This is a genomic window from Azospira sp. MPR-E4 (assembly GCF_058809645.1).
This window is the reverse complement of the sequence record NZ_JBXAST010000019.1, coordinates 1-54,508: the sequence shown is the minus strand read 5'-3', so window position 1 is coordinate 54,508 and position 54,508 is coordinate 1. Positions and strand designations below refer to the sequence as shown.

The window sequence follows — 54,508 nt, the reverse complement described above, 5'->3', positions numbered from 1 at the left end:
CGCCCCCCTCCCAGTCCCCCGCCGGCAGGTTGAACAGCACCTGCTCCAGGTTGTGGGCCTGCAGGCGCTCGGCGATTTCCTCCTTGGCGTGGGCATAGGGAAACATGTATTCGACGCCCCGGAAGCCGGCGGCGGCGGCCCGGGCGAAGCGCTCGAGGAAGGGATGCTCGGCAAAGAGAAAGCTCAGATTGGCGGCAAATTTCAACATAAGGGCGGGAAACGCAAGGGCGGCGAAGGGGAAAGCCTCAGTATAATCGGCCCACCAAGTTATCTATAAGACAGAGGAGACCGCCATGGGCAACCGCCTTTCCAAGATCGTCACCCGCACCGGCGACCAGGGTGAAACCGGCCTCGGCGACGGTTCCCGCACCGGCAAGGACAGTCTGCGCATCGACGCCATCGGCGAGGTGGACGAGCTCAACTCCTCCCTCGGCCTGCTGCTGGCCGAAAGCTTCCCCGAGGCCATCGACGCCGCCGCGAGGGAAGCCCTGATCCAGGTCCAGCACGACCTCTTCGACCTGGGGGGCGAGCTGTGCATCCCCGGCATGGAAATGGTCAAGGAAGAACAGGTGCTGCGCCTGGAGCAATGGGTGGCCGACTTCAACGAGCCCCTGGCGCCCCTCAAGGAATTCATCCTCCCCGGCGGCACCCGGGCCGCCGCCCACGCCCACCTGGCCCGCACCATCTGCCGCCGCGCCGAGCGCGCCGTGGTGCGCCTGGCCCACGCCGAGAGCGTGGCCGACGGCCCGCGCCAGTACCTCAACCGGCTCTCCGACCTGCTCTTCGTCCTCGGCCGGGCCTTGAATCACTCCGCTGGCTGCGGCGACGTGCTGTGGAAGCACGAGCGCAAGGCCAAGCCGAAACAGGCGTGAAGGTCTGAAGCCGGAAAGAAAAAGGCACCGCTCGGTGCCTTTTTTCTTGGCCGGTGGCCGCCAGTCGCCAGCCAGTCCTGGCCGCAAGCCCTGGCGCCATCAAGGACGCAGCGACCGACTGGACAGAGTTACCGGGCGGCATCTCTCCGCAAGACGTATCGGGCTCAGGCCCCGGGCAGGCGGGCGATGACCTTGATCTCGAACTGGAAACCATAGAGCCAGGTCACCCCCACCCCGGTCAGGGCGGGATAGGGAGCCTCGCCCCAGTAGTCCGGCAACACCCGCCAGAAGGTCTCCAGCACGGCCTCGGGATCGACCAGGAACACGGTCACCTCCACCACGTCGGCAAAGGTGCAGCCGGCGGCCTCCAGCACCCCGTTCAGGTTGTCGAAGGCGCGGCGGATCTGGGCCTCCAGCTGCGGCTCCGGCGAACCGTCGTCGAGGCTGCCGACCTGGCCGGAGACGAAGAGGAAGCCGTTCGAGCGCACGGCGGGGGAATAGCGGTTGCGTTCATACAGGGCTTGGCGCCCGGGCGGGAATACCGCATCGCGGGGTGATGTCATGGCAAGGGCTCTCTTTCTTGGCCGGCGGCGATGGCCGGACATGGCGGTAAGGGGAGCGCCCCCCGGAGGCGGGGCACGCTGCAGCGGAGCGCCCACTGTAGCGCCGGGGCCGGAGCCGATAAATGGCGGCGGCTGGGCAACAGTGTTTGTAGAATGCAAACAATCATCACCGGAAAATCAAAACAAACATGGACCGCTTCGATGCCATGCGCGCCTTTACCTGCGTCGTCGACACCGGCAGCTTCACCAAGGCGGCGGAGACCCTGCACATCAGCCGGGCCACGGCGACCCAGCTGGTGCAGCAGCTGGAGAAGCGGCTGCAGGTCCGTCTGCTGGACAGGACCACGCGCAAGGTGGGAGTGACCGGCGCCGGCAGCGCCTTTTACGAGCGGGCGGTGCGCCTGCTGGCCGATCTGGACGATGCGGAAAACAGCGTCACCGCAAGCCAGGAGACCCTGGGCGGCCGCCTGCGCCTCGACGTGCCCAGCCCCCTGGCGCGCCTGGTACTGTTGCCGGCCCTGCCCACCTTTTTCGCACGCCATCCCGACATCCAGATCGACATGCGGGTCAGCGACCGTACTTCGGACCTGCTGGACGAAAACATCGACGGCGTCATCCGGGGCGGCCCCATGGCGGACCCGACGCTGATTGCCAGACGCCTGGGCGACCTGCGCCTGCAGACCTACGCGGCGCCCGACTATCTGCAGCGCCTGGGTTCGCCGCAGCACCCCCGGGAACTGGAGGGTCCGGAGCATCGCATCGTCGGCTATCTGTGGGCCCACCGGAACCAGCAGGCGCCCTATCTGATGCGACGGCAGCAGGAGGCCCTCGGCATCCGCGGCCACTACGCCCTGGCCGTGGACGACGGCAACGCCTACCTGGCGGCGGCCCTGGCCGGGCTGGGGATCGTCTGGCTGCCCGACTACATGGCCCGGCCCCACGTGGCCGCAGGCTCCCTGATCCGGTTATTCCCGGACTGGCAACTGGACCCCATGCCCCTGCATGCCACCTTCCCCCCCAGCCGGCGCAACAATGCCCGGCTGCGGGCCTTCATCGACTGGGCGGCCGAACTGATCGCCGGCATTTCCTGACGCCGGGCCGGGAGCCGGCCCGCGCCACGGCCTGCCGGCGCCCTCGCCGCGATTGGCGGCCCACCAGACGGCACTTTCCACAGCAGCCGCCGCAGCGCCGGCAAACCGCCGGTGCCGACCGCCCCGGGCGGGCCGGTCTACAGCAGCGCCGCCGTATCCACCACCGCCACCCGGGTGGTCAGGGCGCTGAGGGCGATGCGGTGGATCATCTCGCTGACCGTGGTGCAGCAGTCCTTCAGCACCGAGACCGGGTACTTCTCCGCCGCCTTGGAGAGGGCGGTATGGGTGACGCAGTTGTGGGTCATCATTCCGCACAGCCACAGTTCGGTGATGCCCCGCTGCGCCAGCACGGCTTCCAGATCGGTCTGGTGGAAGCTGTCGGCGAAACGCTTCAGCACCACCGGCGCCTCCGGCGCAGCGGCCAGGAGACGGGGGTGGATGTCCACGCCCGGCGTCCCCTGGTTGAAGAAAGGTGCCGGCCCCTTGGCCGGGTCGGCCACGTGCTGCACCAGGATCACCGGCACGCCCCGGGCCCGGGCCGCGGCCACCGCCGCCAGGGTGCGCTCCAGCACCGCCTCCGGCTGCCACAGGGGAAAGGCGCCGCCGGGGAAATAGTCGTTCTGCAGGTCGATCACGACCAGGGCGGGTTTGCTGTTGCTCATGGGGTTCTCCTTGAGTGGGGTGCGATGGTCCGATTATTGGCCAGCCCCGGCACCACCGGCAGTGGCCCGAATGACAATTTCCGTTAATATCGGGCCACACCATTTCCAGGGAACTGCCATGAACCGGCTCCCCGTCGCCGTGCTGGCCTACCAGCGCATCAGCCCCTTCCACCTCTCCGTGCCCTGCGTCGTCTTCGGCGAGCGCCACCTGGGCGCCCCGGCCTTCGAACTGCGGGTATGCGCCTGGGAGGACGGCCCCCTCGCCACCACCGCCGGCTTCAGCCTCAACGTGGAACAGGGCCTGGAGGCCCTGGCCACGGCCCGGGTGGTGATCGTGCCGAGCTGGCGCGATCCGGCGGAACGGCCGCCCCGGGCCGTGCTCGACGCCCTGGTGGCCGCCCACCGGCGCGGTGCCCAGGTGGTGGGCCTGTGTCTGGGGGCCTACGTGCTGGCCGAGGCGGGCCTGCTGGACGGCCGCCGCGCCACCACCCACTGGGAATTCGCCGCGGACTTCGCCCGCCGCTACCCGGCCGTGACCCTGGACCCGGGGGTGCTCTACGTGGACGAAGGCAACCTCCTCACTTCCGCCGGCACGGCGGCGGGCATCGACGCCTGCCTGCACCTGCTGCGCCAGCGCTGCGGCGCCACTGCCGCCAACCGGGTGGCCCGCCGCCTGGTGACACCGCCCCACCGCCAGGGCGGCCAGGCCCAGTACATCCCCCAGCCCCTGCCCGCCAGCGCCGGCGATTCCCGCCTGGCGGCATTGCTGGACCGGGTGCGGGCCAGCCTGGAACAGCCCCACGACCTCAACAGCCTGGCGGCCCAGGCCCTGATGAGCCGGCGCACCTTCACCCGCCACTTCCGCCAGCTCACCGGCGCCACGGTCGGCCAGTGGCTGCTGGGGGAACGACTGGGTCTGGCCCAGCGCCTGCTGGAAAGCAACGACCACGGCATCGAGCGCATCGCCCAGCTGGCCGGCTTCGGCTCCCCGGAAGCCCTGCGCCTGCACTTCCGCCGCAGCCTGGGGGTTTCCCCCAGCCAGTGGCGGCAATCCTTCGGCGCCCGGGACGGGGCCTGAGGGCGCCGCCATGCCCGCAACACCGCCCGCCGCTCAGCCCGCCAACGCCCCCATGCCCGGAACGCCTTGCCCCGCCTGCCTCTCCGGCATGGCATGGCGGAAATCCGCGTCCTTCCTGCCCCTCCGGACAGGCAGGGCGGCAAGCCCCATCCCTGCGCCTTAAGACCGCCTTAAGATTCGCCGGTTAAGGTGGCGCACAAACTGACTCAGAGTGCCGCCATGAACCGTCGCCATCCTTCCCCCAGCTTCAGCCTCGCCGCCGTCGCCCTGCTCTGCGCCCTGGCCTTCCCGGCCCGGGCCGCCAACCCGGCCGACTTCATTGCCCTGGCCCCCGCCCAGGCCAAGGCCCTGGGGGTGGAAACCCGGCCCCTGGCCGCCGCCGATACGGGCAGCGCCGCCGGCCTGCCGGCCAAGGTGGTGGTGCCGGTGGAGCAGATGCGGGTGGTGGCGGCGCCCCTGGCCGGCCTGCTGACCCAGGTGGGCGCCGTGGCCGGGCAGACGGTGAAGAAGGGCCAGATGCTGGCCCGCCTGGCCAGCCCGGGCCTCTTGCAGGTGCAACGGGACTACCTGCAGGCCAGGCAGCAGGCCGACCTGGCCCAGCGCAGCCTGGCCCGGGACGAACAGCTGTTCAAGGAAGGCATCATCGCCGAAGCCCGGCTCCAGGCCAGCCGCGCCAGCCAGGCCCAGGCGGCGGTGGCGGCGCGGGAACTGCAGGCCGAACTGCGCATTGCCGGCGCCACCGCCGGCGGCGGCAGCCTGACCCCGGAAGTGGCGGTCAGCGCGCCCCTGGACGGCGTGGTGCTGGAAGCCAGCGCCGCCGTGGGCAGCCGGGTGGAGGCGGCCACCGCCCTGTTCACCGTGGCCCAACTGAATCCCCTGTGGCTGGAAATCCAGGCCCCCGCCGCCCTGGCCGGCAACCTGAAGGAAGGGGCGGCGGTGCGCATCGCCGGCAGCGAGGCCAGCGGCAAGCTCATCAACGTGGGCCGCCAGATCAGCCCCGGCAGCCAGACCGTGACCCTGCGGGCGAGGATGGACGCGGGTCTCGACTCCCTGCACCCGGGCCAGATGGTGGAAGCCACGGTGGCCGCGGCGCCCCAGGCCGGCGCCACTGCCGGCAAGAGCGCCACCTACCGCATCCCCCAGGCCGCCGTGGTGCGCCAGGCCGGCCAGGCCTGGGTCTTCGTGCAGACGGCCGGCGCCAGGCCCGGCTTCCAGGCCACCCCGGTGAGCGTGGCCGGTAACGCCGGCGCCGATGTGCTGGTGAGCGGCAGCGCCCTGGCGGCCAACGCGGCGGTGGCGGTGAAGGGCGTCAGCGCCCTCAAGTCCGCCTGGAGCACTGCCGCGGGCGATGCCGGGAGCGCCCAATAATGCTCTCCCGCCTGGTCGAATTCTCCCTGGCCCAGCGCCTCCTGATGCTGGTGCTGACGGCCCTGCTGGTGGGCGCCGGCATCATGGCTTTCCACAACCTGCCCATCGACGCCTTCCCCGACGTTTCGACCACCCAGGTGAAAATCATCATGAAGGCGCCGGGCATGACCCCGGAAGAGGTGGAGGCCCGCATCGTGGTGCCCATCGAGCAGGAAATGCTGGGCATCCCCAAGCAGCGCATCCTGCGCACCACCTCCAAATACGCCATCGCCGACGTCACCATCGACTTCGAGGACGGCACCGACATCTACTGGGCCCGCCAGCAGGTGGCCGAGCGCCTCGGCGGCGTCGAGTTGCCCCCCGGCGCCAGCGGCGGCCTGGCCCCCATCACCACGCCCCTCTCCGAAATGTTCATGTTCACCGTGGAAGGCCCCCTCTCCCTGGAGGAGAAACGGACCATCCTGGACTGGACCATCCGCCCCCAGCTGCGCACCCTGCGCGGCGTCGCCGACGTGAACAGCCTGGGCGGCCACGCCAAGGCCTTCGAGGTGGTGCCCGACGCGGCGGCCCTCAACGCCCGGGGCGTCAGCCTCAACGAACTGCGCCAGGCGGTGGAAGGCAACAACCGCAACGACGGCGCCGGCCGCCTCACCGAGGGCGAGGAAACCCTGCTGGTGCGGGTCGAAGGGGCCGTGCACAGCCTGGATGACCTGCGCGCCATCGTCATCGCCCAGCGCGGTGGCAATCCGGTGCGGGTGGGCGACGTGGCCGAGGTGCGCTTCGGCGCCCTCACCCGCTACGGCGCGGTGACCAAGGACGGCCAGGGCGAGGCGGTGGAAGGCCTGGTGCTGGGCCTGCGCGGCGCCAACGCCCAGCAGGTGGTGGACCAGGTGAAGGCCAAGCTGGCCGAGATCCAGGCCACCCTGCCCGAAGGCGTCAGCATCGTGCCCTTCTACGACCGGGGCCATCTGGTGGAGCGGGCCGTGGGCACCGTCTCCAAGGCCCTGGGCGAGGCCATCGTGCTGGTGGTGATCCTGCTCCTGGCCTTCCTCGGCAACCTGCGGGCGGCCTTGGTGGTGTCGGTGATCCTGCCCCTCTCGGCCCTGCTCACCTTCATCCTCATGCAGTACTTCGGCCTCTCCGCCAACCTGATGAGCCTGGGCGGCCTGGCCATCGCCATCGGCATGCTGGTGGATGCGGCGGTGGTGATCGTGGAAAACGTGGAGAGCCACCTCTCCAGCCCCCATACCTCCGCCCGCCTGCCCCTGCTACACGTCATCTACCGCTCGGTGCGGGAGGTGACGGTGCCGGTGGCCTCCGGCATCGCCATCATCGTCATCGTCTTCGTGCCCCTGCTGACCCTGGAGGGGCTGGAAGGCAAGCTCTTCATCCCGGTGGCCCTGACCATCGTCTTCGCCCTGGTCTCCTCCCTGCTGCTGGCCCTCACCGTCATCCCGGCCCTGGCCTCCATGCTCATGCAACGGGGCGGCCACCACGAGGCCTGGCTGGTGCAGAAACTCAACGCCGCCTACGCCCCGGCCCTGGACTGGGCCCTGGCCCACACCCGGCAGGTGGTGGTCGCCGCCCTGGCCCTGCTGGTGCTGGCCATCGGTGCCTACACCCTGCTGGGCAAGACCTTCCTGCCCACCATGGACGAGGGCGACCTCATCATCCAGCTGGAAAAGCTGCCCTCCATCAGCCTGGAGGAGACGGTGGAAACGGATCAGCGGGTGCAGCGAGCCATCCTGGAGCGGGTGCCGGAGGTGAAGAACATCATCGCCCGGGTCGGCTCCGACGAACTGGGCCTGGACCCCATGGGCCTCAACCAGACCGACACCTTTCTCGTGCTCAAGCCCATCGACGAATGGCGCCAGCCGGACAAGGACTGGCTCACCGACCAGCTGCGCCAGGTGATGGAAGACTTCCCCGGCATCGCCTACACCTTCACCCAGCCCATCGACATGCGCATCTCGGAAATGCTCACCGGCGTGCGCGGCGACATCGCGGTGAAGGTCTTCGGCACCGATCTGGACCAGCTCAATCACGCCGCCGACGGCATCGTCGCCCTGCTCAAGGGCATCAAGGGCGCGGAGGACGTGTTCACCCTGAAGAACGAAGGGGTGCAGTACCTCAAGGTGGAGATCGACCGCCTCGCCGCCGGCCGTCTGGGCCTGCCCATTGAAGACGTGCAGAACGCCCTCAAGACCCTGGTGGAAGGCCTGCCCGCCGGCCTGGTGGTGGAGCCGGGACGGCGCACCCCGGTGCTGCTGCGGGGCGGCCCGGACTACAAGACCAGCGTCGAGCGCTTCGCCGACCTGCGCCTGTCCCTGCCCGGCGAAGGCGCCAATGTCCGCACCGTGCCCCTGTCCCAGGTGGCCAAGATCGAGCGGGTGGAAGGCCCGGTCAAGGTGGACCGGGAAAACGCCCAGCGCTACGTGGTGATCCAGTCCAACGTGCGGGACCGGGACCTGGTGGGCTTCGTCGAGGAAGCCCAGGCCAAGGTGGCCCAGCAGCTGAAGCTGCCCCAGGGCTACCGCATCGTCTGGGGCGGCCAGTTCGAGAACCAGCAGCGGGCCGCCCAGCGCCTGATGCTGGTGGTGCCGGTGGCTTTGGGCCTGATTTTCATGCTGCTCTTTTCCACCTTCGGTTCCCTGCGCCAGGCCGGCCTGGTCCTGGCCATGATCCCCTTCGCCCTGGTGGGCGGCGTCTTCGCCCTGCTGCTTTCCGGCCAGTACCTGTCGGTGCCCGCCTCGGTCGGCTTCATCGCCCTGCTCGGCATCGCCGTGCTCAACGGCGTGGTGATGCTCACCTACTTCAACCAGCTGCGCACCCAGGGCCTGCCCCTGGAGCAGGTGGTGCGGGAAGGGGCCAGGCGGCGCCTGCGCCCGGTGCTGATGACGGCCTCCATCGCCGCCTTCGGCCTGGTGCCCCTGCTCTTCGCCAGCGGCCCCGGTTCCGAGATCCAGAAGCCCCTGGCCATCGTGGTCATCGGCGGCCTGCTCAGCTCCACCCTGCTGACCCTGCTGCTGCTGCCCATCCTCTACCGCCGCTTCGGCTTCGACAACACTCCGGGAGAACGGCCATGAGCGCAAACAATCGCCCCGTGGATACCTGCCTGACCCTGGTGATCCACCCCAATCTGGAAGATGCGGTGGTGGACTTCCTCCTCGACCGGGCCGAGACCGTGGGCCATTTCACCTCCCGCCCGGTGGATGCCCACGGCGGCGACATCGCCTACGAAACCGCCGCCGAACGGGTGCGCGGCCGGGCCCGCCGCTTCCGCATCCAGGCCCTCATGGCCGGCACCCACGTGCACGACCTGCTGCGGGACCTGCGCCAGCAATTCACCGGCGCCGACATCTACTACTGGACCGCCCCGGTCCAGCAATCCGGGAGGCTGTAATGGGCCCCATGCTGAAACTGATGCCCCTGGCTGCCCTGCTCTGCAGCGCCGCCCTCCAGGCCGCCGAACCGCCGCCCCTGGCCTACCCCACCGACCTGCCGCCGCGGGAAGCGGCGGTCAACGCCATCCGCCTCGCGCCCCAGGCCAAGGCCGCCGAAGCCATGCTGGAAGCCGAGGGCGAGAACCGCAAGCGCCTGGAAGCCGGCCCCTATGAATGGACCGCCCGGGTCGGCAGCCAGCGGCGCAACGTCAACGGCGTCAATGGTGCCGCCAACGAACGCTACCGGGAATGGAGCGGCGGCATCGAGCGGGGCATCCGCCTGCCCGGCAAGGCCGCCCTCGACGAGCAGCTCGGCGCCAACGGCGAAGCCATGGCCAAGGTGGCCCTGGGCGACACCCTGCACGAAACCTCCCGCAGCCTGCTGCGCTACTGGTTCATCTGGCTGCGGGAAAACGAAGGCGCCGCCCAGTGGCAGCGCCAGAGCGAATCCCTGGCCCGCCAGCGCCAGGTCACCGCCCGCCGCGTGCAGCTGGGGGACGCGCCGCGCCTGGAACTGATGCAGGCCGAAGCCGCCGCCGCCCAGGCCCAGGCCGCCCTGGAACAGGCCCGCCTGCGCCGCCAGGTGGCCGAAGCCGACCTGGCGGCCCGCTTCCCCAGCCTGCCCCAGCCTAGGCAGGTGGCCCCCAGCGAGCCCCTGCCCCTGGAAGAGGCCGAGTGGCGCGAGCACCTGCTGGAACACAACCACGAGCTGATGCTGGCCCGGGCCGAGAGCGAACAGGCCCGGCTGGTGGCCAACCGGGCCGACGCCGAGCGGATGCCCGACCCCACCCTGGGAGTGCACGTGGGCTCCGACAAGGGCGGCGAGGAACGCATCGCCGGGGTCAGCATCTCCATCCCCTTCTCCGGCAGCCTGCGCAGCGCCACCGCCCGCCGCGACGCCGCCTACGCCAGCGCCGCCGCCAGCCGGGAGGCCGCCACCCTGGCCCGCATCAACGCCGAAGTGGCCGCCCTCCTGGCCAACGCCCGGGCCGCCTACGAATCCTGGCGTCGGGCCGAGGATGCCGCCCAGCGCATCGAACAGGCCGCCGCCCTCATGGCCCGGGCCTACCAGCTGGGCGAAGCCGGCATCACCGAACTGCTCACCGCCCAGCGCCAGGCCAACGAAGCCCGCCTCGCCGCCAACCAGAGCCGCCTCGACGCCCTGGAAAGCCGCTACCGGGTATACCTGGACGGCCACGGCCTGTGGCCGGTGGACGGGGAGCACACGGAGAAATAAGGCCGTCACGAAGCACCGCCAGGGAAGGCAGAAGGGACGGGCCTCCCCACCGTGCAACGGTGGGAAAGACCGCCCCTTCTTGTTGGTGGCGATGGTGCCGCTGTCAGGCAGCGGACCGCTACGGCTAGGCGGTGGCGAAGAAGGCCGGATCGAAGGCGACGCTGGCGGCCGGCAACGGCCCCTGGAAGGCCAGGGCCTGGAAGTACTCGGGCGGCACCTCCGGCAGCAGCAGCGGCGCCGCCTGGACGAAGCCGAAGCGGCCGTAGAAGGCCGGCTCCCCCACCAGCACGCAGCCGGCGGCGCCGCGCCGGCGCAGTTCCTCCAGGCCGTGCCGCATCAGCCGGCTGCCGATGCCGCAGCCCTGATGCTCTGGCAGCACCGAGATGGGGCCGACCCCGAACCAGCCGGGAGCGGCCGGGCTCAGGGTCACCGGCGAAAAGGCCACGTGGCCGAGAAGGCGCCCGCCCTCCTCCGCCACCAGGGAAAGGCTGAGCCTGCCGCTATCTCGCAGGGCGCCGACGATGAACTGCTCGGTGCCCGCGCTGTGGGCCGCCGTGGCAAAGGCCAGGCGGGTCAGGTCGAAAATGGCGGCGCTGTCGGCCGGCTCTTCGGGACGAATGGTGATGGTCATGTGATGAATTCCTTTTTGCAATGCAGGCGCCGTGCCGCCCGGCCGCCAGTAGGGCCCCGGGCCGGGCGGTGGCGCGAGAGGATTACTGGTTGTCGAGCTGGCCGCGCACGGCCCCCAGGCCGGCCCGGTTGATCCGGTAAGGCCGGCCGTCCAGGGAGGCGATGAGACGCTTGGCTTTCAGCTTCTTGAACACCGGCAAGGTGCAGTCGCTGAGGACGAAACCTTCGCGGGTATAGCAATCGACGTGGGTAATGCGGCCGGAAGCATCGCGGTGATGTTCGATATGGCCGCCTTTGGCGAGGACGTGCAACGTCCGCTGCTCGGGCTTGGAAAGATTCATGTTGGATTGTTCCGCAATCAAATGCACACACGACGGCAGCCTCCGAGAGGCGCCATCGACGCTATGGGCATATCGATAACTCGCGGCCGGCGGGGCCAGACGGAGTTATCGGATTGCGGCAATCTCCAACATACAGACCTAACTCAAATGGAATGGGCTTGCCCGTTTGCCGGGCAGGCGCGAATGATAGCGCTCCCCTCGGGGCGGGGCAATCGGGGCGGTGTCGGGCAGGGCGCCGCCGGACGCCTGGCACCCGGCCTGCAAGGCAGGAGGGACGGCCCTTCCAGCCATGGCATGGCGGAAAGTGGCGTCGTTATTGGGTGGTGGCGCTGTTGTTTCCGGGACTATGGGCGCGTGGATGCCGGTTTGAGTCTTCGGGCGTGGTGGGTTTAGCGACCGCTGTGTTCCGCGCCTGACGCGCGGGTTGCTTTCTTTTGCTTCGCCAAAAGAAGAGTAACCAAAGAAAAGGCGAGCCCGGTTTGGCGCAGCACAGGGCGGATGAAGAGCAACCTCATCAAAGTTCATTCAAGAAATTTGAACTATAAAACCAATGAAATTATTGAACCGCCATATGTGCAACCATCTTCATATCATCCAGCCAAAACAAGAAAGCAAAATTTTTACTATTCTGTTCTAGCCAAAGAAGCGCCTCAGTGGGATGCCTCAATCGTGAAACAATATAAAATGGGCCCAAATTCAGAACATCAGCAGTGTTCTGGTGATGGCGATGTGCCGCAGCATTTCTCACTGTTTGAATATGCAAAATATAGCCACTAGCGCCAAATGACTGAGCTAACTGTAGCCGGTTTGCCAATGGCAATTTTTGGACGATATTCAATAGTTTGTTTGTATCCCCCCATGTTGGCTCACGACGTAAGGCTGCGTTCATTTCCCCCGGAACAATCGGCCTATTTTTGGCGGCCAAAATAGCCGCAGCAGAAACCTCTTCCCATGAGTTTGCACAAGGAGGAAGAACGACACCGCCTGCAGTTTTTGCCCCAAGAGCAGACTGAACAACTACCGTTCTACAAAAATGGCACCAGTATTGCCAAGTAGCAGACATAAGCCCTTCGAGGAACATCCAGTCCTTGTGCTCTAACCGAAGTGGCATATTTTTTCGGAAGTCAGTAAATCGACTCTCCACCATAGCAAGGCGCGCATTTAATCGATTAAACTGAATGATCAAATCCACGGGAAACCTCTCAAATCGGCAGATCACCTCTAAGCGCCTTAGCCAAAAATCTAGTTCTCGTGAGCCGACTAGGCTTTCTTGTTGTGGCCCCTTCGATAGCCAGAACATAGTCTTTGAAATTCCCTTCGATATCTTTACTCTCGTGAGCAAACGAAAGAGCCCTTAACTGCTCTCGTGCAATATCAATATTGTTATACGGCCGACCAATTGATTCCAAACCAATCTCACCAAACTCATCCGGAAGCCCAACCTTATTGAGAACATAAGCACAAAATAAGGTATGGACTGTATAAGACTTCATCAGAAACGACCCTTTAAAGTCAGTCAATTGTTGATTGATAAAATCAAAAAACTCTCTAATCAAACCACCATACTCACTTTCTTTCTCGAAAGAATCATCATAACCAGAGTACAGCTTGTTTAACAACGTTGGACTAGTACTAATAATTCCCGATTCAAGGCTCAACACCATTTCTGCAATAAGTTCAGCATCTGCCATCCGCACAATCTGACGGTTTGTCAAAATATCAAACCCAACAACAACCTCAGATAACTCGTCAGTAAGAGTAGTAACAAACCACTTAAATTTCCCATGATACTGAGCATGTCTTTTTTCAGCATCATTTAAAGGAAGGGTGTATGCATTCATCCGACGAAACATTTCTAGAATTTCTGCTTTACTTGCATTGCGGATAACATCAACCGGAATTGGATGCGACAAAAACTCCATTTGAATATCATCAGGAAGATCAGAAAATTTCAAACCTTGAAATTGACGAGAAACAGATGTCAAGCGGAATTTATTTTGAATAAAATCTATTATTGACGTAATTCGTTGTTGCCCATCAACGATTTCTCTAATTATTCGACGAGAAGACCTATCTAGCGTTTCAAAAAAATAAAGTTTAGGAAACGGAAAACCCATAAGAATGGTATCAATGAAATAGCTTCTGGCACTTGAAGGCCACAGCCCAGCACCACGCTGATAAGTACTATTAACAAGCAAATCTTTACGATTAAGCATGTCGCGTAATTCTGCGACGGAATAAGTGCTGTTATCGAGTTTCATGAGAAGAACTCCGACAAAAAAAATAGAAAATTTTACTTAGTCTTATTGAAGCACGTTCCACCAAAAATCTCGTGAAATTAGTACAGTCCATGCTGTCGGGAACGTGGCATATCCAAGAGTATCCACGAGGAAATCAATCCCTTCCACCCCAGCCGAGCAGCGCAAGGCGGGCGGGGGGGCTTTCGGCGAGGACTGTCTGAGGTCCCGCAGGGACCGAGTTCCGCAGCCGCCCCGCTCGACTGAGCAGCGCAGGGGAGCCCGCAGGGCCGGGGGTGAGGGTCGCCTTCTTGTTGGTTACTTATTCTTGGCGAGACAAGAATAAGTAACCCGCGTGTCAGGCGCGGAATACAGCCGCAAAATCAACAATCCGCGCCCAACCAATCCCCCAGAAACAAAGCCCCCCACCAACCAAAAAGGACGGCCATTCCCACCATACCCCGGTGAAAACGCCCGTCCCCATTGCCTCCCGGGCCAATGCCCGGATCAGATCAACACCGTCGAAACTAGCCCTTCCCCTCCAGCACCCGCAGCAGGGAGGAGGTGTCGTCCTTGCCCATGCCCTGCCCCATCAGGGCGTTGAGTTGCTGGCCCACCTGGGCCGCCACCGGCAGGGGCGCGCCCAGGGCGTGGGCCTCGGTCAGGAGGATGCCGAAATCCTTGTGGTGCAGCCGGGCCTCGATGCCGGCGGCGAAGTCCCGCTCCGCCATGCGCTCGCCCATCACCTCCAGCACCCGGCTGCCGGCGGAGCCGCCGAGCAGGGCTTCGCGCAGGCGGGAGGTGTCCACGCCGCTGGCGGCGGCCAGGTGCATGGCTTCGGCGCAGGCCTGGATGGCGGCCACCATGATCATCTGGTTGCAGGCCTTGGCCACCTGGCCGGCGCCGTTGTCGCCGATGTGCACCACGGTTTTGCCCAGGCGCAGCAGCAGGGGCCGCACCCGCTCCAGTACGGCGGCGTCGCCGCCGGCCATGATGGCCAGGGTGGCGTGGATGGCGCCCTGCTCGCCGCCGGAAACGGGGGCGTCGAGGAAGTGGATGCCCCGGGCGGCCAGGGCGGCGGCGATCTCCCGGGCATCGCCGGGGGCGATGGTGCTCATGTCCACCACCACGCTGCCGGGGGCCAGGCCTTCGATGAGGCCGGCTTCGCCGAGGACCACGCTTTTGACGTCGCTGCCGCTGGTGACCACGGTGAACACGATCTCGGCCCGGCGCCCGACCTCGGCCGGGGTGGCGGCGACGGCGGCGCCCATTTCGGCCAGGGGCTCAGTACTGGCCGGGCGGCGGCCCCACACGGTGAGGGAATAGCCGGCGTCGAGCAGGTGGCCGGCCATGGGGCGGCCCATGACGCCGAGGCCGATGAAGCCGACGGCGGGTTTGGCGGAGGAGCTGGCGGTCATGTGGAATGCAGTGACTGAAGGGATGGGGATGGGGCGCCGCCGGGGCCGGCGGCCTGGCGGTGCTGCTGCTTGGCCAGGTACATGGCCTGGTCGGCGGCGCCGATGAGGGATTCGGCCACGTCGGCCTGGTCGGGGAAGACGGCGCTGCCGATGGAAACGCCGACCCGCAGTTCCTGGCCCTGCCACATCACCGGGCGGGCGACGGCGTTTTCGATCTCGCCCATCACCCGCTCCAGATCGTCCTCAACGGAGAGGTGGGCGAGGAGCACGGCGAATTCGTCGCCGGCCAGGCGGGCCACCGTGTCGCTGGTGCGCACGGCATTCTGCAGGCGGCGCCCCACCTCCTGCAGCACCGTGTCGCCGGCCTGGTGGCCGTAGGTGTCATTGACGCTCTTGAAGCCGTCCAGGTCCATGTAGAGCAGGCCCAGCCGCTCGCCCTGGCGCCGGGCGTGGGCCAGGGCCTGATCCAGGCGCTCGAGAAAGAGGGAGCGGTTGGGCAGGCCGGTGAGGGGGTCATGGTGGGCCAGGCGCCACATTTCCTCCTGGCTGCGGCGCAGCTCGGTGACGTCCTGGTACACGGCGACGAACTGGCGCACCCCGCCCTGGGCGTCGGTGACGGAGCGGATGTCCAGCTCCACCAGGATGGCTTCGCCGGTCTTGCGCCGGTTCCAGATTTCGCCGCGCCACTCGCCCCGGGTCTTCAGGGCCTGCCACATGCGGGAGAAGAATTCCGGGCTGTGGCGGTTGGAGCGGAAGAAGCCGGTGCGCCGGCCCAGGCACTCCTCCCGGCTGTAACCGAGGAGGCTGACGAAGGCGGAGTTCACGTTGTTGATGGTGCCGTCGCCGTCGGTGATGAGAATGGCCCGGCCGGCCCGCTCCAGCACGTCCCGGTAGATGCGGCTGGAGAGTTCCGCCGCCTTGATCTCGGTGATGTCGGCGAAGGAGGTGACGACGGCGAAGGGCTGCCGCTCGTCGGCGAAGTTGAGGGGCCGGCTGTTCACGCTGAGCCAGATGAGGCCGGCGTCGGGCCGGTGCAGGCCCATGATGATGTTGTCGCAGGAGACGCCGGTGCGCAGGGTGACCATGGCCGGATGGTCGCGGCCGGGGAAGGGGCTGCCGTCCTCCCGCACCGCCTGCCATTCCGGGTCGGTGGAATCCAGGCCCACCAGGTTCTCGCCGATGCGCAGGATGCGCCGGGCCGAGGCGTTGGCGGAAATGATCTTGCCTGCCTGGTCCTGCACCACCACGCCCTCGGCCATGGCCGAGACCAGGGAACGCTGCATGGCTTCGCTGCGGGCCAGGTCCAGCTCGGCCTGCTTGCGCGCCGAGATGTCGGAGATGATGCCGAGCATGCGCAGGGGCCGGCCCTCCGGGTCCCGGGCGCAGACCTTGCCCCGGCTCAGCACCCAGCGGTAGTTGCCGTCCTTGTGGCGCAGGCGGAATTCCATCTCGTACACCGGCGTGCGCCCGGCGAAATGGTCGGTGACGGCGGCCATGGCCCGTTCCCGGTCGTCCGGATGCAGGCGCTCCAGCCACTCCTCGTGGCGGCTCGGCAGTTCCTCGTCCCGGTAGCCCAGGATGGCCTTCCAGCGCGGCGAGAAATAGGCCCGGTTGTCCGCCACGAACCAGTCCCAGACCCCGGCGTCGGCCCCGTCCAGGGCGAACTTCCAGCGCTCCTCCGCATCGGCCAGGGCCTGCTGCATGTTCATGTAGTCGGTGACGTCCTGCAAGGTGCCGGTGAGGCGGCTGGGGCGCCCGTTTTCGTCCCGTTCGGCGCGACCACCCAGGTGCACGTAGCGCTCCACATTGCCCGGCAACAGCAGGCGGCAGGCGATGTCGAGGGAACCGCCCTGCTCCCGCACCTGAGCGAAGTTGACCTCGATGCGCTTGCGGTCCCGGGGATTGACCCGGGCCAGGAAGGCCTGCAGGGAGGGCTTCTGGCTATCCGGCAGATAGCCCAGGATGCGGTAGGTCTCGTCGGACCACCACACCTGGTTGCCCGGAATGTCCCGCTCCCAACTGCCCAGGTTGGCCACCCGCTGGGCTTCGATGAAATGGCCCCGCTCCCGGGCCAGCATGGTTTCGAGCCGGTCCCGGCGCAGCTGGTAGAAGGCGACGGCGCCGCCGCACAGCAGCACCAGCAGGGACAGCAGCATGCCCTTGCGCAGGTTGGCGTTGCGCTGGGCCAGCAGTTCCTCCTCCAGGCCCCGGGGCGACACGGCCACCATCACCAGCAGGGGATAGCGGTCCAGCCAGCGGTAGGCGACGGTGCGGGTGATGCCGTCCAGGGCCGAAACCCGGGTGACCAGGCCGTGGGAGCTTTTCTTGAAGGGGCCGAACAACTCGTCGCTGAGCTGCTTGCCCAGGTGCTTTTCCATTTCCCGGGAGCGGCCCAGGACCTTGCCGGCAGCGGAATACAGGGTCAACACCCCGTCCGGCCCCAGGTCCTGGTGCTGGACGAAGGCGGTGAGCTGGCGCGGCTCCATGAAGAAGGCGACGACCCCGGCAAACTGGCCCCGGGCATCGAAGATGGGGCGGGACAGCTGCACCCCCGGCGCCCCGGTCATGCGCCCCTGGACCGGCCCGCTGATGTAGAGGCTGTCGCGGCCGCCGCTGGAGAAATGGACGTAGTTGTCCCGGTCCCCCAGATAGACCCGCTCGCCGGGACGGCGGGGGGCATCGGAGGTGGCGACGTAGCCGTCCCGGTCGATGACGGTGACCCGGGCCCCCAGCTCCTGCAGGGAGCCCTGGCGCAGCAGGGCGATGGTGGTGTCGACTGACTTGCGCTCGGCCACGTATTCGCTACGCAGGAGCAGGAGCACGTCGTCCAGGCGCTGCAACTGGCGCAGCAGGTTTTCCGCCACCAGGTCGGCCACCACCCGACGCTCCGCCTCGAAGCGCTGCTGCCGCTCCTCGGCGAAGAGGCGGTTTTCCCGCAACAGGAAGGTCCAGATCAGGGCCAGGGCCGCCGCCACCATGAGCAGCAGCGCGACGGGCCAACGACGCCCCGGGAACAAGGGTTTGGGCATGGCCGGCGGGTTCTCAGTCGGCCCCGTCGGTCCGGCCGGAAAGGCGCTCCAGCAGTTTCAGCACCGCCACCGAATCCTCCTCCCCCAGGCCGGAACCGACCATGGCGTTGAACATCTGGGCCGTGGCAGCGGCGCCGGGCAGGCACAGGCCCAGTTCATGGGCGCTCTGCATGACGATGTTGAGGTCCTTCTGGTGCATCCAGGATTTGAAGCCGGGCTTGAAGTTGCGCTCCAGCATGCGCTGGCCGTGGTTCTCCAGGATGCGGCTGTAGGCGAAGCCGCCGAGCAGGGCCTCGCGCACCTTGGCCGGGTCCACCCCGGCCTGGCGGGCGAAGTTGAAGGCTTCGGCCACCGCCAGCACGCCCATGCCGGTGACGATCTGGTTGCAGGCCTTGGCCACCTGGCCGGCGCCGGCGGCGCCCACGTGGACCACGTTCTGGCCCAGGCAGAGGAAGGCCGGCAGGGCCTTGGCAAAGGCTTCGGCGGAACCGCCGGCCATGATGGAAAGGCTGCCGGCAATGGCCCCCACCTCGCCGCCGGAGACCGGAGCATCGACGAAGTCCACGCCCCGGGCCTGCAGCCTGGCGGCCAGGTCACGGGCCGCGGCGGGAGCGATGGTGCTCATGTCCACCGCCACCAGACCGTGCTTGCCGGCCCCCTCGGCGCCGGCGGCAACGCCATCGGGGCCCAGCATCACCTGCGCCACGTCGGGGGCATCGGCCACCATGGAAATGACCACCTCGACCTGGCCGGCTACGGCCGCCGGGCTGCTGCAGCCGACGGCGCCGGCCTCCAGCAGGGGCGCCATGGATTCGGGCCGGCGCGCCCAGACATGGACGCCGTGGCCGCCCTTGAGCAGGTTGAGAGCCATGGGGCGGCCCATGATGCCAAGACCGATGAAGCCGATTTCCATACTGTTTCCTCTGGTGATTGATGTCGTTCCGGCCGCCTCTGCCGGGCGGCCTCTTCATACTAAAGTCATAGTTAGTTTAACCCCCTCGCGGCATGAAAAAAAGCGCCCGGGCGGGCGCTTTTGCATATTTCCTGCGCGACGGGGGTTAGACGCGGAAGCCGGCGATGGCCGTACTCAAACCGCCGGCGGCGGAACGCAGTTGCACGGCGGACTGGCTCATCTGCCCGGCCACTTCGCTGGCCTCTTCCGCCGAGGAGGAAATGCGCTCCATGTTCTGGGCGATTTCCGTGCTGGCCACCTGCTGCTCCCGCACCGAGAGGACAATTTCATCGACCCCGCGGCTGGCCTGCTCCACCTTGCCCCGGGCCTGCTCCAGGGTGCCCTCGACGCCGCCGGCCAGGCCGGCGCTGGCTTCGATGGATTGCAGCCCGGCCCCCACCGCCGCCCGCACCTGGTCGGTCTGACTGACGATGGCGCTGGCCAGGCGGGCGATCTCGGAGGCGGAGCCGCCGGATTTTTCCGCCAGCTTGCGCACCTCGTCGGCCACCACGGCGAAGCCCCGGCCCGCCTCGCCGGCCCGGGCCGCCTCGATGGCGGCATTCAGGGCCAGCAGGTTGGTCTGATCGGCGATCTCCCGCACTTCCTGGGTCATGTGGGTGATGGCGCTGGTGCTGTGCACGAAGTCCTCCACCACCCGGGCCACGTCATCCACCGTGTCGCGGATGCGGTGAATCTCGGCCACCAGCTCGCTCACCTGCTGGCTGCCGGCGTTGGTGGAGCTGACGCTTTCCTGGGACTGGCCATGGACGTCGCCGGCCACTTCGGCCACGGTGGCGATGGCCACCGTCAGCTCCTCGATGGCGGCGGCGTTGCTGGCCACGGACTCGGACTGGGCATGGGAGGCGTCGTTGAGCAGCCCGGAAGTGTGGGCCAGTTCGCCGGCGGTGTGGTCCACGGTCTGGACCGAGGCCGCCACCTGCCCCACCAGGGAGTGCATCTTGCCCATCATGTCGTTGAAGGCCGCCGCCATGCGGCCGATTTCGTCGCGCTGGTCGATGCCCACCCGCTGGGTCAGGTCGCCGGTGGCGGCAATGCGGGTGATGGTGCCTTCCAGCAGCTGCACCGGCCCGGTGATGGCCCGGATCAGATAGAAGGAAAGAGCGGCCAGCAGCGTCAGCGCCAGGGCCAGGAAGGCCCCCAGCCAGAGCAGCATGGTGCGGTAGGTGGCAGCGGCGGCGGCCTGCTCGGCGGCGCCGTTCTCGGCGGCCGCCGACTGGATCTGGGCCACCAGCCCGTCGATCATCTGGGTCGGCTCCCGGTCGATGCCCCGCACCAGCTTGTCCACCGTCGCCGCCGGATCGCCAGCGGTGCGTTCGTAGGATTTCAGCGCCGCCCGGTAGGCCGGCCCCAGCTTGGCGAAGGTGCTGCCCGCCTCGGCCACCTTGAGCCGGTCGGCGATGCCCAGGCGACGGGCCAAGCCGTCCAGCTTCTCCAGGCCGGCGATGACCTGGGCCTCCTCCTTGTCGAAGCCGGCCAGATGCTTGTCGAAGGCCTGGGCGTCCTTGCCCCGCAGCAGGATGTTCTTCCATTCCTGCACCTGGATCTTGAAAGCGACCTGGACGCCCCGGGCGGTATTGACCGCCTCCAGGTAGGTCTGCTGGCGGTCGAGGGCTCCGACCATCTGGCGGTTGAGGTGGCTGCTCTGCAGGGCGGAAAATCCGCCCATGACCACCAGGGTGAGTACGGCAACGGCGGCCAGAAGCAGAAGCTTCCAGCGGATGCTGGCATTTTTCATGGAATCCCCCCGAATCGTTGTCAGGACCGAATGATCCGGCCTGAGCGAAGGACCATCATACGGCCGGGAGGTTCCGGAAAATAACGAAAAAGCGGATATTAATCAGCAACCTGGGAGTTACCCTAGGTCAGCAGCCACGCTTCACACCGGCCTTCAGCAGCATCATTTCCAGGGGGCAGAAACGGGTGAAACCGCTCTGCAGCAGGTTGGCGCCGACGAAGGCGGTGAACCAGAGGAAATTGGCATTGACGAACAGGGGGCTGGCTTCCACCCCCAGGGCCAGGGACAGCAGCACGAAGCTGCCGGCGAAGATGCGGATGAGACGTTCCGAGGTCATGGTTGTTGCTCCTTGAAAGTGGCGTAGTAGAGCACCGGGATCACCACCAGGGTCAGCAGGGTGGAAACCAGGATGCCGAAGATGAGGCTGATGGCCAGTCCGTTGAAAATGGGGTCGTCGAGGATGAACAGGGCGCCCAGCATGGCCGCCAGGGCGGTCAGGGCGATCGGCTTGGCGCGCACGGCGGCGGCCGTGACGATGGCCTCCTTGAAGGGCATGCCCTTGGCCGTTTCTTCCTTGATGAAATCCACCAGCAGGATGGAGTTGCGCACGATGATGCCGGCCAGGGCGATCATGCCGATCATGGAGGTGGCGGTGAACTGGGAGCGCAGCAGGGCGTGGCCGGGCATGACGCCGATGATGGTGAGGGGAATCGGCGCCATGATGATCAGCGGCGTCACATAGCTCTTGAAGTGGGCCACCACCAGCAGGTAGATGAGGATCAGGCCGACGCCATAGGCGGCGCCCATGTCGCGGAAGGTCTCGTAGGTGATCTGCCATTCCCCGTCCCACTTGAGGGAGAAGCCGGCATAGGGGTCCGCCGGCTGGCGGATGAAGGTGTCGGCCAGGGTGCCGCCGGCGCCCTTGAGGCCGTCCAGGTTCATGCCGACGATGTCGCCCCGGGCGGCGAACATGCCGTAGAGGGGCGAGTCCAGGTCGCCGCCCATGTCGCCATAGACGTACACCACGGGCAGCAGGTCCTTGTGGTAGATGGCTTTTTCCCGGGCCAGGCGGCGCACTTCCACCACCTCGGAGACCGGCACCAGGGCGCCGGAACGGGCCCGCACCTTGAGCCGCAGCAGGGCGTCCAGACTGCTCTGCACCTCGGCCGGGAGGGTGATGCGCACCGGAATCTCGTACTTGGAATCCTGGTTGTGGGCCGGAGTCACGTCCTCGCCGGCCAGGCCCATGCGCACCACCTCGACGATGTCCTTCTGGGCCACGCCGAGCTGGGCCGCCTTGGTCTGGTTCACCCGCAGCACGGTTTTTTCCGCATCGGCCTGGACCGAGTCGTCCACGCTGGTGAAATCCGGAGCTTTCTCGAACACGCCGCGCACCTGCTTGGCCACGGCGATGCGCCCGGCCTCTTCCGGCCCGTAGATCTCGGCCACGATGGGGCTCATCACCGGCGGCCCCGGCGGCACTTCCACCACCTTGGCGTTGCCGCCGGCGCGGCGGGCCACCGCCTCGATCTCGGCCCGCACCGCCACGGCGATCTCGTGGGACTGGCGGGAGCGGTGGTGCTTGTCCACCAGATTGACCTGGATGTCGCCCATCTCCGGCTCGCTGCGCAGGTAGTACTGGCGCACCAGGCCGTTGAAGTTGATGGGGCTGGCAGTGCCGGCGTAGGCCTGGTAGTCGGTCACCTCCGGCACCTGCTGCAGCACGGCGCCGATGTCCTTCAGCACCCGGGCGGTCTCTTCCAGGGGCGTGCCCACGGGCATGTCCAGCACCACCTGGAATTCGCTCTTGTTATCGAAGGGCAGCATCTTCAGCACCACCAGCTTCACCACCGCCAGGGAGACGGAGAGAAAGATGGCCGCCAGCACCCCGAGAAAGAGCTTCTTGCGGGCGGCGGCGCCGCTACGCTCGTCAAGGAAGGGCGGCAGCACCTTGTGGAAGAGCCGGTCCAGCTTGCCCGCCACCTTGCCGTCGTCGGCCCCGTGGCCGCCGCCGTGGGCCAGCAGCTTGGCCGCCAGCCAGGGGGTGACGATGAAGGCCACGGCCAGGGAGATGGCCATGCCGAGGGAGGAGTTGATGGGGATGGGGCTCATGTAGGGCCCCATCAGGCCGGTGACGAAGGCCATGGGCAGGAGGGCCGCGATCACCGTCAGGGTGGCCAGGATGGTGGGTCCGCCGACCTCGTCCACCGCCCCGGGGATCAGCTCCAGCAGGGTCTTCTCGGGATGCAGCAGCTTCCAGCGGTGGATGTTCTCCACCACCACGATAGCGTCGTCCACCAGGATGCCAATGGAGAAGATAAGGGCGAACAGGCTGACCCGGTTCAGGGTGAAGCCCCAGGCCCAGGAGGCGAACAGGGTGGCGGCCAGGGTCAGGGAGACGGCGATGCCGACGATGAGGGCCTCCCGCCGCCCCAGGGCGAAGAACACCAGCAGCACGACAAAGGCGGTGGCGAAGAGCAGCTTGCCGATCAGCTTCTGGGCCTTCTCCGTGGCGGTGGCGCCGTAGTTGCGGGTGACGGTGACTTCCACGCCCTCGGGGATGAGGCTGCCCTTGAGGCTCTCGGCCCGGGCGATGACGGCGTCGGCCACGTCCGCAGCATTGACCCCGGGCTTCTTGGAAATGGCCAGGGTGACGGCCGGATAGGTGCCGTCCGGGGAAGCATCCTCGCCCCCCGTGGCGATGCCCCGCTGGGCCGCCGCCGGGCCGGCGCCGAACCAGACGTAGCGCTTGGGCTGGTCCGGGCCGTCCTCCACCGTGGCCACGTCGGCCAGGAACACCGGCTTGCGGATGCTGCCTTCGCTGCGCACGGCCACCACCAGGTTCTTCACGTCCTGGGCCGATTCGATCAGGGTGCCGGTGTGCACCAGCATTTCCCGCCCGCCCTCCACCAGGCGGCCGGAAGGCTGCTCGTTGTTGGCGATCTGCAGGGCATCGCGCAGGTCCTGGGCGGTGACGCCGTAGGCATTCATGCGCTCGGCGTCCATGGCGACCCGGATGACGTGGTCCGGCCCGCCCAGGGTGGTGACGTCCCGGGTGCCGGCCAGGTGCTTGAATTCCACCTCGGCGGAGCGGGCGATCTGCTGCAGTTCAAAGGCGGAGCGGCGGCTGTCCCGAGTCCAGAAGGTGAGGGAGACGATTGGCACATCGTCGATGCCCTTAGGCTTGACGATGGGTTCGCCGACGCCCAGGTTGGCCGGCAGCCAGTCCCGGTTGGAATGGACGGTGTCGTAGAGGCGCACCAGGGCATCCTGGTTCTTCACCCCCACCTCGAACTGCACCGTGATCACCGCCATGCCCGGGCGGGAGACGGAAAAGACATGGTCCACCCCGGTCATGCGCGAGAGCACCTGCTCCCCCGGGGTGGCCACCAGGTTTTCCACATCCTTGCTCGAGGCCCCGGGGAAGGGCACCACCACGTTGGCCATGGTGACGTCGATCTGGGGCTCCTCCTCCCGGGGAGTCACCATGACGGCGAACAACCCGAGGAGCAGCAGCACCAGGGCCAGCAGGGGCGTCATGGGGGACGCCTGGAAGGTGTGGGCGATACGGCCGGAAATTCCCATGTCTGTGTCGGCCCGGATGAACCAGGCTATTTGCCTTTCAGTTTCATGATGCCCAGGGCCTCCATGACGATCTTTTCATAGACCGGCTCGGTGGCCCCCGTTTTCATCTTGCGCAGGAAATACTTCTCGAAGGCCACCTTGGCCAGATGCACCCACTTGCCCTCGGAGAACCAGCTGACGTTGCGCGGCGGAATCTGGGGCAGGGCCACGAAGGCGGCGCCGGAGTCGCCGAAATCGGCCAGACAGACCGCATTCCAGGTGGCCTTCTCGGTGGGCTCACGCCCGTCCAGCACGGCGCGGATGTTCTTGGCCGTGGCGGTGACCATGGATTCGATCATGTAGCCGGTCTTGGGCGTGCCCGTGGGCACCGGCGTCGCCTCCACCGGGGGGATGGCGACGCAGACGCCGACGGAGAAGATGTTGGGATAGCGCGGGTTGCGCTGGTGCTCGTCGATGAGGACGAAGCCCCGGGGATTGGTCAGCCCCTCGATGCCGAACACCGCCTCCACGCCCTTGAAGGCCGGCAGCATCATGGAGTAGCTGAAGGGCAGCTCGTGCTCCTTCTTCGGCTTGCCCTCCTCGTCGTGCTCGGTGACGAACATCCTGCCGGCTTCCACCCTGCTCACCTTGGCGTTGCAGATCCACTTGATGTGGCGCTGGCGGAACATGGACTCGATCATGCCCTTGGAGTCGCCGACGCCGCCCAGGCCCAGGTGGCCGATGTAGGGCTCGGAGGTGACGAAGGTCATGGGCACCCGGTCCCGGATCTTGCGCTTGCGCAGGTCCGTTTCCATGATGAAGGCGTATTCGTAGGCCGGGCCGAAGCAGGAGGCGCCCTGCACCGCCCCCACCACCACCGGGCCGGGCGCGGCGACGAAGCTCTTCCAGCTCTCGGCCGCCTGCTGGGCGTGATCCACGTGGCAGATGGACTGGGTATGGCCCTGGGGCCCCAGGCCCTCGATCTCGTCAAAGGCCAAACAGGGGCCGGTGGCGATGATGAGGAAGTCGTAGTCCAGGCTGCTGCCGTCCTCCAGCTCCACCTGGTTACGCTCCGGATGCACCCGGCGGGCACCGCACTGGACCAGGGCGATGCCCTTGCGGCTCAGCAGGGGCGCCAGTTCCAGCTCGATGTCCTGGCGCTGACGCCAGTCCACCGCCACCCAGGGGTTGGACGGCACGAAATGGAAGCGGGACTGGTTGGAGACGACGGTGAGCCTGTCGCCGTTGCGCAGCAGTTCGCGCATTTCGTAGGCCATGGGCATGCCGCCCAGGCCCGCGCCGATGATGATGATGTGCGCCATGGTGTCTCCTCCGTTGGCGTGGTGCGTGGATGAGCGGTCTTCTGCCGCTTCTGGGGAAACTGGAGTCGCGTGCTGCCGGGGTCTAGCGGGCTGCGCCCTGCTTCAGGGCGATGCCGCCCCGGACCGGATCGAGGACGATGGTCTCGCCGGCGGAGAGTCCCGCCAGCACTTCCACCTCGCCGTCGCCGACGGCCTGGCCCAGGCGCAGCTGGCGCAGGGACAGACGGCCCTGGCCGTCGCGCACATAAAGACCGGCCACCTCGCCGCGACGCACCACGGCGCTGGCCGGCACCGTCAGCTTGACCGCCCGGCCGAGGACGAAATGGACCCGGGCCGCCATGCCCGGCAGCACATCCTGCAGGGAAGCGGCATCGCTGGGCAGGTTGAGGCGCACCTGGACCGTATGGGTGGCGGCATCCGCCGCCGGCAGCACGGTCACCTTGGCCGCCGCCACCTGGCGCTGCAGTTCCGGGAATTCGATGCGGCCCTGCAGATCCTTGCCGCCCTTCAGTTCCTTCAGCCGGTACTGGGGAATTTCCACCGTCACGCGCAAGCCCGCCGGGTCGTAGAGGGTCACCAGGGACCGGCCCTGGGCCGCCATTTCCCCCAGTTCGATATGGCGCCGCGCCACCAGGCCGCTGATGGGCGCCGTGATGGTGCCGTGGCTCTGGCTGGCGCCGGAGGCTCCGGCATTGGCCATGGCCAGGTCCAGGTCGGCCTTGGCCTTATCCAGGGCCGACTGGCTGATGAAATTCTGCTGTCGCAGGCTGCGGCTGCGCTCGTACTGGGCCCGGGCATTGACCAGGGCCGCCTGGGCCCCGGCGGCAGTCTCGGCCGCCTCGCGCACGTCCAGGCGCAGCATGACTTCGCCCTTCTTCACCGCCTGCCCGGCATCGACCCGCATCTCGGTCACCCGGCCGGCCACCTGGGCCGCCACCACGGCCTGGGAGAGGGCTTCCACCACCCCTTCCGCCGGCAGCGTCAGGGCCACTTCCCGGGGCTGCACCACCCGGGTCGGCAACTCGCTCGGGGACGTTTCGGCAGCCACGACGGACCCAACCGCCAGCGACAGGGCCAGGCTCAGGCAGCGACGGAGGAAGAGGGATGAGGTATTCATGTATATAAGAATATACTAATGAATAAGGCCGAGCAAGCGCCAAACCACAGGAAAGCTCTAAGGCAAGCGACGCTCCGTTTCCTTCAGCATCTCAAACAGCGACGCCACCTCAACTTCGATGCGCACCCGGGTTTTGACCGGCACGCCATCGATTTCCGCCGGCTGGAAACGAGCCCGCAGGAAGGGTTTAAGCACGAACGCGGCCAGGCTGCCGGGAACACCGGAAACGTCAATCTCCCCCCGATCCACTTCGCCCCGTTCATTGACGTAAAGGCTGAACGCAACCTTGCCACCGGCCTCGATGCCGGGCATGGCCACGGATCCCAGTTCAATATCCCCCTGCAGGCGCGCCGCTTGCGTCACCTCGTTCCGCTCGAAATAGCGCGGCAAGGGCACGCCGAGAGGTAAAGGTACGGGGTCACCGGTCGACTGGTTATCTTTACCCCCCCCATCCGGAACAGGCTCAGTTTCCAGAGCCGGCATAGCGGGCATGACGTGATCGCGTAAATGGGGCTTTAGCACGGGTAGCGCCACAGCCGCTACTGGAGACGCGTCCTGGACAGGAGCAGAACGTAGTTGCACGGACAAAAGCTGGGAAGTCGCAACCGTTGCCCCGGACTGCCCGGCGGGCAACAGCATAAGCACACCATGAAAGAGGGTGGAACACGTTAGGGCCCACACCAACGGGGGGCAACGGCAAATGTAATTACCCCACCCATCGGATGGTGCGGCAATTTCGGGAGTAGTTAACATGAGTGAATCTTACTCGGCACTACAACATGAAACAGCCCCGCCGGCTGGTGACGGCGGGGCTGTCCGGGACGAAAGGAGAAGACCCTATTCCTTCACGACCTCCCGCCAGTTCACCCGGTGTGCCCGCAGGGAATAATCGCCGATCGGGATGTTGCCAACCGGTGCCGGCGGAGAATAGTTGCCAGTCCGCAGGGGAACTGGCTTGCCATTGATCCAGACCACGTTGATACCGGTCGTCATATCGTTGCCCAGCCGGGTACCTGCGGCCGTTGCCCCGGGAACATAGCTGCCGTTTTTGTAATTGAAGTAGTTGAGCCAGCTGTAGCCCCCAGCTTCACACACACCGTTGGTCGGCACATTGGTGGCAACCAGCAGGGTTCCCAGCACCAGGGACGGATCGACGTTGGTACGCTCCCCGGTGTCAGGAAAGTCCACATACCAGCCTGAACCAGTTGCAAAATCCACCGCATTGCTGGTCAAGGTACGGGACGAGCCGTCATTGGCCAAGGTCTGCTTAACCAAAGCATCTCGAGGAGCATCTAGAGCCGTCACTGCGTCTACGTCTTTGATCGCATAGAGAGTCTGCACCTGGGAATTGGTCAGGTCAGCCCCTTCCAGATATTTTCCCGTGGCTACATAGACGACCCGGTGGGTGTCCACCTCTGCCAATTCGGGGCGGGTAGTTATGGGCTGAACATTGTTACTGGCATCGGTAAAGGTTGCCAACCGCACAGCAGTCTCCGCATTGATGTCGAAGCGCCACAGGTTACCCAGCAAATCGCCACCGTACACATACTTGATGGTGGCATCACTGGCTGGATTATCCGCCCAGGCCGAAATTCGCCCCAGGCCACTGGGCGTACTGGTACTGCCCGTTCCCGTGGAAATCTTGCTGATGACCGCTCCAGTCAGGGGATTAAGTACGTAGAGATAGCCCAAGCCGGTCCCCGCCGCATCGTAAGGATCACCGTTGCTCTGGCTCACGTTGTTGTAGCCGGAGGTCACCAGAATCACCCAGGTACCATCAGACTTCTTCACAGCAAGCGGATTGCCGAAGCTGTAGCCCAAATCGGCATCATCAAGGGATGTGAACTCCCACAACGTTCTCGGAGCCGTTGGATCGGTCACATCAAGAGCGTAGTAACCTCGACCGCCACCATTTAGACCGCCAACGAGAATCCGACGCCACTCGGCCGTGCTCAGTTTGGTAGTCGGATCCACATCGGAACAATGGGCCACACATACCGTCATCACGGAGACCTTGCCGTTTACCATGAAGCGGTGATTGGTTGTGTAGTTGTAGTCGGCCAACCAGAACATTTTCGGCATCACCGGCGTCGGCACGTAGGCCCAACGCTCATCGCCGGTTTCGGCATTGAATGAGTGCAACATGCCGTCGTTGCTACCAATGTAAACGCTGGGAGCTGTCGTGGATTGGGAGGTAACAAAAGCGCTATGACCCGGATCGCTGTAGGAGGTATTCACTCCCTTTACGTACACCGGCTGGGAATCGACAATGTCACCCAAGGTTGCAGAACGGTCACGGTACAGCTTGACGCTATTGCTAGCCTGGTTTTCGTACTGGGTCCGGCCTCGCAGAAAATTGACTAAGGTGGCACCTGTCGCTGCAGCTTTGTCTGCTGCAGTGAATGAAGTGCTCCACTGGTTCAATTTGTCCGGATTAAACCAAGCTTGTTTGGTGGAATCCAGATTATCGTAGGTGAAACTGGTGAGAGACGTACCATTCTTGAAATAGATGTTACGACTATCACTGGTAGAACCAACCTGGGCAGCCAAGCGACCGGTACAAGCAGCAACACCCAAAGTGGTATTGGCTTCGACCGACTCAACGCACCAACTGGCCGACTGATTGACAGCACCGGTGGTGGGATTGACGGACATAGCCTGGACGTTGCCGGTCCACAAGGCGGTAGTGTAGCTCGCTACAAATAGGGTGTTATCCCCCAGGATTGGCTCCAGGTTGGAGGTAGCCGCTGCCGTACCGTACCCCAGGCGGGCCGACATGCCGGCCAGAGCACTGGTCAGGCTATTCACCAGGGAATCAGGATTCTTGGCACTGAAATAGACCCCCCGACCATTTACCGCAGCATGCCACATGTCATCAACCCGAGTACCGTCCTTACTAACGGTGGGGTCTGGCCAGTCCTTGCCGCCGGTCTTAATCTGATAGAAGTCACCGGAGGTATCTGTCTGGTAGGTGGGAGAATAGGCAAGAGTGCCATCGACTCCCAGGCCCAGGGTGAAGGTGGTCATGTGCTGCTTCGGATTGTTGTCTGAACTGGTACCCGGCACATTGTTCTCACAGACATCCGCGTTAGTGCCGGAGCCGGAGGTGCAGTTGTTCAGGGACGAATCCCGCAAGTCGGTTTCGTAATAGTAATAAGCCGTATCGGCTAGCGTGTTGGAATGACCGCCAGTGGAATAGGTAGTAACGACCGGAGTACCGACAGTCGGACCAGTAGTGGAGGTGCTAAGCACAGTCGGAGTGCCGCTTGCCGTGCTGGAAGATACCTGACTCGAGACACTGGGATTGGGATTGGGCAGGGAGGTGCTGCCGGTACAACTGCCCTTGGAGACGCTGCCGTAATTACTCCAGGCGGAGTCGGAAGACGATTGGTTGCTCGACGTAGAATTTGTTACGGTCGAAGTTGTCGCCGTACTGGAGGTATCGGAAGTGACCACCCCATTGGAGGTCACCACCGTTCTGGTAACAGTTGTGGTTTCCTCCACAGTTTCAAGGTATCGGTCCACACTGGTACGGCTCATCCGCTGTTCCTGGGTATACAACCTGTGCTTGGAGCCACTACAACTATCCTTCCCGTAGGAGCCGTAGTAATAGGAATAACGCCGAAATTCGGTGGTAGTGGTCTTGTCTGTCTGGGTATCCTTGGTCACCACGGTCACAGTTGGCGTCTTGGTCACCGTACCAGCGATAGCTCCATCGGACATGGGACGGGGCGCAGAACCATCCTGCTGGCCAACTTCAGTACTGCCATTGATCCTCACCGGATTGGGGCCGGTACTAGGGGTATCCCAGTAACCATCGGTGGAAAGCAGGGCAAAGTTCTGCTGACAAGAGTACTGGACTGGATCCGTTCCCAACTGGCCCGCGTAGATGCGACCAACCTTGGCTAGGGCACTACGCAGGGGAGTTCCCCCACTGGGGTCGATCGCATATAGCTTGCTGTAGAAGGAAGACTTCTGGGTACTGTCAAAATCCGAGATGGTCAGAAATTTCGTCCCATCGGTGGCCCCTGTGTCGCTAATGGTGGTGAAACCGATGCGAAAATTGCTATTCATGCGCTTGAAAGCCAACCCCACCCCACTCTTCATCGTCATCATGCGAGTGCGGTAATAGGTATACCAGTTCGAGTAATTCTGCTTCTGCTCATCCGACAATGACGACACCAGAACTTTGGTAAACACTTCCTTGCCAGGAGAATAGCCCACCGAGCTATTGCACTCCTTGTAGAAGGCACTGCCGGTACCAGCGGTGTATGACAGGGCCGCCTGGCTGCCGGAATAGGTGTAGTAATAGTTGTTGCTCAAATCGGTCCCAGAGCAAGTACTCGCGATAAACCCGTCGCTGCAGGTGTTTTTGTAACTATTAGCCGGGTAGGCATCCCCATTAAATTTGACCGGTAAGGCGTAGGTAATGGCGGGGTTAAAGGCCATACCATTGCATTGGGAAGCATAGATGGCATAACGGGAGGTGGAGGTAGGCACATCGTCCGGCGCATATGCCCAGTCCATACTGCCCGAGTCGTCCAGAATGAACATCAGGTTCGGTTTCACCGATGCGGCAGTAGTCGTGTACAGAGGAGCCTGGGCCAAGTCGACCTGGGCCGCAAAAGCACCGGCAGCAGCCAGAGAAAGCAAGAAAATCAGATAACGACGGGGCGTGGAAGAGGTGTTCATACTGGCCTCCGATCAATAAACCAGGGCTTGGGTATAGGTCACGGTATTACGCGGCCCCAATACCCGGACGGTGATACGGTAATAGGGAGTGCTACTCGGCGGTGGCATGGGATTACAACCGTCACTGCTCTTTGAAGTGCACTTGGAGGCGATGCTCTTTGTGATGCACTGCATGGTAATCCCCCCAGGAAATCCAGGTTCGGCGCAGAGCCGGTGAATAACGTAGGATGAGGTATTTCCCGCCGCATCCGTGGGCATGGCGGTCTGCTTGCTCCAATCAAAGGTGAGTGGGTCGAAATTTCCTTCCTTCACCCCTCCATTCCAGCTGGAGTAATAGTTCGGCGTCACGTCGCTACTGAGGTTGGCCGTATCAACCAACCATTTGGCAGCCACCTCCATCCCCAGATCAGCCGCCTGGGCACCAGACTGGCGAAAAGCCAGATTGCCGGCGATGCGCGTGGCGATATCGGCTGAACGCATCAGAGCAATGGCAGCAATGCTCATGGCCACCAGCACCACCAGGGATATGATGAGCACCACCCCCTGTTGCCGGCCAGCACCAGCCGGATTCATCCGCAAGGCTCTCATTTGTGCTGCCCCCAGATCATGTTGCGCAGGGATACATTGGCCTGCACCAGCTTGTAGCGATAGTGAGCCCAAATCTTGTCTGCCTGCCAATCGGTGCGATAGGCACTTACATCAACCGAGACATTTTTCTGCTCCGTACCGTCTTCCGAAGTCGTGCGCCACACTGGCAGCTTCTGGTCTGCCGCCGCGTCATCGGCGGCACTGGTGACCTCTTCCTTTTCGTACTGGGGACTGCGGGCGACCAGAGCCATACGCACAGCCAGCAGTTGCATGGCATACGGAAATTTCTCCTTGCTTCGCTCGGTGGCATCAGCATTCCAGGTAATGGTCTTCTGCCAAGCATCAATGGTGCCGTCTCGATTTGCATCCTTGCCGTACTCGGCCATCAAACCGACAATGTTGTAAGCGATGGGAGTCCAGATCGAAGCATTGCTCGCATTGGCGGCCAAGGAACAATCGGCGGTAGTGTAGTTGCACACGGTCAGATTGCCGCTGCGAATGGCGTAGATACGGCTGACCCAGCCGGCACGAGGGCCTAGGTTGTAAACTTTGCTGCCTGCCGCATAGGTCCCTGCAGGCTTATCCACGCAAGCATTGCCGTCGATGCAGCCGACGTAACCGAGCCGGTCGAGGGAGGAGGCATCGGTAGGGACGGAGGTGATGCGCACCACTTCACACGTTTGCCCCAACCCCGAAGGCACCAGCAGGGCCATATCGTCCACATTAAAACCTACCCGCTGATCCTGCCGCTTGATCTTCATATAGGGGGACCCGCCGCCGGCACCAACCAGTGGAGAATCGGCCAGGTCTTTGCCCTCCATGGCGTTGGAGGCGGTAAAGGTCACCATGAGGACGTCGCTGCCGGTATCGCCGGCCGGGATGCCGGCTGGATTGATTTCTACCGGTGCAAAGACCGGCATGGTCGGTGGCGACGCTTCTACTGCATAAGTGATGGTGCGAACATCGCCACTCGCCGCATCCTCATAGTAGGCCTTGAGCGTGGTGCATTGACCCAGCATTCCCAGGCCGGCGGCGTACTCGGTCTGATTGGGCGTCATACCGTAACCGGCCTGACGCAAATCCCGTTCCATCAGGTAGAGGGCAACGGCACCGTTGGTCAGGACATCGGCCCCACCGGTAGTGGCACGCTTGCGCCCTTCAAAGAACTGGAAAGTCTGGGTAATCACCAGGGTGGCCACCAGGCCGATGAGGACGGCCACCAGCAGCTCGACCAGGCTGAAGCCTCGATGGCCCCGGGAAGAAGAAGAAGGGAAGGACATGGTGTTCATTCCGCGCACAATGCCGTCTGGCAGGTGGTACCCAGATAGGCCACCGAGGTGAAGGTGTGTTTGTCATTTCCCGGCAACTGCCAGGTCACCGTGACGGTGACCCGGGGGCGGGTAGTATTCGTATCGGTATCCACCACCACCGTCCCCTTGCCATCGGGCAGGGATTTGGCTACCCGGTCCGTCCATGGCGCCGGCGGTGTCTCGTAGGAATCGAGATTGGTCCGGTCACCCCACATCTGGCTGATGATCTCGTTGGCAAGAAAGCTGGCCTGGGTGCGGTAGCGGGCTTCCGAGGTATTTTTCACAGAGGCGCTCTGCAGGCCGATGATGCCCAGTATTCCGAAGGAGAAAATCAGGATGGCAATCAGGGACTCCAGCAATACAGAGCCTTTTTGCAGATTCAGCGGAGCGCTCATGGCAGACCTCGACACTTTGGAGCTCAACATTTTCTCGGATCGGTAGAGGCAGTCACCGCCGGGTCGCACATGCGCACCTGGCCCGACCCCATCACCTGAATCCGCAGACAGCGCATGCCCCCGCCCTGGGCAACACAGGTCCCGCCCAATGGATTGGTGATGTTGATGGTAATGGTATCTGCCGGTGCCGGCGTGATCCGTCCCAGGCCGTTAAAGACGATTTCCTTCTGGGAAGCGAGGAACTCGGCACTACCTACCCCATCGGCGCTGGTTTGCTTGCGGATGATGAATGGCGACTCGTCCGGGCTGGTCTTCTCACACTTGCCGGCCGGATCTTCCACACTGACGATCCAGTTGTTGCCGGAAGTGGAGGAAACGCAGGCAGAGGTCAGGGAGGTCATCAGTTGAAAGCGCACTTCCACATTGCGGTTGAGTGCCTCCGCCCGAGCCAGCTGCAGAGCAGACGCCGTGGTTTCGGCGGCAGTCCGGATCTGACTATTCTGAATCCAGGCGCTGTAGGACGGCATGCCCAAGGCCAGCACAATCGCCAGGATGACGAGTGTGATGGCAATTTCAATGATGGTCAGGCCGGACTGGCGCCGGGAAGGATGCATCAGCATGAATCGCCCTTCTTGGTGATCCAGCAGCCCTGGACCCCGCTCTTCCACGGTGTGGAGGATGTCTTGCTGGCAGGAGTCAGGGTATACGTGAAGGTATCGTCGCCAAACGTTGCTTCCGCCTTGATGGTGTAGTTGGTGGCCGTCAGATCGGAACAGGTCATGGTGAAGTACTTGGTCTTGGCCGGACAGGGACCGCCCGCGTAGGTATGGGCATCCTGAAAGAACTGCTCCAATCGCACCTGCCCGTTGGACAGGGCACTGATGGCTTCCTGCACCTGTCCGCGGCGGATGTAATCCTGGTAGGAGGGATAAGCAATGCTGGCCAGGATGGAAACAATCGCCACCGCCACCATCAACTCGATCAGGGTAAAACCGCCCGTTTTCACACAACGTCCGGTCGTTTGAGCAGTCATCATCACAATATTCTCCTAGTCACACTCATTAATAACGGGTTGCCCGCCCAGCTTCAACTTATCCTGACCACTGGCTTCTTGTGGGAGACAAGTGGCGCCTTCTTCCCGGTCAGGCCCCATATCCCGAACTTTAATGCAGGTGGATTGACTAGGTAAGAGCTAGCCAGCCGGGACTCCCTTGGGCCGGACCGCCCCGCCCGACTCCTGGACGGCAGGAAGCACTGCCCCCATACCGGCAGGGGGAGCGCCCCTCTGCCGGAGAGTAACGGCAAAGAGTATACCGTCGCCGCCGCCACCACCTGATGACGCCCCGCCCTTCGCCCCAGGCGGGCTTTGGCGTAGAATCGGGCGCTTTCCCATTGCCTGGCGCCCTTGTGGGCGCTGCTGTTCCGAGGTCTGTACCATGACGTCCCTGAAAGCCGCCTCCCACGCCACCAAACCCGTCACCGACGATGTGCGCATTCGCGAGATCAAGGAACTGGTGCCGCCGGCCCACGTCTTCCGCGAATATCCGGTGAGCAACCGGGCGGCCCAGACCACCTATGGCGCCCGCCAGGGCATCCACCGCATCCTGCACGGCGCCGACGACCGGCTGCTGGTGGTGATCGGCCCCTGCTCCATCCACGACTACGAAGCCGCCATGGAGTACGCCCAGCGCCTGCAGAAGGAAGCCGAGCGCCTCAAGGACGACCTGCTGGTGGTGATGCGCGTCTATTTCGAAAAGCCCCGCACCACCGTGGGCTGGAAGGGCCTCATCAACGATCCGCGCATGGACGGCTCCTTCCGCATCAACGAAGGCCTGCGCCTGGCGCGCAAGATCCTGCTCGACATCAACGAGCTGGGCCTCTCCTGCGCCACCGAATTCCTCGACACCATCAGCCCCCAGTACACGGCGGACCTGATCGCCTGGGGCGCCATCGGCGCCCGCACCACCGAATCCCAGGTGCACCGGGAGCTGGCCTCCGGCCTCTCCTGCCCCGTGGGCTTCAAGAACGGCACCGACGGCAACGTGCGCATCGCCGTGGACGCCATCCGCTCCGCCTCCGCCCCCCACCATTTCCTCTCGGTGACCAAGGGCGGCCACTCGGCCATCGTCTCCACCGCCGGTAACGAGGACTGCCACGTCATCCTGCGCGGCGGCAAGGGCCCCAACTACGATGCGGCCAGCGTGGATGCGGCCTGCAAGGACATCGCCGCGGCCGGCCTGGCAGCCCGCCTGATGGTGGATTTCTCCCACGCCAACAGCAGCAAGAAGTTCGAGCGCCAGGTGGAGGTGGCCAAGGACGTGGCCACCCAGCTTGCCGCCGGCGACGAGCGCATCATCGGTGTCATGGTCGAATCCCACCTGGTGGAAGGCCGCCAGGACATCACCCCGGACAAGCCCCTGGAATACGGCAAGAGCGTCACCGACGCCTGCATCGGCTGGGAAGACTCGGTGCGGGTGCTGGACATCCTGGCCCGGGCGGTGCGTGAGCGCCGCCTGGTGGAAGCCACGGAATAAGGGCCCCCGCTTTGGCGGAACACGACTCCCCTGCCCCGACCGAGACGCCGGCGCCGACCGAGGCCGGCACGGACACTTCCACCCGCGCCCTGCTCGGCCCCGGCCACTTCCTCGCCCGCCTGCCCATGCACCGCCTGGTGCTGGGGGTGGCGGCGGCGCTGCTGCTGTTCCGCACCTGGCTGGCGGCGGTCACCCCCATCACCGGCGACGAAGCCTATTTCGCCTTCTGGGGCTGGCAGCCGGACTGGGGCTTCTACGACCACCCGCCCATGGTGGGCTGGTGGCTGGCGCCCCTCATGGCCCTCTCCTGGGACGAATGGGTGGTGCGCCTGCCGGCCCTGCTGCTGCCCTTCGTCCTGGCCGGACTCTCCGGCTGGCTGGTGCGCCGCTCCGGCATTGCCTTCGCCGAGGAGCGGGGATGGCTGACGGCCCTGCTGGTGCTGCTGCTGCCCACCTCGGTGTGGAACGTCTTCATCACCACCGACACGCCCCTGGTCTTCTTCTCCCTGCTCTCGGTGGCCGCCTATGTGGTGGCCCTGGAGCGCCAGGGCTGGCAGCGCTGGGCCCTGCACGCCCTGGCCGGCCTGATGCTGGGCCTGGCCTTCCTCTCCAAGTATTTCTCGGTGCTGCTGGGCGTCGCCTTCCTGGTGCATGTCATCATCGCCCGCCGCGAGGAGGGCTGGAAGCGCTTCGCCGAGTTCGCCCTGTTCGTCGCCGTGGCCCTGCTGGGGCCAGCCCTCAACATCTGGTGGAACTGCAGCCACTGCTGGGCCAACATCATGTTCAACCTTTACAACCGGCACGAGAGTTCCGGTTGGGGCAAGTCCTGGGCCAATCCCTTCCTCTATGTGCTGACCCTGGGCTACGTCGCCACCCCCTTCCTCCTGGCGGCCCTGTGGAAGTTCCGCGACGAGGTGAAGAACGCCATCGCCCAGCCCGGCCTGGCCCGCACCGCCTTCTGGCTGGCGGCCGTGCCCCTGGGCCTGTTCGCCGCCCTGGCCCTGGCCAAGAAGATCGGCCTGCACTGGCTGCTCTCCTTCATCACCCTGCTCTGCATCCTGGCCGCCAGCAGCCTGCCCATGACCGCCCTGCGCCGCCTGGCGGCCTGGCTCGGCGCTTTCGCCGCCCTGCACGTGGTGCTGTTGCTGGTGGTCAGCCAGCTGCCCCTGTCCACCTGGGAGAAGACGGATTTCCACCGGGGCATCGTTCTCACCTTCCGCAGCCAGGAGCTGCTGCAGCGGCTGGAGCCCTACGCCAACGACTACGCCTTCGCCTCCGACGGCTATTCCAACGCCGTCACCCTGGGCTACAACGCCCGGCGCTATTTCATGGTCTTCGGCCTGGCCTCTTCCCATGCCCGCCACGACGACATCCTCACCGACTTCCGCGAGCTGGACGGCAAGAACATCCTCATCCTGCGGAAGAGCGAGCCCAATCCGGGGGAATACGCGCCCTATTTCCGGGACGTGCAGCAGCTGGCCTTCCAGGTGGAGGGCGTCACCTTCTACCAGGTGCTGGGCCACGGCTTCGACTTCCACACCTACCGGGAACGGGTGCTGCGGGACGTGAAACAGCGCTACTACCGCATCCCCGGCTTTTTGCCCATGAACGGCTGCTACTTCTGCGAACGCTATTTCCCCGACGAGGAATGCCGCTGATGGCCCGTCGCCCCCAAAAGGCCGGCGACAGCACGCCCCGCGGCGGCCTCTGGCCCTACGTCAAACTGCTGCGCCCGCACCAGTGGGTGAAGAACGGCTTCGTCTTCGTCGGCCTCATTTTCGGCGAGGCCTTCGCCGATCTGGCCCTGCTGCAGTCCGTGGTCCTGGCGGCCCTGGCCTTTTCCCTGGCCGCCTCCAGCATCTATGTGGTGAACGACCTGGCGGACCGGGAAAAGGACCGCCTGCATCCGGTCAAGCGGCACCGCCCCCTGGCCGCCGGCACCGTCAATGTCACCGCCGCCCTGCTGCTGGCCGGAGCCTGCCTGTTCGGCGCCCTCATGCTGGCCTACAGCGTCTCCCTCACCGTGCTGCTGGTGGTGGCCCTCTACGCCGGCCTCAACGTGGCCTACTCCATGGGCCTCAAGCACGTGGCCGTGCTCGACGTCTTCATCATCGCCGCCGGCTTCATGCTGCGCATCCTGGCCGGCACCCTGGGGGTGGGCATCGCCCCCTCCCACTGGCTGCTGGTGTGCGGCCTGCTGCTGACCCTGTTCCTCGGTTTCGCCAAGCGCCGCGCCGAACTGAAGGCCCTGGAGGAGGATGCGGGCAGTCACCGCAAGGTGCTGGACGACTACGATCCGGTGCTGCTGGACCAGTTCATCACCCTCTGCGCCGCCGGCACCGTGGTCACCTACAGCCTGTACACCGTGGCCCCGGAGACGGTGGCCATGCACGGCAGCCAGTGGCTCATCGCCACCGTGCCCTTCGTCGTCTATGGCATCTGCCGCTACCTGTTCCGCCTGCACCGGCGCGGCGGCGGCGGCGACCCGGCGGCGGACCTGCTGGCCGACCCCCATCTCATCGCCGCCTTCGTCGGCTGGTTCGCCACCGTCCTGCTGGTGATCTGAGCCAGCCGGAGCGCCGCCGACCCAGCTCAGCGGAAACCGGCCTACGCAACCGGCCGGCTGAAGGACCTTACCCAGGGACCTGCCCCGCCACCCGCCGGCACCGCCGCTGGCGGCATGACGCGGAATCTCAGCGGCACCATCGCCAGGAGCCAACAGGGGCGGCCCTATCAGCCACGGCACCCCCAAAAGCACCGTCCCTATTACCTCCCAGGGGAGGCATCACAAGCCGCCTATGCCGCCAGGGGCGGAAACACCACCAGCACCCGCAGGCCACTACCTTCCGGCCCCACGCCCAGGCTGAGGGCGGCGCCGTGCAGCTCCGCCACCCGCTGCACGATGGACAGCCCCAGGCCGGAACCTTCCGCCCGAGCCGGCGCCAGCCGGGTGAAGCGCCCCAGGGCCCGCTCCCGGGCCTCGGCCGGGATGCCCGGACCGTCGTCGGCCACCGCCAGCACCACCCGCTCCCCGTCCCGGGCCAGGGACACCCACACATGGCCGCCCTCCCGGGTGTAGCGGATGGCGTTGTCCACCAGGTTGCGCAACAGGATACGCAGCAGGTCCCCATTGCCGGCCAGGGTCAGGCTGCCGTCGCCGTCGCTGCCGGCCAGCTCCAGGGCCAGATCCACCTGCCGGGACTGGGCCGCCGGGGCCAGCACGGCGCACACCTCCCGCGCCAGGGGCCGGGGGTCCAGGGGCTGCAGGCTGGCGTTGGCGCCCGGGTCCAGGCGGGCCAGGGTGAGCAGCTGTTCCACCAGCCGGGCCAGGCGTTCGGTGCCTTCCAGCACATTGAGCAGGGCCCGCTGCCGCACCTCCCCCTCCCCGGCCCGCAGGGCCACCTGGGCCTGGGTCTTGAGGGCAGCCAGGGGCGTGCGCAGTTCGTGGGCGGCGTTGGCGGTGAACTGGCGCTCGTTGTCCAGCAGACGGGCGATGCGGGCGAAGAGGCCGTCCAGGGCCTGCACCAGGGGCGCCACTTCCGCCGGCACCGGGCCGCTGCCCAGGGGCTGGGGCGAATCGGGGGGACGCCGGTCCAGCTGTTCGGCGATGCGGGCCAGGGGCACCAGGCCGCGGCCGACGGCCACCCACAGGGCTGCCGCCAGCAGGGGCAGGCCCAGGATCAGGGGCGCCAGCAGGCGCATGGCGGCCTCCTGGGCCAGGGCATAGCGGATGTCGTGACTCTGGCCCACCTGCACCTGGCGCAGCCCGTCCCGGCTCCATTCGCTGTAGAAGCGCCATTCGCCGCCGTTCCAGCGGGTTTCGACAAAGCCCTCCACCGCCGTCAGGGGCGTCTGCCCGGCCCCGGCGGAATGGAGGGCCAGCACCGGCCCCTGGGGGGTGCGGCGCCAGATCTGGAACAGCACTTCGCCGCCGGCGGCGCCGGGAGTGGGCCGCACTTCCACGTGGCCGCTGGTGGGCTCGGTGGCCAGCAGCAGGCGGGCGGTCTGCTGCAGGTGGGCGTCGAAAATGTCGTCGGCCAGGTCGTGGGCCCGCAGGAAGGCGGCGGCGATGGTGGCCACCCAAATCAGGGCCGACACGGCCAGCAGCAGCAGGAGCAGGCGGCGGCGCAGGGAATAGGCCGGCGTCGGGCGTTGCACGGCGGCCATCAGGACTCCGGCGCCGCGGGCGCGGCGGACGCCTCCCGGGCCACGGTGTAGCCGACGCCGCGCACGGTGCGGATCAGGTCGCTGCCGAACTTGCGCCGCAGGTGGTGGATGTGCACCTCCACCGCATTGCTGTCCACCGTCTCGTTCCAGCCGTAGGCGGCCTCCTCCAGCTGGTGCCGGGTCAGCACCCGGCCGGCGGCGGCGAGCAGGGCCTCGAGCAGGGCGAACTCCCGGGGCGACAGCTCCACCGGCTGCCCCGCCAGCTCCACCCGGCGGGCCGCCGGGTCGAGGCGGATGGCCCCGTGCACCAGCAGCGGCGCCGCCCGGCCGGCACTGCGGCGGATCAGGGCGCGCAGGCGGGCCGCCACCTCGTCCAGGTCGAAAGGCTTGGCCAGGTAGTCGTCGGCGCCGCCGTCCAGGGCCGAGAGCTTGTCGGGCACCCCGTCCCGGGCGGTCAGCACCAGCACCGGCACCGGGTTGCCGGCAGCGCGGCAGCGGGCCAGCACCTCCTGGCCCGACAGCTGGGGCAGGTTGAGGTCCAGCACCACGGCGGCAAAGCAGTGGGCCTCGGGGCTGGCGAGGACGGTGGCGGCCTCCTGGCCGTCGCGCAGCCAGTCCACGGTGAAGCCGGCCTGGCCCAGACCGACCTGGAGCCCGTCTCCCAGCAGGGAATCGTCCTCGACGATGAGGATTCGCATGGCTTTATGCTATTTGAAAAAAACGAAATGACTACGGAGAATTAGGCGCTAGAATAACCGCTTTTCATGGCCCCCCGATGCCGTCATGACCCCCAGGATGGACAACGCTGCCCGGCAGGACGATCCAGAACGCGAGCTTTTGCGCGGCCTGCGGGTGCTGCTGGTGGAGGACGACCCGGTGGCGCGCTGCGCCGCCGCCGGCATCCTCAGCCGCCACGTGGGCACCCTGTGGGAAGCGGCCGATGGCGACGAGGGCCTGCAGCTGTTCCGCCGGCACCAGCCGGACCTGGTCATTTCCGACATCGTCATGCCCCACCGGGACGGTCTCTCCCTGGCCCGGGAGATCAAGGCCCAGAGCCCGGCGACGCCGATCGTCATCATCACCTCCCACAGCGACAGCGGCGCCCTGCTCGACGCCATCGAGATCGGCATCGACCGCTACGTGCTCAAGCCCCTCAAGGCCAGCGCCCTGCTCGAAGCCATGGCCACCTGCGCCCGGGCCGCCCGCCTGGAGTCGGAACACCGCCTGGCCACCACCGTTTTCCACGCCTCCAGCGAAGCCATCATGATCACCGATGCGGAAAACCGCATCGTGGACGTCAATCCCGCCTTCACCCGCATCACCGGCTTCTCCCGGGGCGAGGTGCTGGGCCGCAATCCCCGCATCCTCCAGTCCGGCATCCAGAGCGAGCACTTCTACCGGGAGATGTGGGCGGCCATCAACCAGTACGGCCACTGGCGGGGCGAAATCTGGAACCGGCGGCGCAACGGCGAGCTGTATCCGGAATGGCTGGCGGTGGACCGGGTGCTCTCCCCCGAAGGCGCCGTGCTCAACTACGTCGCCATGTGGTCGGACATCTCCGAGCGCAAGGAGGCGGAGGCCCGCATCCACTACCTGGCCCACTACGACGCCCTCACCGACCTGCCCAACCGGGTGCTGTTCAACGACCGCTTCACCCAGGCCCTGATCCACGCCCGCCGCTACGACCAGAGCGTGGCCCTGATGTTCGTGGACCTGGACCGCTTCAAGGTGGTCAACGACACCCTGGGCCACCGGGTCGGCGACGAACTGCTGAAACAGGTGGCCGAGCGCCTGCGCCGCTGCGTGCGCGAGGAGGACACGGTGTCGCGCCAGGGCGGCGACGAGTTCGTGGTGCTGCTGGCCAACCTGGACATGTCCGCCGACGCCGCCGTGGTCTCCGACAAGATCCTCGAGGCCCTGGCCGAGCCCATGTACTTCGAGGGCCACGAACTGAGCGTCACCTGCTCCATCGGCATCGCCTGCTACCCCAGCGACGGCGCCGACCCGGACACCCTGATGAAGAACGCCGACCTGGCCATGTACCGGGCCAAGAGCGTGGGCCGCAACAACTACCAGTTCTTCAGCCCCGAGCTGGAACAGGGCGCCCTCACCCGCCTGACCCTGGAAAACGCCATGCGCCGGGCCCTGGACCGGGACGAGTTCGAACTGCATTACCTGCCCCAGGTGGACAACCCCTCGGGCCGCCTGCTCAGCCTGGAAGCCCTGATCCGCTGGCAGCATCCGGAGCGGGGCCTGCTCCTGCCCAGCCAGTTCATCCCCCTGGCCGAGGAAAGCGGCCTGGTGCTGCCCATTTCCCTCTGGGTACTGCGCCGGGTGGCACGACAGCTGGCCGACTGGCGGCGGCAGAACCTGACCCTGGTGCCGGTGGCCATCAACCTGTGCGAAGCCCAGCTGCGCCAGCCCGATTTCGCCGAGGCCCTGGGCCGCATCCTGAGCGAGGAAGGGGTGGAAGGGCGCTGGATCGAGCTGGAATTCACCGAAGGCGCCCTCATGCACGACACCGAGCGCAACCTGCGGGTGCTCTCGGCCCTGAAGCGTCTGGGGGTCGGCATCACCCTGGACGACTTCGGCGTCGGCTATTCCAACCTCAACGTCCTGCGGCGCCTGCCGGTGGATACCCTGAAGATCGACCGCTCCCTGGTCACCGACGTGACCCGCAACGAGGACGACGCGGTGATCGTGGACGCCATCATTTCCATGGCCCAGTCCATGAACCTCAAGGTGGTGGCCGAGGGCGTGGAAACGGCCGACCAGGCCGGCTTCTTCAAGGCCCGGGCCTGCGCCGAAATCCAGGGCCACTTCTTCTCCAAGGCCATCGGCGCCGTGGAAGTGGCGGCCATGCTGGGCCACGCCCCGGCCGCCGCCAGCACCTCGTCCCCGGCCTGAACCCCACTCTCTCCCGGTAGATCCCGTACGGCCGTCCGGCGGATTTTCGCGCGTCGGCAAGACTCCATACGCAATCGTATGGAGTGTACGTATAATGTTGCGCGACAAAGATTCCCCGCGATCTAAAAAAGGAGACAGCATGGACCTGCAGGCCCTGTACCAGGAAAAACTCGTAACTCCCGCCGACGCCATCGCCTGCGTCAGGAATGGCGACACCATCGTCGTTCCCACCGGGGTCGGCGAACCGCCCGCCCTGCTCACCGCTCTCTCCGATGCCCGGCGCAACTACCGGGACGTCACCGTCTCCCAGATCCTGGCCCTGCGCAAGTACGGCTACATCGACCCGGAAACCCGGGACCACGTGCGCCACACCGCCTACTTCTTCGGCGGCGCCACCCGCCCCGGCGGCCAGGCCGGCTGGGTCGATTTCATCCCCAACTATTTCGCCGAGCTGCCCCAGCTGATCGAGCGCGGCCTGTCGCCCGCCGACGTGGTCTTCACCATGGCCTCGCCCATGGACGAGCACGGCTACTTCGCCCTCTCCCTGGCCGCCGACTACACCATGGCCGCCGTGAAGAAGGCCCGGGCCATCGTCCTCGAAGTGAACCCCAACGTGCCCTTCGCCTACGGCGACTGTTACGTGCACATCTCCAAGGTCAGCGCCCTGGTGGAAAGCAGCGACCCGGTGCTGGAAGTGGGCCTGCCCACCATCGGCCCGGTGCAGGAAGCCATCGGCAAATACGTGGCCGACCTGATCGAGGACGGCTCCACCCTGCAGATCGGCTACGGCGGCATTCCCGACGCCGTGGTGATGCAGCTGCAGCACAAGCACGACCTGGGCATCCACACCGAGATGATCGGCGACGGCATCCTTTCCCTGATCGAGTCCGGCGCCGTCACCAACAAGAAGAAGACCTTCATGCCCGGCAAGTCCGTGGCCACCTTCGCCCTGGGATCGAACAAGCTGTACAAGTTCATGCACCGCAATCCGGCCCTGGAAATGCATCCGGTGGAATTCACCAACGATCCCTACATCGCCGCCCGCAACGACAAGCTGATCGCCATCAACGCCACCATGCAGGTGGACCTGCTGGGCCAGTGCGGCTCCGAGAGCCTGGGCTTCTCCCCCTACTCCGGCACCGGCGGCCAGGCCGACTTCGTGCGCGCCGCCAACCGCTCCAAGGACGGCAAGGCCTTCATCGTGGTGCCCTCCACCGCCAAGGACGACACCATCTCCCGCATCGTCCCCACCCTGACTCCGGGCACCCACGTCACCACCAGCAAGAACGACATCAACTACGTGGTCACCGAGTACGGCGTCGCCCAGCTGCGCGGCAAGAGCGCCAAGCAGCGGGTGGAAGCCCTGATCGGCATCGCCCACCCCAACTTCCGCAATGAACTGCGGGAAGCGGCTAAAAAGATGAATCTGCTCTAAAACGAAAGCCCCGGCAGCGCAGGCTGGCGGGGCTCGCTGGAACGACAGGGCGCGGTCACCACCGCGCCCTTTTTCATGGCCCCGGCCGGGGCGCCTGCCAGATGTTGCGGCAGCCCGTCTCCTTGACCCAGAAGCTGGCGACGAAGCCGATACAGGCGGCGGCCGCCATGCAGGCCATGCCGACGCGGAAGGTGTCCGGCCCATAGACGCGCACGCCGTTGGCCAGGGTGCCGTCCCACACCTGGTCCATGGCCCAGCCGGCCAGGGGCTGCAGCAGGGCGCCGGCGAGGAAGCCGCCCATGTTGGTGACGCTGGTGGACATGCCGGACAGCATGGGCGGATTGACCTCCTTGGCGCAGGCCCAGGTGAGGGCGAAGCTGGCCGTGGTCAGGCCCATGAGGCCGAACAGGCAGTAGGTGGCCGCCAGGGGCAGGCGGATGTTGGTCAGCCAGAACAGCCACAGCAGGCAGTAGAGGAAGGCCCCGGCGATGACCACCGGCTTGCGCTTGCCGAGCCGGTCCGAGAGGGTGCCGATGAAAAAGCAGCCCAGGGCGAAGCCGGCGAAATAGAGGGAAAGATGGGAGGAGGCCTGGGCCCGGGTCAGCTCATGCACCCGCATCAGGTAGGGCGTGGCCCACAGGCCGGCGAAGGAGAAGAAGCTGCCGGCCAGGCCGAAATTGACCACCACCGCCGGCCAGGTGGAGCGGTTCTTCAGCACCGAAGCCAGGCCGCCGAAGATCACCGTGCGGTCGAAGCGGGGCCGCTCGCCGCCGCCGTCCTTGACGAAGAACCAGCAGGCCACGCCCAGGAGGGCCGAGAGGGCGCCGGCGCCGACGAAAATGCCGCGCCAGGAAATGCTCTGGGCCAGCAGGGAAAGGGGGGCACCGGCCAGCACCGAGCCCAGGTTGCCCACCAGCATGGAAGCCCCCACCAGGGTGGCAAAGCGCCGCTCGTCGAAGTTGACGGCGATGATCTTGAGCATGGCGATGAAGGTCACCGACACCCCCAGACCCACCAGGGTGCGCCCCACCAGGGCCTCGTTGAGGGTGTCGGCGAGGCCGAAGAGGACGCTGCCCGCCGCCGCCACCAGGCCGCCGAGGAAGAGGATGCGCCGCGGCCCCAGGGTATCCACCAGGACGCCGGTGGGCACCTGCATGATGGTGTAGACGTAGAAATAGGTGGCCGCCAGGGCGCCGAGGGACGCCGCCGTGGTCTGGAAGGCCAGGGTCAGGTCGTGGGCGATGCCCGCCGGGGCGAAGCGGTGGAAGAAGGACAGCATGTAGGCGGCGATGACCACCGCCAGGGTCACGGCACGGGCCGTGCGGGCGGAAGAACCGCCGCTTTGATGTGGGGGCATTTATGCCTCTCCTCTTGTCTCCTTTGGGGGAACGGCATCGTAGCATACGCAACCGTATGTCACGCCATTGGGGAATGCCCGCGGTCGGTCCGGGACCCAGAAAGGGCGGCCCCTGCCGTGCTATCCTTGGCCCCCTGAGCGCCCTGCCGCACCCAATCCCATTGCCGCTGCCATGACCACCTACGCCCTGCCCGATTTCGAAGCCAAGATCTGCCCCCCCGAGCAACTGGCCGAGCGCGCCGCCCGCCTGGCCCGCCCCCTGGTATTCACCAACGGCTGTTTCGACATCCTGCATCGGGGCCACGTCACCTATCTGGCCCAGGCCCGGGCCCTGGGCGCCGCCATGGTGGTGGCCCTCAACACCGACGCCTCGGTCAAGCGCCTGGGCAAGGGCGACGACCGGCCGGTAAACCGGCTGGAAGACCGGCTGGCGGTGATGGCCGCCCTCGGCTGTGTGGACCTGGTCACCTGGTTCGACGAGGACACGCCCCTGCAGCGCGTCCTCGAGGCCCGCCCCGAAGTCCTGGTGAAGGGCGGCGACTGGGCGCCGGAACGCATCGTCGGTGCCAGCGAGGTCCTGGGCTGGGGCGGCAGCGTCCACTCCATACCCTTCCTCCACGAAAAATCCACCACCGCCCTGCTGACCAAGATCCGCGCCCTCTAAAGGCACGCCATGGCTCACGCCCACCACCACGACTGCGGCCACGGGCACGCCCACAGCCACCACCACGGCGGCAAGGGCCTGCTGCTGGCCACCCTGCTGACCCTGGGCTTTGCCGGGGTCGAGGCCGTGGCCGGCGCCTGGAGCGGTTCCCTGGCCCTCATCGGCGATGCGGGCCACATGGTGAACGACGGCGTTGCCCTGGCCCTGGCCGCGGCCGCCGCCTGGGTTGCCCGGCGCCCGCCCAGCCATCGCCACACCTACGGCTGGGGCCGGGCCGAAGTGCTGGCCGCCCTGCTCAACGGCCTGGCCATGCTGGCCCTGGTGGTGGCGATCCTGGTGGAGGCGGTGCAACGCTTCCAGGACCCCGCCCCGGTGGCCGGCCCGGCGGTGATGGCGGTGGCCGTGGTGGGGCTGCTGATGAACGCCCTGGTGGCCTGGATGCTCAGCCGCGGTGAAAGCTCCCTCAACACCCGGGCCGCCCTGCTGCACGTGCTGGGCGACATGCTCGGCTCCGTGGCCGCCATCGCCTCCGGCGCCATCGTCTATTTCACCGGCTGGAAACAGGCCGACCCCCTGCTGGCCGCCGGCATCGCCCTGCTCATCTCCGTCTCCAGCCTGCGCCTGCTGCGGGAGGCGCTGCACGCCCTGATGGAAGGCACACCGCCCCACATCTCCGCGGCCGAGGTCGGCGCCGCCATGGAACAGGTGGACGGCGTGCTCGGAGTCTACGACCTGCATGTGTGGACGGTGGGCGACGGCGAGGTGATGCTCTCGGCCCATCTGCAGGTGGCCGACCTGGCCGCCTGGCCCCAGACCCTGGCCGGGCTGCGCCAGGTGCTGCAGCAGCGCTGGCACATCCGCCACGTCACCCTGCAGCCCGAAACGGACCCCATCGAACCGCTGCACCGTCCGGCCTGAAAGCCGCTCGCAGCAAAGCGAAAGGCCCCGCTGGCGGGGCCTTTTTCATGCCGGGAAAGCCGGATGCTCTCCCGGGATAGCGTTCCTACTTGGCCTTGCTGGCGGAAAAGTTCCTGGTCGCGCTGCCCCGGCCCAGTTCCGTCTGCCCGTCGGCGGCCAGGGCCCGCACCGTGATGCTGTAATCGTGGCCGAAGGTGCCGAAATTGTTGGGACAGGGACCCAGATAACGCCCCAGGGCGCCCTCAGGCAGGCTGGCAGTGGCGCCGCCGGCATGGGGCACCGTGCCACCGCCATGGTCCTTGTTCTGGAAATCCAGGTCGTTCATCACCACCGCCAGGGAGGCAGTCCCTTCGGGAATGCCGGAAATCTCCAGGGCAGGGGAGGTGTTGTCGCAGCGGTGCTTTTTCAGCCACTCCCAGTTCACACTGAGGGACGACTGGGCCAGGGCCAGGGGGCTGACGAGCAAGGCGGAGACGGCGAGAAGGGTGCGCAGGGACAGCATGCAAGGCTCCAAAGAAGAAAGAAGAAACAGCGGCGCCAGTTTATGACACCGGCAGCTTCGGTGACGTGACAAAAGCCTCAGCCGATACAACTCCCCACATCCACCGAATCGATCTGCTCCGGGCGCAGGTAGCGTTCGCCGTATTCCCGGTACACGCCCGAGGTGAGGAACAAGTCGAACAGTTCCGGATCGATGTGCCCTTCCCGCTTCATGGCCACCATGATGCGGACGGCTTCGGAGAGGGTCTTGCCCTTCTTGTAGGGCCGGTCCACGGCGGTGAGGGCCTCGAAGATGTCGGCGATGGCCATCATGCGGGCCGGCGCGCTCATTTCCTCCCGCCGCAGGCGCCTCGGGTAGCCGCTGCCGTCCATTTTCTCGTGGTGGCCGCCGGCCAGCTCCGGCACGTTCTGCAGATGCCGCGGGAACGGCAGGGCGGTGAGCATGATGATGGTCTGCACGATGTGGTCGTTGATGATGTAGCGGTCCTCCTCGGACAGGGTGCCCCGGGCCACGGCCAGGTTGTGCAGTTCGCCCCGGTTGAACTTCCAGGCCGGCACCTGCAGCTTGAAGCCCCAGGGATTGTCAGCCGGCATCAGGTCCCGCGGGCCCCGCTCCAGGAGATGCTCCGGCTTGTCCGCCAGCAGGGGCTCGGTAGCCGGCAGGGGCACCGGCGGCAGCTGGGCCTTGCGCCGCCCCTCTTCCCAGGACAGACCCAGACGGTCGTCCAGGGTGCGCCGCCAGGTGCGGCCGGCGATGCGCTGCAGGCGCTCCAGCTTCTCCGGCGCCATGAATTCGCCGCCCTGGTTGCAGTTGGCAACGAAGGCGAACTCCTCGTCCAGCACCTGCCACTGGGCTTCCAGGGCCTGGCGCAGGGCCGCCCCGTCGCCGCCGGCGGCCACCTGCTGCCAGAACTCGACCTCCGCGTCCCGCTTGAGCACCTCGAAGCGCATGCGCACCTCGTGGATGCGGTCGTACAGGGTTTCCAGCTTGGTCGCCTTGTCCACCACGTACTCGGGCGTGGTCACCTTGCCGCAGTCGTGCAGCCAGCCGGCGATGTGCAGGGCCTCCCATTCCTCGTCGCTGAGGGAGAAGTCGGCGTAGGGGCCGGCGGTGGCGTCGCAGGCAGCCCGGGCCAGCATCTTGGTCAGCTCCGGCACCCGCTGGCAGTGGCCGCCCGTGTAGGGGCTCTTGGCGTCGATGGCGCCGGCCACCAGCTGGATCAGGCTTTCCAGCAGAGCCTTCTGGGCCTGGATCAGGCGCTGGTTGTCGATGGCCACGGCGGAAGCCCCGGAGAGGGCCTCGATGAAGGAAATGCGCTCCGGCGACGGCGCCTCGGCGCTGCCCGGCAGGAACAGGGCCAGCACCCCCACCACCTCCTGGGCCCGGTTTTTCAGGGGCAGGGCCACCAGCAGCACCGGCAGGCCCACCAGGGGGCTGCCCGGGGCATCGAGGAATTCCATGCCGGGGGGACGCTGGGGCGGCACATCCAGCACCTGGGTGCGGGCCTCCAGGACTGCCAGCAGCAGGGGATGGGTCTCCCGGGCCGTCGGCAGGAAGACCAGGCCCGGCAGCCCCGCCACCTCGCCGCTGGCCGGCGCCCCTTGTTCTTCCGCGGCGGTCCCCACCTCCCAGCGCAGGGCCGCCGGCAGCAGGCCACGGCCGTTCTCCGCCATCAGGTAGACGATGCCGCCGCTGGCTTCGGCGCTGGCCAGGGTCTCCTGCAGCACCCGCTCCAGCAGCCGGTCGAAATTGCGCTCGGCGGTGAGGGTGGCGCTGATGTCGAGGAACTTGCGGATGGTGCCCTTCATCTGGTTCATGGAGCGGGACAGCTCGTCGATCTCCCAGATGGGGGAGCCCTTGGCCGGGGTGCCGTCGAAGCGGAAGCGGCGGATTTCCGCCGACTCCCGGATCAGGTCCTTCAGCTCGCCGGAGATGCGCCGGGCCAGCCACCAGGTGCCGGGAATGGCCAGGGCGATGAGGGCCAGGGTGACCCACAGGGTCCAGGTGCGGATGCGCACCGCCTCGGCCAGCAATTCGTTTTCCGGCGCCGCCACCAGCAGGTAGTTGGGCTCGTCCCCGGCCTCGGGGACCGCCACCGCCCGCCCGTGCCAGACCTGGCCGGCAGTCTCGATCACCCGGGAATTCCCGGCGCCGGCCGCGGCCAGGGCCCCCAGCACCGGCACGCCCAGCTGGTCCAGGGTCGGTAGCTGGCCGCCGGCCCGGGCATTGGCCCGGTGCAGCCGTTCCCGGTCCCGCTCCGCCAGGACCCGGCCCCGGGCATCCACCAGGGCCAGCTGGGAACCGGGGGTGATGCCGGCCCCGGCGAGGGAGGCGGAAATCTCTTCCAGGGTCAGGTCCGCCGCCACCACGGCGCCACTGCCGGCAAGGCGGGCGAAGGTCTTGCCCACCTCCCGGGTGGTGAAGAAGACATAGGGCTCGGTGCGCACCAGGGCGGTGGCGGTCTGGGCCCGGATGAACCAGGGACGACCCCGGGGATCGAAATCGTAGGCGGCCGGATGGCGCCGCTCCAGTTCCTGCAGCCACTCGTCGAAAAAGATGAAGGTGGGGCGCGCCGCCCTGCCCTGGCGCTCCATGCTCTGCACCAGGAAACGGGCCCCGGCCGGCGCCTGCACCGCTAGGGCCACGGCCCGGCTGGCCAGGGAGCGGATGAGGAAAAAGTCCCCGTTGCCGTAGCCCACATAGACGGCGGAGAGATGGGCGTTCTTTTCCAGGGCTTCCCGCAGCATGGGCAGGGCCTGCAGCCGGGAATCCAGGCTGGGGGCCGCGGCCAGGGGATGGTGCACCAGCAGTTCGACCAGGGTTTCCAGGGGGCCGTAGAGGCGCTGCAGGTCGTCCCCGGTCTGGCGGGCGGTGCGCTCGAAGACGTCGCTGGCGGCGGTCAGGACGATGCGGCGGGACTGGTGGAAATTGAACCAGCCGATCACCGAGCAGGCAACGAAAATGAGCAGGGTGAACAGGTAGGCGATGTGGATGTGCAGGGGATAGAGGCGGCCCCGCTGGCCCCTGGGAAAGACTGCTGCCTGAAGTGCCATGACCATTCTCCGCTGAGGCCCGTCGGGGCCGCGACATGGTCACAGGCTAACACCGGGACGCCGGGGGGAAACGCCACATCCGTCACGAAGTGGCCGGGGACGGGGGCGCCGGCGTTGATTTAGGTCAAGCCTGGCGATCGATTCTGGCGGCAGACTGGCGCTTTTCCCGATCCCGGAGTATTTCCACCATGCAAGGATTCCGCATTGCCGTCGTCGGCGCCGGCGAAACCGGCACCCCCCTGCTCAAGCAGCTGCTGACCGCCCCCTTCGTCACCGTCCTCGGCGTCGCCGACCTGGACCTGTCCATGCCCGGCATCGCCCTGGCCAAGGAGCACGGCGTCAAGGTCACCAACAACTTCATGGAGCTGGCCGCCCTGGGCAACGAAGTCGACATCATCATCGACGTCACCGGCGCCCCCAAGGTGCGCGAAGCCCTGCGCAAGCACATGGTGGACAGCGGCAACACCCACACCCTGATCATGCACGAGTCCATCGCCCTGCTGATGATGTCCCTCTCCGCCGGCAAGCTGGTGAGCGGCAAGCACGGCGACCAAGAATACGTCTGAAGCCAGGTTCCCGGACCATGAAAAAAGCCGCCCGCGGGCGGCTTTTTCTTTGGCCGGAAGGCCGAGGCAAGGGGCTTACAGCACCACCTGGGTGCCCAGCTCCACCACCCGGTTGGAGGGGATCTTGAAGAAGCTGGTGGCACTGCCGGCGTTGCGGAACAGGGCGATGAACAGCTTCTCGCGCCAGAAGGCCATTTCCGAGCCGAGGCGGGGGATCAGGGTCTCCCGGCCGAGGAAGAAGGAGGTCTCCAGCATCTCGAAGGAGAGGCCGTAGTCGGCGCAAAGGGAAAGGGCCTGGGGAATGTCCGGATCGTCCTTGAAGCCGTACTGGACGATGACGCGGAAGAAGTTTTCCTTCAGCTTGTGCACCTCCACCCGGTCGATCTCCGGCACGTAGGGCACGTCGAAGATCTGCACCGAGACCATGATCACCCGCTCGTGCAGCACCTTGTTGTGCATCAGGTTGTGCAGCAGGGAATGGGGCACGCCGTTGGGGTCCGCATTGAGGAAGACGGCGGTGCCGGGCACCCGGGTCGGCGGCGAGACGGCGATGCTGTCGATGAAGGGCAGCAGCTGCAGGGCCTCGCCCTTGAGGCGGTCGGCCAGGAGCTGGCGGCCCCGCTTCCAGGTGGTCATGAGGACGAAGACGAAGACGCCGACCACCAGGGGGAACCAGCCGCCGTCGGGAATCTTCAGGATGTTGGCGGTGAGGAAGGTCAGTTCCACCACCAGGAAGCCGGTGAACAGCAGCACCGCCCGGCTCCAGCCCCAGCGCCAGACCTTGGCCGCCACCACGGTGGCGAGCAGGGAGGTGATGACCATGTCGCCGGTGACGGCGATGCCGTAGGCCGCCGCCAGGTTGTTGGAGGACTTGAAGCCCAGCACCAGCACCGCCACGGCGCCGAAGAGGCCCCAGTTCACGCCCGGCAGGTAAATCTGGCCCTGCTCCTTCTCCGAGGTGTGCTGCACTTCCATGCGCGGCACGAAGCCCAGCTGCATGGCCTGGCGGGTCACCGAGAAGGCGCCGGAAATGACCGCCTGACAGGCGATCACCGTGGCCAGGGTGGCCAGGCAGACCAGGGGCATGACCGCCCATTCGGGAGCCAGGTTGAAGAAGGGATTGGTGGCGGCGGCGGGGTCGGCCAGGATCAGGGCGCCCTGGCCGAAGTAGTTGAGCATCAGGGCCGGCAGCACGAAGCTGAACCAGGCCAGCTGGATCGGCTTGCGGCCGAAGTGGCCCATGTCGGCATAAAGGGCCTCGGCCCCGGTCACCGCCAGCACCACGTTGCCCATGGCCACCAGGGCCATGGCCTTGTTGGCGAGGAGGAATTCGAAGCCGTAGACCGGGTTGGCGGCCAGCAGCACGTGGGGGTTGGCCATGATGTTCCACAGGCCCAGCAGGGCCAGGGTGGAGAACCACAGCATCATCACCGGCCCGAACATGACGCCCACCGTGGCGGTGCCCCGGCGCTGGATGAAGAAGAGGCCGAACAGCACCACCAGGGTGATGGGGATGACGAAGGGCTTGAAGGCCGGGGTGACGATCTCCAGGCCCTCCACCGCGGAGAGCACGGAAATGGCCGGGGTCACCATGCCGTCGCCGTAGAACATGGCGGCACCGAGGATGCCGATGATCATGATGATCTGCTGGCGCCGCTTGCGGTCCTGGGCCTCGTGCAGGGCCAGGGCGATGAGGGCCATGATGCCGCCTTCGCCCCGGTTGTCGGCCCGCATGATGAAGACCACGTACTTCAGGGAAACGACGATGATCAGCGCCCAGAAAAACAGGGACAGGCTGCCCAGGACGTTGGTCTCGGTCAGGGGGATAGGATGGTTGCCGGCGAAAACTTCTTTCATGGCGTACAGGGGACTGGTCCCGATGTCGCCATAGACCACGCCGAGGGCGGCCAGGGCCAGAGCTGCCAGCCGCGCCTTGGTGGTCTGAACGGAATCGTGCATGCGAACTCCCGCAGGGGTGTCGAAAGTAATGACAGCGCTGGGTCTTCCCCGCTTTTGCCGCGGTTTGGAAGACGGGCCGGCGCCCCTTGCCCAGGGGCATACCGACATCCGGCCGACCTTCCGCTACAGCATGGAGGCAACCGGGGTGCGCCAGTCTACACCCATTTATTGCGACGCAACATTCCCCTCCGTACGGCCCCGGCAGGGCGGCAAATGACCGCGTCCTGAATGTTGCCGCCGATGGTGGCGGAAAGGCCCCAACTGTCTGGTAAACTCGCGTTTTCTCACGTCCATGCCCCCGGGCCCCCATGAAGTCAGCCCCCAAGTCCGTCCCCCTGCTCGAAATCAAAGGCACCACCCTGGCCATGACGGTGCTGCAGGCCGCCCTCCGCTCGGCGGACCTGCCCTCCCTGGCCGACAGCCTGACCGACCAGTACGGCCCCAGTTCGGATTTCTTCAGTTTCGAGCCCACCGTCATCGACCTGGGCGAACTGCCCGCCGACATCGAGCTGGACTGGGCCGGCCTGCTGCCCCTGCTGCGCCGCTACCAGGTGGCCCCCATCGGCGTGCGCAACGCCTCCCCGGCTCAGGCCGAAGCGGCCCGCAACGTCGGCCTGATCGTGGTCGAAGAGGCGGAAACCCAGGTGCGCCACAGCCCGCGCCGGGCCGAAGCCGAGACTCCGGCCGCCCCCGCCGCCCCGACGGCAGCCGCCGCTGCGCCGGCCCAGGCCGAGCTGGACATCGCCCCCGCCAACGCCCCTGCCAATGAAGCGCCCGCTGC

43 protein-coding genes and 1 pseudogene are annotated in these 54,508 nt (G+C 66.1%); 16 read left to right on the top strand and 28 right to left on the bottom strand.

Annotation, left to right across the window (positions count from 1 at the left end; genetic code table 11):
• Positions 1 to 208, bottom strand: a pseudogene (locus tag AC1RTA_RS08090) (hydroxypyruvate isomerase); the annotation flags it as partial.
• Between the two features lie 85 nt (positions 209 to 293).
• On the opposite strand from AC1RTA_RS08090, the gene AC1RTA_RS08085 reads away from it, so the two are divergent.
• Positions 294 to 872, top strand: coding sequence for a cob(I)yrinic acid a,c-diamide adenosyltransferase (locus tag AC1RTA_RS08085; RefSeq protein ID WP_492784452.1), 579 nt, complete (start codon positions 294 to 296; stop codon positions 870 to 872).
• Between the two features lie 164 nt (positions 873 to 1,036).
• Here the strand turns inward: AC1RTA_RS08085 and AC1RTA_RS08080 are convergent, their stop codons facing one another.
• Positions 1,037 to 1,435 carry a RidA family protein gene (locus AC1RTA_RS08080; protein ID WP_492784451.1) on the bottom strand — a complete coding sequence of 133 codons (399 nt, stop codon included), beginning with the start codon at positions 1,433 to 1,435 and terminating at the stop codon, positions 1,037 to 1,039.
• 188 nt (positions 1,436 to 1,623) lie between these two features.
• Here AC1RTA_RS08080 and AC1RTA_RS08075 point away from each other — a divergent pair, with 188 nt between their 5' ends.
• Positions 1,624 to 2,526, top strand: coding sequence for a LysR family transcriptional regulator (locus AC1RTA_RS08075; RefSeq protein WP_492784450.1), 903 nt, complete (start codon positions 1,624 to 1,626; stop codon positions 2,524 to 2,526).
• 137 nt (positions 2,527 to 2,663) lie between these two features.
• On the opposite strand, the gene AC1RTA_RS08070 is transcribed toward AC1RTA_RS08075, so the two are convergent.
• Positions 2,664 to 3,188, bottom strand: a complete 525-nt coding sequence (locus AC1RTA_RS08070; protein ID WP_492784449.1) for a cysteine hydrolase family protein — start codon at positions 3,186 to 3,188, stop codon at positions 2,664 to 2,666.
• A gap of 118 nt (positions 3,189 to 3,306) precedes the next feature.
• Here AC1RTA_RS08070 and AC1RTA_RS08065 point away from each other — a divergent pair, with 118 nt between their 5' ends.
• From AC1RTA_RS08065 to AC1RTA_RS08045, 5 genes are all read left to right on the top strand, one after another.
• Entirely contained in the window at positions 3,307 to 4,266 is a 960-nt protein-coding gene (locus AC1RTA_RS08065; RefSeq protein ID WP_492784448.1) for a helix-turn-helix domain-containing protein, read from the top strand.
• 219 nt (positions 4,267 to 4,485) lie between these two features.
• On the top strand, positions 4,486 to 5,634 hold the full coding sequence (locus AC1RTA_RS08060) for an efflux RND transporter periplasmic adaptor subunit (RefSeq protein WP_492784447.1): 1,149 nt from the start codon (positions 4,486 to 4,488) through the stop codon (positions 5,632 to 5,634).
• Positions 5,634 to 8,720, top strand: a complete 3,087-nt coding sequence (locus AC1RTA_RS08055; protein WP_492784446.1) for an efflux RND transporter permease subunit — start codon at positions 5,634 to 5,636, stop codon at positions 8,718 to 8,720. The genes AC1RTA_RS08060 and AC1RTA_RS08055 overlap by 1 nt, the downstream gene beginning before the upstream one ends.
• A complete protein-coding gene (locus tag AC1RTA_RS08050) occupies positions 8,717 to 9,037 on the top strand; it encodes a DUF3240 family protein (protein WP_014238439.1) in 321 nt (106 codons plus the stop codon). Before AC1RTA_RS08055 ends, AC1RTA_RS08050 begins: the two co-directional genes overlap by 4 nt.
• 8 nt (positions 9,038 to 9,045) lie before the next feature.
• Entirely contained in the window at positions 9,046 to 10,314 is a 1,269-nt protein-coding gene (locus AC1RTA_RS08045) for a TolC family protein (protein ID WP_157870666.1), read from the top strand.
• Positions 10,315 to 10,438: 124 nt separating this feature from the next.
• Here the strand turns inward: AC1RTA_RS08045 and AC1RTA_RS08040 are convergent, their stop codons facing one another.
• From AC1RTA_RS08040 to AC1RTA_RS07950, 19 genes are all read right to left on the bottom strand, one after another.
• Positions 10,439 to 10,945: a GNAT family N-acetyltransferase gene (locus AC1RTA_RS08040; protein WP_492784445.1), complete on the bottom strand. Its 507-nt coding sequence runs from the start codon at positions 10,943 to 10,945 to the stop codon at positions 10,439 to 10,441.
• A gap of 82 nt (positions 10,946 to 11,027) precedes the next feature.
• Entirely contained in the window at positions 11,028 to 11,285 is a 258-nt protein-coding gene (locus tag AC1RTA_RS08035) for a YjhX family toxin (protein WP_014238442.1), read from the bottom strand.
• A gap of 556 nt (positions 11,286 to 11,841) precedes the next feature.
• Positions 11,842 to 12,477, bottom strand: a complete 636-nt coding sequence (locus tag AC1RTA_RS08030; RefSeq protein ID WP_492784444.1) for a hypothetical protein — start codon at positions 12,475 to 12,477, stop codon at positions 11,842 to 11,844.
• A gap of 10 nt (positions 12,478 to 12,487) precedes the next feature.
• Positions 12,488 to 13,546 carry a GmrSD restriction endonuclease domain-containing protein gene (locus tag AC1RTA_RS08025; RefSeq protein WP_492784443.1) on the bottom strand — a complete coding sequence of 353 codons (1,059 nt, stop codon included), beginning with the start codon at positions 13,544 to 13,546 and terminating at the stop codon, positions 12,488 to 12,490.
• A gap of 503 nt (positions 13,547 to 14,049) precedes the next feature.
• Positions 14,050 to 14,940, bottom strand: a complete 891-nt coding sequence (locus AC1RTA_RS08020; RefSeq protein ID WP_492784442.1) for an NAD(P)-dependent oxidoreductase — start codon at positions 14,938 to 14,940, stop codon at positions 14,050 to 14,052.
• Positions 14,937 to 17,969: a sensor domain-containing diguanylate cyclase gene (locus AC1RTA_RS08015; RefSeq protein ID WP_492784441.1), complete on the bottom strand. Its 3,033-nt coding sequence runs from the start codon at positions 17,967 to 17,969 to the stop codon at positions 14,937 to 14,939. Before AC1RTA_RS08015 ends, AC1RTA_RS08020 begins: the two co-directional genes overlap by 4 nt.
• Positions 17,970 to 17,982: 13 nt before the next feature.
• Entirely contained in the window at positions 17,983 to 18,882 is a 900-nt protein-coding gene (locus tag AC1RTA_RS08010; RefSeq protein WP_130459013.1) for an NAD(P)-dependent oxidoreductase, read from the bottom strand.
• A gap of 145 nt (positions 18,883 to 19,027) precedes the next feature.
• Entirely contained in the window at positions 19,028 to 20,677 is a 1,650-nt protein-coding gene (locus AC1RTA_RS08005) for a methyl-accepting chemotaxis protein (RefSeq protein ID WP_492784440.1), read from the bottom strand.
• 127 nt (positions 20,678 to 20,804) lie between these two features.
• On the bottom strand, positions 20,805 to 21,014 hold the full coding sequence (locus AC1RTA_RS08000; protein WP_492784439.1) for a YgaP family membrane protein: 210 nt from the start codon (positions 21,012 to 21,014) through the stop codon (positions 20,805 to 20,807).
• Positions 21,011 to 24,262, bottom strand: coding sequence for an efflux RND transporter permease subunit (locus AC1RTA_RS07995; protein WP_492784438.1), 3,252 nt, complete (start codon positions 24,260 to 24,262; stop codon positions 21,011 to 21,013). Before AC1RTA_RS07995 ends, AC1RTA_RS08000 begins: the two co-directional genes overlap by 4 nt.
• Positions 24,263 to 24,288: 26 nt before the next feature.
• Positions 24,289 to 25,563 carry an NAD(P)/FAD-dependent oxidoreductase gene (locus tag AC1RTA_RS07990; RefSeq protein WP_492784437.1) on the bottom strand — a complete coding sequence of 425 codons (1,275 nt, stop codon included), beginning with the start codon at positions 25,561 to 25,563 and terminating at the stop codon, positions 24,289 to 24,291.
• 82 nt (positions 25,564 to 25,645) lie between these two features.
• A complete protein-coding gene (locus tag AC1RTA_RS07985) occupies positions 25,646 to 26,680 on the bottom strand; it encodes an efflux RND transporter periplasmic adaptor subunit (protein ID WP_492783513.1) in 1,035 nt (344 codons plus the stop codon).
• Between the two features lie 57 nt (positions 26,681 to 26,737).
• Complete coding sequence (locus tag AC1RTA_RS07980) at positions 26,738 to 27,070, bottom strand: energy transducer TonB (RefSeq protein WP_492784436.1); 333 nt, start codon at positions 27,068 to 27,070, stop codon at positions 26,738 to 26,740.
• A gap of 447 nt (positions 27,071 to 27,517) precedes the next feature.
• Positions 27,518 to 31,372 (bottom strand): pilus assembly protein, encoded by a 3,855-nt coding sequence (locus AC1RTA_RS07975; protein WP_492784435.1) that lies wholly within the window; start codon positions 31,370 to 31,372, stop codon positions 27,518 to 27,520.
• A 12-nt stretch (positions 31,373 to 31,384) separates the two neighbouring features.
• A complete protein-coding gene (locus AC1RTA_RS07970; protein ID WP_492784434.1) occupies positions 31,385 to 31,945 on the bottom strand; it encodes a pilus assembly PilX family protein in 561 nt (186 codons plus the stop codon).
• Positions 31,946 to 31,956: 11 nt separating this feature from the next.
• A complete protein-coding gene (locus AC1RTA_RS07965) occupies positions 31,957 to 33,240 on the bottom strand; it encodes a PilW family protein (protein ID WP_492784433.1) in 1,284 nt (427 codons plus the stop codon).
• A 5-nt stretch (positions 33,241 to 33,245) separates the two neighbouring features.
• Positions 33,246 to 33,665 carry a type IV pilus modification PilV family protein gene (locus AC1RTA_RS07960; protein WP_492784432.1) on the bottom strand — a complete coding sequence of 140 codons (420 nt, stop codon included), beginning with the start codon at positions 33,663 to 33,665 and terminating at the stop codon, positions 33,246 to 33,248.
• A gap of 23 nt (positions 33,666 to 33,688) precedes the next feature.
• Positions 33,689 to 34,285 (bottom strand): GspH/FimT family pseudopilin, encoded by a 597-nt coding sequence (locus tag AC1RTA_RS07955; RefSeq protein WP_492784431.1) that lies wholly within the window; start codon positions 34,283 to 34,285, stop codon positions 33,689 to 33,691.
• The gene (locus AC1RTA_RS07950) at positions 34,279 to 34,701 is read right to left on the bottom strand and encodes a type IV pilin protein (RefSeq protein WP_492784430.1); all 423 of its coding nucleotides are present in this window, start codon (positions 34,699 to 34,701) and stop codon (positions 34,279 to 34,281) included. Before AC1RTA_RS07950 ends, AC1RTA_RS07955 begins: the two co-directional genes overlap by 7 nt.
• 400 nt (positions 34,702 to 35,101) lie before the next feature.
• On the opposite strand from AC1RTA_RS07950, the gene aroG reads away from it, so the two are divergent.
• Genes aroG through AC1RTA_RS07935 form a run of 3 tightly spaced genes read left to right on the top strand, consistent with a single transcriptional unit; the run spans position 35,102 to position 38,765 of the window.
• Positions 35,102 to 36,199, top strand: coding sequence for a 3-deoxy-7-phosphoheptulonate synthase AroG (gene aroG, locus AC1RTA_RS07945; RefSeq protein ID WP_492784429.1), 1,098 nt, complete (start codon positions 35,102 to 35,104; stop codon positions 36,197 to 36,199).
• Positions 36,200 to 36,210: 11 nt separating this feature from the next.
• Positions 36,211 to 37,857, top strand: a complete 1,647-nt coding sequence (locus tag AC1RTA_RS07940) for an ArnT family glycosyltransferase (protein ID WP_492784428.1) — start codon at positions 36,211 to 36,213, stop codon at positions 37,855 to 37,857.
• The gene (locus AC1RTA_RS07935) at positions 37,857 to 38,765 is read left to right on the top strand and encodes a decaprenyl-phosphate phosphoribosyltransferase (RefSeq protein WP_014238454.1); all 909 of its coding nucleotides are present in this window, start codon (positions 37,857 to 37,859) and stop codon (positions 38,763 to 38,765) included. Before AC1RTA_RS07940 ends, AC1RTA_RS07935 begins: the two co-directional genes overlap by 1 nt.
• Before the next feature lie 230 nt (positions 38,766 to 38,995).
• On the opposite strand, the gene AC1RTA_RS07930 is transcribed toward AC1RTA_RS07935, so the two are convergent.
• Positions 38,996 to 40,366, bottom strand: a complete 1,371-nt coding sequence (locus AC1RTA_RS07930; protein ID WP_492784427.1) for an ATP-binding protein — start codon at positions 40,364 to 40,366, stop codon at positions 38,996 to 38,998.
• On the bottom strand, positions 40,366 to 41,064 hold the full coding sequence (locus AC1RTA_RS07925) for a winged helix-turn-helix domain-containing protein (protein WP_492784426.1): 699 nt from the start codon (positions 41,062 to 41,064) through the stop codon (positions 40,366 to 40,368). The genes AC1RTA_RS07930 and AC1RTA_RS07925 overlap by 1 nt, the downstream gene beginning before the upstream one ends.
• An 85-nt stretch (positions 41,065 to 41,149) precedes the next feature.
• On the opposite strand from AC1RTA_RS07925, the gene AC1RTA_RS07920 reads away from it, so the two are divergent.
• Both AC1RTA_RS07920 and AC1RTA_RS07915 read left to right on the top strand, forming a co-directional pair.
• Positions 41,150 to 43,273 (top strand): putative bifunctional diguanylate cyclase/phosphodiesterase, encoded by a 2,124-nt coding sequence (locus AC1RTA_RS07920; RefSeq protein ID WP_130459021.1) that lies wholly within the window; start codon positions 41,150 to 41,152, stop codon positions 43,271 to 43,273.
• 94 nt (positions 43,274 to 43,367) lie between these two features.
• The gene (locus AC1RTA_RS07915) at positions 43,368 to 44,708 is read left to right on the top strand and encodes an acetyl-CoA hydrolase/transferase family protein (RefSeq protein WP_492784425.1); all 1,341 of its coding nucleotides are present in this window, start codon (positions 43,368 to 43,370) and stop codon (positions 44,706 to 44,708) included.
• A 73-nt stretch (positions 44,709 to 44,781) separates the two neighbouring features.
• Here the strand turns inward: AC1RTA_RS07915 and AC1RTA_RS07910 are convergent, their stop codons facing one another.
• Entirely contained in the window at positions 44,782 to 46,065 is a 1,284-nt protein-coding gene (locus tag AC1RTA_RS07910) for an MFS transporter (RefSeq protein WP_130459023.1), read from the bottom strand.
• Positions 46,066 to 46,237: 172 nt separating this feature from the next.
• Here AC1RTA_RS07910 and rfaE2 point away from each other — a divergent pair, with 172 nt between their 5' ends.
• Complete coding sequence (gene rfaE2 / locus AC1RTA_RS07905; RefSeq protein ID WP_492783518.1) at positions 46,238 to 46,729, top strand: D-glycero-beta-D-manno-heptose 1-phosphate adenylyltransferase; 492 nt, start codon at positions 46,238 to 46,240, stop codon at positions 46,727 to 46,729.
• A gap of 9 nt (positions 46,730 to 46,738) precedes the next feature.
• A complete protein-coding gene (locus AC1RTA_RS07900) occupies positions 46,739 to 47,647 on the top strand; it encodes a cation diffusion facilitator family transporter (protein WP_287873905.1) in 909 nt (302 codons plus the stop codon).
• 85 nt (positions 47,648 to 47,732) lie between these two features.
• On the opposite strand, the gene AC1RTA_RS07895 is transcribed toward AC1RTA_RS07900, so the two are convergent.
• Together AC1RTA_RS07895 and AC1RTA_RS07890 are read right to left on the bottom strand one after the other, a co-directional pair.
• Positions 47,733 to 48,149: a hypothetical protein gene (locus AC1RTA_RS07895; protein ID WP_492784424.1), complete on the bottom strand. Its 417-nt coding sequence runs from the start codon at positions 48,147 to 48,149 to the stop codon at positions 47,733 to 47,735.
• 77 nt (positions 48,150 to 48,226) lie between these two features.
• Positions 48,227 to 51,202 carry an HD domain-containing phosphohydrolase gene (locus AC1RTA_RS07890; protein ID WP_492784423.1) on the bottom strand — a complete coding sequence of 992 codons (2,976 nt, stop codon included), beginning with the start codon at positions 51,200 to 51,202 and terminating at the stop codon, positions 48,227 to 48,229.
• A 188-nt stretch (positions 51,203 to 51,390) separates the two neighbouring features.
• Between AC1RTA_RS07890 and AC1RTA_RS07885 the strand changes: the two genes are divergently transcribed.
• Positions 51,391 to 51,768, top strand: coding sequence for an oxidoreductase (locus AC1RTA_RS07885; protein ID WP_014238464.1), 378 nt, complete (start codon positions 51,391 to 51,393; stop codon positions 51,766 to 51,768).
• A 75-nt stretch (positions 51,769 to 51,843) separates the two neighbouring features.
• Here AC1RTA_RS07885 and AC1RTA_RS07880 read toward each other — a convergent pair whose 3' ends face one another.
• Positions 51,844 to 53,727, bottom strand: a complete 1,884-nt coding sequence (locus AC1RTA_RS07880) for a potassium transporter Kup (protein ID WP_014238465.1) — start codon at positions 53,725 to 53,727, stop codon at positions 51,844 to 51,846.
• Positions 53,728 to 54,035: 308 nt separating this feature from the next.
• On the opposite strand from AC1RTA_RS07880, the gene AC1RTA_RS07875 reads away from it, so the two are divergent.
• On the top strand, positions 54,036 to 54,508 hold a 473-nt coding region (locus AC1RTA_RS07875; RefSeq protein WP_492784422.1), incomplete at its 3' end, for a septum site-determining protein MinC.

Excerpts from the sequence above, each read along its gene's own strand:
- aroG (WP_492784429.1), top strand. The coding sequence starts at position 35,102 with ATGACGTCCCTGAAAGCCGCCTCCCACGCCACCAAACCCGTCACCGAC.
- AC1RTA_RS08000 (WP_492784439.1), bottom strand. The coding sequence starts at position 21,014 with ATGACCTCGGAACGTCTCATCCGCATCTTCGCCGGCAGCTTCGTGCTG.
- AC1RTA_RS07955 (WP_492784431.1), bottom strand. The coding sequence starts at position 34,285 with ATGCTGATGCATCCTTCCCGGCGCCAGTCCGGCCTGACCATCATTGAA.
- AC1RTA_RS07995 (WP_492784438.1), bottom strand. The coding sequence starts at position 24,262 with ATGGGAATTTCCGGCCGTATCGCCCACACCTTCCAGGCGTCCCCCATG.
- AC1RTA_RS08005 (WP_492784440.1), bottom strand. The coding sequence starts at position 20,677 with ATGAAAAATGCCAGCATCCGCTGGAAGCTTCTGCTTCTGGCCGCCGTT.
- AC1RTA_RS08065 (WP_492784448.1), top strand. The coding sequence starts at position 3,307 with ATGAACCGGCTCCCCGTCGCCGTGCTGGCCTACCAGCGCATCAGCCCC.
- AC1RTA_RS08025 (WP_492784443.1), bottom strand. The coding sequence starts at position 13,546 with ATGAAACTCGATAACAGCACTTATTCCGTCGCAGAATTACGCGACATG.
- AC1RTA_RS07930 (WP_492784427.1), bottom strand. The coding sequence starts at position 40,366 with ATGGCCGCCGTGCAACGCCCGACGCCGGCCTATTCCCTGCGCCGCCGC.
- AC1RTA_RS08075 (WP_492784450.1), top strand. The coding sequence starts at position 1,624 with ATGGACCGCTTCGATGCCATGCGCGCCTTTACCTGCGTCGTCGACACC.
- rfaE2 (WP_492783518.1), top strand. The coding sequence starts at position 46,238 with ATGACCACCTACGCCCTGCCCGATTTCGAAGCCAAGATCTGCCCCCCC.
- AC1RTA_RS07885 (WP_014238464.1), top strand. The coding sequence starts at position 51,391 with ATGCAAGGATTCCGCATTGCCGTCGTCGGCGCCGGCGAAACCGGCACC.
- AC1RTA_RS08040 (WP_492784445.1), bottom strand. The coding sequence starts at position 10,945 with ATGACCATCACCATTCGTCCCGAAGAGCCGGCCGACAGCGCCGCCATT.
- AC1RTA_RS07990 (WP_492784437.1), bottom strand. The coding sequence starts at position 25,563 with ATGGCGCACATCATCATCATCGGCGCGGGCCTGGGCGGCATGCCCATG.
- AC1RTA_RS07970 (WP_492784434.1), bottom strand. The coding sequence starts at position 31,945 with ATGAATCCGGCTGGTGCTGGCCGGCAACAGGGGGTGGTGCTCATCATA.
- AC1RTA_RS08020 (WP_492784442.1), bottom strand. The coding sequence starts at position 14,940 with ATGACCGCCAGCTCCTCCGCCAAACCCGCCGTCGGCTTCATCGGCCTC.
- AC1RTA_RS07895 (WP_492784424.1), bottom strand. The coding sequence starts at position 48,149 with ATGCTGTCCCTGCGCACCCTTCTCGCCGTCTCCGCCTTGCTCGTCAGC.
- AC1RTA_RS08050 (WP_014238439.1), top strand. The coding sequence starts at position 8,717 with ATGAGCGCAAACAATCGCCCCGTGGATACCTGCCTGACCCTGGTGATC.
- AC1RTA_RS07960 (WP_492784432.1), bottom strand. The coding sequence starts at position 33,665 with ATGAGCGCTCCGCTGAATCTGCAAAAAGGCTCTGTATTGCTGGAGTCC.
- AC1RTA_RS08035 (WP_014238442.1), bottom strand. The coding sequence starts at position 11,285 with ATGAATCTTTCCAAGCCCGAGCAGCGGACGTTGCACGTCCTCGCCAAA.
- AC1RTA_RS07935 (WP_014238454.1), top strand. The coding sequence starts at position 37,857 with ATGGCCCGTCGCCCCCAAAAGGCCGGCGACAGCACGCCCCGCGGCGGC.
- AC1RTA_RS08080 (WP_492784451.1), bottom strand. The coding sequence starts at position 1,435 with ATGACATCACCCCGCGATGCGGTATTCCCGCCCGGGCGCCAAGCCCTG.
- AC1RTA_RS08055 (WP_492784446.1), top strand. The coding sequence starts at position 5,634 with ATGCTCTCCCGCCTGGTCGAATTCTCCCTGGCCCAGCGCCTCCTGATG.
- AC1RTA_RS08060 (WP_492784447.1), top strand. The coding sequence starts at position 4,486 with ATGAACCGTCGCCATCCTTCCCCCAGCTTCAGCCTCGCCGCCGTCGCC.
- AC1RTA_RS07965 (WP_492784433.1), bottom strand. The coding sequence starts at position 33,240 with ATGTCCTTCCCTTCTTCTTCTTCCCGGGGCCATCGAGGCTTCAGCCTG.
- AC1RTA_RS08085 (WP_492784452.1), top strand. The coding sequence starts at position 294 with ATGGGCAACCGCCTTTCCAAGATCGTCACCCGCACCGGCGACCAGGGT.
- AC1RTA_RS07925 (WP_492784426.1), bottom strand. The coding sequence starts at position 41,064 with ATGCGAATCCTCATCGTCGAGGACGATTCCCTGCTGGGAGACGGGCTC.
- AC1RTA_RS08045 (WP_157870666.1), top strand. The coding sequence starts at position 9,046 with ATGCTGAAACTGATGCCCCTGGCTGCCCTGCTCTGCAGCGCCGCCCTC.
- AC1RTA_RS07910 (WP_130459023.1), bottom strand. The coding sequence starts at position 46,065 with ATGCCCCCACATCAAAGCGGCGGTTCTTCCGCCCGCACGGCCCGTGCC.
- AC1RTA_RS07975 (WP_492784435.1), bottom strand. The coding sequence starts at position 31,372 with ATGAACACCTCTTCCACGCCCCGTCGTTATCTGATTTTCTTGCTTTCT.
- AC1RTA_RS07985 (WP_492783513.1), bottom strand. The coding sequence starts at position 26,680 with ATGAATACCTCATCCCTCTTCCTCCGTCGCTGCCTGAGCCTGGCCCTG.
- AC1RTA_RS07915 (WP_492784425.1), top strand. The coding sequence starts at position 43,368 with ATGTTGCGCGACAAAGATTCCCCGCGATCTAAAAAAGGAGACAGCATG.
- AC1RTA_RS07900 (WP_287873905.1), top strand. The coding sequence starts at position 46,739 with ATGGCTCACGCCCACCACCACGACTGCGGCCACGGGCACGCCCACAGC.
- AC1RTA_RS07890 (WP_492784423.1), bottom strand. The coding sequence starts at position 51,202 with ATGGCACTTCAGGCAGCAGTCTTTCCCAGGGGCCAGCGGGGCCGCCTC.
- AC1RTA_RS08070 (WP_492784449.1), bottom strand. The coding sequence starts at position 3,188 with ATGAGCAACAGCAAACCCGCCCTGGTCGTGATCGACCTGCAGAACGAC.
- AC1RTA_RS08010 (WP_130459013.1), bottom strand. The coding sequence starts at position 18,882 with ATGGAAATCGGCTTCATCGGTCTTGGCATCATGGGCCGCCCCATGGCT.
- AC1RTA_RS07880 (WP_014238465.1), bottom strand. The coding sequence starts at position 53,727 with ATGCACGATTCCGTTCAGACCACCAAGGCGCGGCTGGCAGCTCTGGCC.
- AC1RTA_RS07920 (WP_130459021.1), top strand. The coding sequence starts at position 41,150 with ATGACCCCCAGGATGGACAACGCTGCCCGGCAGGACGATCCAGAACGC.
- AC1RTA_RS08015 (WP_492784441.1), bottom strand. The coding sequence starts at position 17,969 with ATGCCCAAACCCTTGTTCCCGGGGCGTCGTTGGCCCGTCGCGCTGCTG.
- AC1RTA_RS07950 (WP_492784430.1), bottom strand. The coding sequence starts at position 34,701 with ATGATGACTGCTCAAACGACCGGACGTTGTGTGAAAACGGGCGGTTTT.